This is a genomic window from Sphingomonas sp. R647, from assembly GCF_020177055.1.
In the GTDB taxonomy this organism is placed as follows: Bacteria; Pseudomonadota; Alphaproteobacteria; order Sphingomonadales; family Sphingomonadaceae; genus Sphingomonas.
In genome coordinates this window covers 388,786-444,261 of the sequence record NZ_JAIQXT010000004.1, presented here as the reverse complement: position 1 = coordinate 444,261, position 55,476 = coordinate 388,786, and the positions used below count along the sequence as shown (strand labels likewise).

Genomic DNA, 55,476 nt, shown 5'->3' with positions numbered 1-55,476 from the left:
GAAGAGTTTATCGCTCAGAAGGAAGCGAAGAAGTGACCGACGAAACCCAGCACGAACGCCTCGCCCGTGAAGGCATGTACCGCCCCGAATTCGAGGGCGATGCCTGTGGCGTGGGCATGGTCGCGGCGATCGATGGACAGCCGTCGCGCCGCGTGGTGCAGGGCGCGATCGATGCGCTGAAGGCGGTGTGGCATCGCGGCGCGGTCGATGCCGATGGCAAGACCGGCGACGGCGCGGGGCTGCATGTCGATCTGCCGCTGCGCTTCTTTGACGATGCGGTGCTCGCCAGCGGGCATCGCGTGCTGCCCAACCGGCTTGCGGTCGGCATGATCTTCATGCCGCGCGTCGATCTGGGCGCGCAGGAGGCGTGCCGCACGATCGTCGAAAGCGTGCTGATCGACGCGGGCTACACCATTTATGGCTGGCGCCAGGTGCCGGTCGATGTCTCGGTCATCGGGCAAAAGGCGCAGGCGACCCGGCCGGAGATCGAGCAGATCATGATCGCCGGGCCGATGCCCGATGAACAGAGCGAGGCCGAGTTCGAGAAGAACCTCTACCTCGTCCGCCGTCGCATCGAAAAGCGGATCATCGCGGCGCAGATCAGCGGCTTCTACATCTGTTCGCTGTCGTGCCGGTCGATCATCTACAAGGGGCTGTTCCTCGCGGAATCGCTGAGCGAATTCTATCCCGATCTGCGTGACGAACGCTTCGTTTCCCGCGTCGCGATCTTCCACCAGCGCTATTCGACCAACACCTTCCCGCAATGGTGGCTGGCCCAGCCGTTCCGCTGCCTCGCCCATAATGGCGAGATCAATACGATCCGCGGCAACAAGAACTGGATGCTCAGCCACGAGATCAAGATGGCGGCGACCGCGTTCGGCGAGCATTCGGAGGATATCAAGCCGGTGATCCCGGCGGGTGCGTCCGACACCGCCGCACTCGACGCAGTGTTCGAGGCGATCTGTCGCTCGGGCCGCGACGCGCCGACCGCCAAGCTGATGCTGGTGCCCGAAGCGTGGCAGGCGATCGACGCGATGCCCGACAAGCATCTCGCGATGTACAAATACCTCGCCAGCGTGATGGAGCCGTGGGACGGCCCCGCTGCGCTCGCGATGACCGATGGCCGCTGGGCGGTTGCTGGCGTCGACCGCAACGCGCTGCGCCCGCTGCGCTACACCCGCACGTCGGACGGGCTGCTCGTGGTCGGCTCGGAGACCGGCATGGTCCAGATCCCCGAGGCAACCGTGGTCGCCAAGGGGCGGCTGGGGCCGGGTCAGATGATCGCGGTCGATCTGGAAGAAGGGCGTTTCTACACCGATGGCGAGGTCAAGGACCGCATCGCCGGGGAATATGATTACGCGTCGATGATCGGCGAGTTCATGGGGCTCGACGACCTGCCCGCCGCAACCGATGCGGCGCCGGCCTGGACCCGCGCCGAGCTGACCCGCCGCCAGGTCGCGGCCGGACAGTCGCTGGAGGATATGGAGCTGATCCTCTCGCCGATGGTGACCGACGCCAAGGAGGCGGTCGGCTCTATGGGCGACGATACGCCGCTGGCCGTGATCAGCGACAAGCCGCGGCTGATCAGCCAGTTCTTCCGCCAGAATTTCAGCCAGGTGACCAACCCGCCGATCGATTCCTTGCGCGAACGGCATGTGATGTCGCTCAAGACGCGGTTCGGCAATCTCGCCAACATCCTCGACACCGCGCAGACCGCGAACAAGGTGCTGGTGCTCGAAAGCCCGGTGCTGACCAATGGCGATTGGGCGCGGCTCAAAAGCTATTTCGGCGCGCAGGCGGCGGAGATCGACTATAGCTTCCCCGCCGGTGGTGGGCCGGAGACGTTGCGCGCGGCGATCGCCGATATCCGGCTTCAGGCCGAACAGGCGGTGCGCGCGGGCAAGACCGAGATTTTCCTGACCGACGAGGCCGTCGGCCCCGACCGCATCGCCATTGCCGGCGTGCTGGCGGCGGCGGCGGTGCACACGCACCTCGTCCGCAAGGGGCTGCGCAGCTATGCCAGCGTCAACATCCGCACCGCCGAATGCCTCGACACGCATTATTATGCGGTGCTGATCGGCGTCGGCGCGACTACGGTGAACGCCTATCTGGCCGAAGCCGCGATTGCCGACCGCCATGCGCGCGGCCTGTTTGGCGAGCTGTCGTTCGAACAATGCCTGAAGAATCATCGCAAGGCGATCGACGAGGGGCTGCTCAAGATCATCTCAAAGATGGGGATCGCGGTGATCTCCAGCTATCGTGGCGGCTATAATTTCGAGGCGGTTGGCCTGTCGCGCGCGCTCGTGAACGACTTCTTCCCCGGCATGCCCGCGAAGATTTCGGGCGAGGGCTATGCCTCGCTGCACCTCAATGCCCAGATGCGCCACGATGCCGCCTATGACAGTGCGGTTGCGACGCTCCCGATCGGCGGCTTCTACCGCCAGCGGCATGGGGGCGAGACGCATGCGTACAGCGCGCAGTTGATGCACACGCTGCAGACGGCGGTGTCGACCGATAGCTATTCGACCTATCTGCAATTCGCGCGCGGGGTCCGTGACCTGCCGCCGGTGTATCTGCGCGACCTGCTCGAATTCAACTTCCCGACCGAGGGCGTTGCGATCGATCAGGTCGAGGCGATCACCGAGATCCGCAAGCGCTTCGTGACGCCCGGCATGTCCTTGGGCGCGCTGTCGCCCGAGGCGCATGAGACGCTGGCGATCGCGATGAACCGCATCGGCGCCAAGGCGGTGTCGGGCGAGGGCGGTGAGGATTCGGTTCGCTACAAGCCCTATTCCAATGGCGACAACGCCAACAGCTCGATCAAGCAGATCGCGTCGGGCCGGTTCGGCGTCACCGCCGAATATCTCGGCGCGTGCGAGGAAGTGGAGATCAAGGTCGCACAGGGCGCCAAGCCCGGCGAGGGCGGGCAGCTGCCCGGGTTCAAGGTGACCGAGTTCATCGCCCGACTGCGCCATTCGACGCCGGGCGTGACGCTGATCTCGCCGCCGCCACACCACGACATCTATTCGATCGAGGATCTGGCGCAGCTCATCTACGACCTCAAGCAGATCAACCCGCGCGCGCGGGTGTGCGTGAAGCTGGTGTCGAGCGCGGGCATCGGCACCGTCGCGGCGGGCGTGGCCAAGGCACATGCCGACGTGATCCTCGTCGCCGGCCATGTCGGCGGCACGGGCGCGTCGCCGCAGACGTCGGTCAAGTATGCCGGCACGCCGTGGGAAATGGGGCTGAGCGAGGTCAACCAGACGCTCACCCTCAACGGTCTGCGCGGCCGGGTGCGGCTGCGCACCGATGGCGGCCTTAAGACCGGGCGCGACATCGTCATCGCCGCGATCTTGGGCGCCGAGGAATTCGGCATCGGCACGCTTTCGCTGGTCGCGATGGGCTGCATCATGGTGCGTCAGTGCCACAGCAACACCTGTCCGGTCGGCGTGTGCACGCAGGATGAGCGGCTGCGCCAGAAGTTCACCGGATCGCCGGAGAAGGTCATCAACCTGATGACCTTCATCGCCGAGGAAGTGCGCGAGATCCTCGCCAAGCTCGGCTGCAAAAGCCTCGACGAGGTGATCGGGCGCACCGAATTGCTGCGTCAGGTCAGCCGCGGTGCCGAGCATCTCGACGATCTCGATCTCAACCCGATCCTGGCCAAGGTCGACGCAGACGAGAGCGAGCGCCGCTTCAGCCTGTCGACCTGGCGCAACGCCGTGCCCGACAGCCTCGACGCACAGATCATCGCCGACGCACGCGCCGTGTTCGAACGCGGCGAGAAGATGCAGCTCGCCTACAACGTCCGCAACACCCACCGCGCGGTCGGCACGCGGCTGTCGAGCGAGATCACGCGGACCTTCGGCATGTCGAAGCTCAACGATGGCCACGTCCAGATCCGCCTGCGCGGATCGGCCGGCCAGTCGCTTGGCGCATTCCTGTGCAAGGGCGTGACGCTCGAAGTGTTCGGCGATGCCAACGACTATGTCGGCAAGGGCCTGTCGGGCGGCACGATCATCGTGCGCCCGCTGGTCAGCTCGCCGCTCGCCAGCCAGGACAATACGATCATCGGCAACACCGTGCTCTATGGCGCGACCAGCGGCCGGCTGTTTGCCGCGGGTCAGGCGGGCGAGCGCTTTGCGGTGCGCAATTCGGGCGCGCAGGTGGTGGTCGAGGGCTGCGGCGCCAATGGCTGCGAATATATGACCGGTGGTGTCGCGGTGGTGCTGGGTGAGGTCGGCGCGAATTTCGGCGCGGGCATGACCGGCGGCATGGCGTTCATCTATGACGAAAGCCGCAGCTTCGACGCGCGCGCGAATGGCGAGAGCATCGTGTGGCAGCGCCTGTCCTCGCTGCATTGGGAAGCGGTGCTCAAGAACCTGATCACTGACCATGCCGAGGCAACCGACAGCAAATGGTCGCGCGGACTGCTCGAGGATTGGGACCGGGTGCGCGGCCATTTCTGGCAGGTGGTGCCGAAGGAGATGCTGACGCGGCTGGCGCATCCGCTGGATGACAGCGTGGAGATGGTCGCGGCGGAGTGAGCTGATGCTCCACATCGATCGTCGAGAGGTGGGAGCTGCGGTCGCGGTTGGCGGGCTGATTTGCTTGATCTTTCTAATGGCCTGGGCGCTTCAGCCTGACCGCGATGGAGAGCCGATCTCGACCAGCGCCACGGTTGTGTCCGCCCAGCCGTTCGTGCCTATCAACAAGTATCGGCGGACGGTGACACGGACGAACTTTTCCATGCGTCTGGATGATGGTCGCGACGTGTGGGTATCTGCTGCTGCGGGCTGCGTACCGACCTACAACAGGGGGGACCGTGTAAGGCTGATCGCGACGCGCACGAATGGCGGACGCGTCCAGTGGAAGATCGTTGGCGATCGGTGCGTGATCTAAACCTTCCTCCCTTTACGCCCCACGCCCCACGCGCCTATGCCGGTCAGCATGTGGCAGCTTTACCAATTCCCCCTGTGCCCCTTCTCGCGCAAGGTGCGGCTCGTTCTGGGTGAGAAGGGCGTTGGCTATGAGCCTGTCCGCGAATCGCCTTGGGCGCGGCGCGACGAGTTTCTCGACATGAACCCGGCGGGACAGACCCCGGTGATGGCCGACGATCGCGGCGTCGTGCTGATCGATTCGGTCGCGATCTGCGAGTTTTTCGAGGAAACGGTGAGCAAGGCGGCCCTGCTCAACGGCACTGCCGCCGATCGCGCGGAAATTCGGCGGCTGGTCAGCTGGTTCGACAACCAGTTTTTCCGCGACATCACCGGGCCGTTGCTCAACGAGCGGATGATCAAGCGCATCGTCCAGCGCGCCACGCCCGACAGCGGCGCGTTGCGTGAGGCGATGAAGGCTGCGGTCGCGCATCTCGACTATATCGATTTCCTGCTCGACCATCGCACCTGGCTGGGCGGTGCGACGATGAGCCTCGCCGATCTGGCCGCAGCGGCGCAGATCAGCGTGGCCGATTATCTCGGCGGGATCGACTGGAAGAGCCATGAGCAGGCCAAGCGCTGGTATGTGGGCATGAAGAGCCGCCCGAGCTTTCGCCCGTTGCTGGCCGAGCGGATGGAGGGGATCAACCCGCCGTCGGATTACGAGAAGCTCGACCTGTGAGCGCGGCGAGCGCGGTCGTCATCGGCGCGAGCGGCGGGATCGGCGGCGCGTTTGCCGATGCGCTGGATGAGGAAGCGACCTATGCCAAGGTCTGGCGCTTTGGCCGCTCGCTTAACGGGGACGCGCAGCTCGACCTGACCGATGAGGCGAGCATCACCGCCGCCGCCGCGCGGGTCGCGGCCGGGCCGCCCCCATCGCTGATCTTCGTTGCGACCGGCATTTTGAGCGAGGGCGAGCGCGGGCCGGAAAAGGCGCTGCGCGACCTCGACCCCGACTGGCTGGCGCGCGTGTTCGCGATCAATACGATCGGCCCCGCGCTGGTCGCCAAGCATTTCCTGCCGCTGCTGCCGCGCACCGGCACGCCCGTGTTCGCGGCGCTGTCGGCGCGGGTCGGGAGCATCAGCGACAACCGCCTTGGCGGCTGGCACGGCTATCGTGCGTCCAAGGCGGCGCTCAACATGCTGATCCGCAACTTCGCGATCGACGCCCGCCGGCGGAACGATCGGTCGATCGTGGTCGGGCTGCACCCGGGCACGGTGGACACGAAGCTGTCAGAGCCGTTCCGCGGGACGGTCGCGCCGGGCAAGCTGTTCGACGCCGAGCGCGCGGCGCTGCAATTGCTGGATGTGGTCGAGGGCTTGAAGCCAGTCGACAGCGGAAAGTGCTTTGCCTGGGACGGGGTCGAGATTCCAGCTTAACGGGTAATACGCCCCACATCCGTTTGCCCTGAGCTTGTCGAAGGGCGGCTTCCCGCCCTCACCATGGGCGGGCATCATGCTTCGACAAGCTCAGCACAAACGGCTTAACTCGACCCCTCATCGGGGTGCGAGACCTCTAAAACTCGTCCTCGGGGACCTGTTCGCGCCGCCGTTCGTCGCGCCGACCGCGATCGCGCGGCTCTTCGACCAGCTCGTCCTCTGGCGGGCCTTCACGGCGCGGACGGGTCATTTCGATGCTGCCGTCGCGGTTGACGCGCACGCCCAGCTCGCGGCCACCAAAGCTGCCCTCGAGTTCGATCCCGTCCTCGATGAAGTTCTCGCCTTCCTCGACCAGAATGTCGGAGACATTCTCGACCACCGGTTCGGGTCGCGGGCGCGCGGCAACGCCCAGCGCCTGGCTCATGAAGTCGCGCCACACGCGGGCCGGGGCACCGCCGCCGGCCAGCCCGGCATTGGGGCTGTTGTCGTCATTGCCCATCCACACGCCGGTGATGATGCCGTTGGAATAGCCGAGGAACAGCGCGTCGCGATTATCCTGCGTCGTCCCGGTCTTGCCGAAGGTATCGATCGCCAGCGCGGCACTGCGCCCGGTCCCCTCGCTCACCGTCGCGGCGAGCAGCTCGCGCATCCCCTCGAGCTCGCGGCGCGACAGCGACCGCGTGGCACCGGTCAGGCGCTCGGCCCAGCCCGGTTCATCGGCATCGGCCAGCCCGCGCGGGCGCACCGGCGTGGTGCCGCTGGCGATTGCGGCATAGGCGGCGGTCAGCTCGATCAGCGACACGCTCGACGTGCCGAGCGCGATCGTGGCTTCGCTGGGAATGGGCGATGTGATGCCGAGGTCACGCGCAGCACGGATCACCGCCGGAACGCCGACCCGCTGGGTCAGCCGCGCGGCGGCGACGTTGCTCGACCGCGCGAACGCCTCACGCAACGTGATCGGGCCGCGATAGCGCCCGTCGCTGTTCTTCGGGCTCCAGTCGCCGATGGTGATCGGTTCGTCCTGGACGATCGAATCCGGCGTCATCCCTGAGCGCAACGCGGCGAGATAGACGAACAGCTTGAAGGTCGATCCCGGCTGGCGCTGCGCCTGGGTCGCGCGGTTGAACGGCGAGGCCGCGTAATTCTTGCCGCCGACCATCGCGATGACGCGGCCATCGGGGCGCATCGCCACGATCGCGACCTGCGACTTGCGCAGCGCGGCGTTGCGCACCGCGCGTTCGGCCGCGCGCTGCATCCGCGCCTCCAGCGTCGTCGTCACTGTCGTGTTGGTGGCGATCTCACCCGACCGGTCGCGCGCCTCAGGCAACACCCAGTCGGCGAAATAGGTGCCGCTTGGCAGCGTCTTGACCTTGGACAGGCGCAGGCGCGCGGGCTGAACCGCCTTTCCCTCCGCCTCGGTCAGGAAACCAGCATCGACCATCGTGCTCACCACTACCGCCTGGCGCTCACGCGCGCCGGACAGGTTCGATGACGGGGCGAGCCGCGACGGCGCCTTGACCAGCCCCGCCAGCATCGCCGCCTGCGCCACGGTCAGGTCGGTCGCCGGGCGGCTGAAATAATGGCGCGCGGCGGCGTCGAGGCCGTATTGGTTGTCGCCGAAATAGACGTTGGACAGATAGCGCGAGAGGATCTCATCCTTGGTCAGCCACGCCTCAAGCCAGAAGGCAATCAGCACTTCCTGAAATTTCCGGCCAAAGGTGCGGTCGGAATTGAGGAAGGCGTTCTTTGCCAGCTGCTGGGTGATCGTGCTGCCGCCCTGACGGCCGTTGTCGGTGAACATGTTGTTCACGAAGGCGCGCAGGATGCCGCGTGGATCGACGCCCCAATGCGACTGGAAGCGGCGATCCTCGACCGCGACGAATGCCTGTACGACATGCTCCGGTAGTTGCGACGCATCGACCGGCTTTCCGACCACCGCGCCGGTGCGCGCGATCGGCGTGCCTTCGGCTGACAGCAAGGTGATCGACGGCGGCACCGGCGGTTCGAGCGATTTGGAAAGCGGCGCGGTCAACACCAGCCAGGCAACCGCAGCCAGGAACAGCAGGATCAGTACCGCCAGAATACGCGGCACCCAGCGCCATTTCCGGCGCCGGACGATGACGGGCAGGTTGACGGTATAGTCGCCAAGCGGCGGCTGCGCGCCTCCGCCAGCCGGGGGCTGGGGCGGGACCGTCGGGCCGCGGGGGTCCGCGATCTCGGGATAAAGGGTGTCGTAACGCATGGAACCGGGCACTGTATTAGGCCCTTAGAACAGTATGGGCAAGCGCCCGCCATGCGCGCCGATGCGGCATGGCGGGCGCCCGGCTCATTTCGCCGCAGCCGGCTTGGGCGCGGCCGCCGCGAGGCCCGGCACATCGGCCGCGCCTTCGAGCACCTGGATGCTCGACCCCTTAAACTCGCCCATCGGTTCCGCCCGGCCACCGAGGCACTTGGACAGGAACCCCTCGCTGATTGCGAAGAAGGACAGGCGGTTCTCGGGCCGGACGAAGCCATGCCCTTCGTCAGGATAGTTGATGTAGGTCACCGGCAGTTTCCGCGCCTTCATCGCTGCGACGATCTGGTCGCTCTCGGCCTTCACCACGCGCGGATCATTTCCGCCCTGACCGATCAGCAGCGGCTTGGTGATCGCGTCGACGCGGGTGATTGGCGATTGCGCCATCATGCGCTTCAGATCCTCGGGCTTATTGGGGTCCCCGATATGCTTATAGAAGGTCCCTTCCAGGATCGGGCGCCAATAGGGCGGGAAGCTCTCCATCAGCGTCTTGAGGTTCGACGGGCCGACAATGTCGACGCCGCACGCGAACTTGTCCGGCGTGAAGGTGAGGCCGACCAGCGTCGCATAGCCGCCATAGGAGCCGCCCATGATTGCGACCTTGTCCTTCGACGTCACCCCGCGCGCGATCGACCAGTCGACCGCGTCGATCAGATCCTGGTGCATCTTGCCCGACCATTCGCCGATCGCGGCGTTGACGAAGCCCTTGCCGAAGCCGGTCGAACCGCGGAAATTGACGCTGAGCACCGCATAGCCACGATTGGCGAGCCATTGATGCGCGCTGTTATAGCCATAGCCGTCACGCGCCCACGGTCCGCCATGGACGAACAGCACCATCGGCACCGGCTTGTCGGCCTTGCCGTCCTTGTTTGCGTCGGCACCGGGCGGGAGGGTGAGGTAGCTGACCAGGGTCTTGCCATCGCCAGTCGGGATCTCGACCGGCCACATCGGCTGGAGCGCATAGGCCGACAGGTCGGGCCGCGTCTCGTAGAGCTTCGTCACGCTCTTCGCCTTGCGGTCATAGATATAGGCGGTGGCCGGCTGCTCCGCCGCGCTCGCCGCGACGATCAGCTTCGACCCGTCGTCGGTCGACGACATGACCGTCACTTCACCGGGCAGCTTGGCCTTGAGGAAGTCGAGGTCGGCCTTCGCCTCGGCGTTGAGCGGGGTCCATTCGTTCTTCAGATAATTCACCGAATAGGCGATCGGCTCATAGGTCTCGGGGTCGGTCAGCAGCCCCTGAATGTCCGCCTTGTCGCTGCCCGCGATCACGTCGGTCTTCAGGCTCGCCGCGTCCATCTTGACCAAGGCCGCCTTGTCGCGCCCACGGCTGTCGACCCAGTACAATGCGGTGCCGTCGCGATTGAACCCGATCGGCGCAGTGGTGAAGAAGTCCTCATTCGCGACGGTCAGCACCTCGGCCCATTTGCCGTCCGCGCCCAGCCGGAAATATTTGCTGCCACCGCCCGGCACCTGCTGAAAGGCGAAGCGGGGCTTGAGCTGGTTGTCGGTGACCCAGCCGCCATAGCCGGGATTTTCCATCACCAGCTTGGTCGCGCCAGTCTTGTAGTTGACCTCATACAGGTCGAAAAACTGCGGGTTGCGGTCGTTGAGGCCGATCAGCACGACATCGGGGCGCAGTTTGCTCACCCCCTGGATCTGGGCGCGCACTTTGTCCCCCGCCTTGGTCAGCGCGGTATCCTTCAGCGTCGCGATATCGACCGAATGCACGCGGAAATTCTCGTTTCCGCCGGCGTCCTGAAGGTAGATGATGTGCGCGCCATCGGGTGCCCAGAAATAGTTCTGGAGCCCACGCTTGGCTTCCTTGGTCACTGCCTTGGCGGCACCGAGATTGCCAATCGGCGCGACCCACACGTTCATCACGCCATCGACCGGGGCAAGCCAGCTGACATGGCGGCCATCGGGGCTGATCTGGCCCCCGGCCCGGCTGGGGTTGCCGAAAATCTTGTCGCGCGGGATCAGCGTATCGGCGCCCGCTTGCGGCGCAGGTCCAGCGGTGGCGGCAGTCCCTGCGGCGAGCAACGCGGCCCCCGAGAGCAGTGCGATGGTGAGTCGTTTCATGGTGTTCCCTCCAGTTGGTGAGACCAGGATAACGAACCGGTGTATTATTGCAATAACACGCTACTCGGCCACCGGCACGAAGGCGAGGTGGTGATAGTCATAGCTGAAATCGGCGAGCGGGGAGAGCGCCTTCATCGTCACGCCGGTGACCTTGCCGTTGGCGACGGCAAAGCTGACCACCGCATCCTCGCCCTTGCCCGGCGTCATCCGGGTGCGGAACGCGTCCGTGCCCCACGGATCGAGGCGGCTGGCGAATTGGGGGTGCGGCGCGAAGTCGATCTGAAGCGCGCCGCCGCGTTCCTTCACGGTGATGTCGCCATACCAGGCATCGCGATAGCATCCGGCATAGGCGGCGAGCGGAAGGCTGGGGCCGCCCGCAGGCCGCTGCGCATCGCCATCGCCCAGCGCCGCGACCGCGCTTTCGGCGGCCAGCTTGTTGCGCGCGACATAGTTGGCGACCCAGTCATAGGTCGGCACGCCGAGCAGATGGTCGAGCAGCGCGTTGCGGATGCCGCCCGACACGCTGTCCTCGGTATTGCTGAGCACCGCGACGCCGATCCCGGCCGAGGGGATCAGCGCCGTCTGCGTCACCTGTCCCGACAGGCCACCCGAATGGCTGATCAGGCGGCGACCGCGATAATCCTGGACGAACCAGCCGAGCGCATAGCCCTGCATGATCGACCGCACCGGGTTGAGGTCGGTCGGACCGTCGCTCGACGCAACCACCACCTGTGGGCTCCACATCGCGGCCGCGCTCTCCGCGCTCCACAGCCTTTTGCCGTTGGGCAACGCGCCGAGCGCCAGCTGCACCTCCAGCCATTTGGCGACGTCGGCGATGCTGGCGTTGATCCCCGCGCCGGCATCGACCACCGGCGATTCATCCGGCTCGATCACCTGCATCGGCCCGACCCCGCGCACCGGCGACCCCAGTCGCGCGTGACGGCCCGCGACATTGGTCGTCTTCAGCAGCTCAAGCGACGGCACCGCATCGGCCATGCCGAGCGGCTCGAGCATCCGCGTGCGGATGAAGTCGCGCCAACTCATCCCCGACTTGGCCTCGATCAGCGCGCCTGCGACGATGTAGAGGATGTTGTCATAATCATAGCCGCCGCGAAACGGGCGCACCGGCTGAAGGAACTGCAACGCGCGCACGGCGTCCTGAACGGTGCGGTTGGAGCGGGGAAAATAGAGCAGATCGCCCGCGCCCAACGGCAGGCCCGAGCGGTGGACGAGCAGGTCGCGGACGTTGAACAGGCTGGTGACCGCTGGATCGGCCATTTTGAACTCGGGCATATGCTGGGTCAGCCGGTCGTCCCAACCGAGCTTGCCCTCCTCGACCAGCATCGCCAGCGCGGCGGCGGTGAACGCCTTGCTGTTCGACGCGATGCCGAACCGGGTTTGGACATCGACCGGCGCGGCGCGGCCCATGGTGCGCGCGCCATAGCCCTTGAGCCACACCGGCTGTCCCTTGCGCACCACCGCGACCGCGATGCCGGGCGTTTCGAATGCGCGCATGAAATTCGCGACGATCGTATCGACTGCGGTGTCGAGCGGCGCGAGTGCGGCCTGCTGCGCCCAGGCGGGGAGCGCCAAGCTCGCCGCGCCGCCGACCCCAAGCGCCAGCGCGCGACGCCGATCCACCGTCAATCCCGTCATTCCGCTTCACCCCTAATCGTCACCCCGGCCTTGTGCCGGGGTCCACTCAGCCGCGCGCGCATCGCAAGAGCCTGAAAGACCGACCTTGCCGCGCAGTGGACCCCGGAACAAGTCCGGGGTGACGAAGGAAATGGGTAGGTAAGGAAGCGCTACGCCTCGAGCTCGACGTCCCAGTAGAGCCAGTCGCGCCAGGTATCGTGGAGATAATTGGGCGGGAAGCGGCGGCCATGTTCCTGCAGGTGCCAGCTGGTCGGGCGGATCGGCGCCATGAACAGCGGCATTGCCGCCTGTTTCGGCGTGCGCCCGCCTTTCTTCAGGTTGCACGGCGCACAGGCGGTCGCGACATTCTCCCACGTCGTCCGCCCGCCCTGCGCGCGCGGGATGACATGGTCGAACGTCAGGTCCCTGTGGCTGCCGCAATATTGGCATTCGAATTTATCGCGCAGGAATAGGTTGAAGCGGGTGAACGCCGGGAATTGCGACGGCCGCACATATTGCTTGAGCGCGATGACGCTGGGCAGCTTGATGCACGCGGTCGGGCTGCGCACTTCGCGCTCATAATGGCTGACGATGTCGACGCGATCGAGGAACACCGCCTTGATCGCGGTCTGCCACGGCCAGACGCTGAGCGGATAATAGGACAGCGGCGTATAATCGGCATTCAGAACGAGCGCCGGGCACCCCTCAGGATGTCGGATTAGATCGGGATGGTACATGGTCCCCCTCTCTCGCCGCGCCGCGATCGCGCCCGGGGCTTATTCGCCGCCAGCCGTGACATCGCTATGACAGCACGCCGCGCGACTCATGGTCAAGGGCCGGTTTGCGCGAAGTGGCGATTACGCGGCATAGATCATCCGGCGGCTCATCCCGCCATCGATCACCAGCGCTTGGCCCGTGGTGAAGCCGGCATGGTCGGCGAGATACACCACTGCGTCGGCAATATCGTCGGGCGTCCCGATACGTCCGACCGGATGTTGCTCGCGATCGATCGGGCGATGCTCCGGCTCCGACCGCGCCGATGCCTTTTGCCACGGCCCGGTTTCGATCCAGCCGGGGCAGATCGCGTTGACGCGGATGTCCGGGCCAAGGCTGACCGCCAACGCATGAGTCAGCGCCACCAGCCCACCCTTGGCCGCGGCATAGGCCTCGGTCTCCGGTTCGGACTGGAATGCGCGGGTCGAGGCGATGAAGATGATCGCGCCGCCACGTCCCCGCAACAGCGGCACCGCGCTCCGCGTCATCAGGAACCCGCCAGTAAGATGGCTGTCCTGCCAGCGTCGCCAGTCGGCCAGGCTCAGTTTCTCGATCGGGCCACTCACCGGATCGGCGATCCCGGCATTGCTGACCAGCAGGTCGAGCCCCTCGGCATCGTTATCGTTGCTCCAGCCGGCAAAGGCCGCGAACGCGTCAGCGACCGCAGCCTCGTCGCCAACATCCGCCTGATGGGTGAACAGCGGGCGCGGCGCGTGCGCCTCAGCCAATTCGCGCAGCGCGACCCGGTCGCTGTCGATCGCCATCACGCCCCAGCCATCGCCGAGCAGCCGTTCGACAACGCCGCGTCCGATCCCCTGTGCCCCGCCCGTCACGATCGCCGTTCGCATTCACGCCTCCAATTTCTGCTGCCGCGCAACGCGCGGGTGCGACGGAAAGGTTCGTACGTGCTGCGGGCGGGGCTTTCACCATGCCGGGCGATCCGCTAGGCGGCGACGATGCCAGCGATCATTCATTGCGACGTTGCCATTGTCGGAGGAGGCTTGGCGGGCGGCCTGATCGCGCTCGCGCTGCGCCGCAAGCATCCGACGCTCGATATCCGGCTGGTCGAAGGGTCGGGCGCGCTCGGCGGCAACCACCTGTGGTCCTTCTTCGCCAGCGACGTGGCGCCCGCCGATCGCTGGCTGGTCGCGCCGCTGATCTCCTATGGCTGGACCAGCTACGACGTCCATTTCCCGGCGCACGCCCGTACGCTGAAGGCGTCCTATTACTCGATCGAATCCGACCGGTTCGATCAGGTCGTCCGCGCCGCGATGCCGGAGGGTGCGGTGATGACCCGGCGCAAGGTGCTGGGTGCCAGCGCGCGCGCGGTCGTGCTCGCCGATGGCGACCGGATCGAGGCGGGCGGCGTGATCGACTGTCGCGGCCCCGGCGATCTGTCCAAGCTCGAGCTTGGCTGGCAGAAATTTGTCGGGCGCGAGCTGGCGCTGGCCGAGCCGCACGCGCTCAAGCGTCCGGTGATCATGGACGCGACCGTCGCGCAGATCGACGGCTATCGCTTCATGTACGCCCTGCCCTTTGCGGCGACGCGACTGTTCCTTGAGGACACCTATTACAGCGACACGCCCGACATCGATGTCGCCGCCTATACCAAGCGGATCGACGCCTGGGCGAGTGCGCGCGGGATCGTCGTGGAGGGCGTGATGCGCGAGGAGATGGGATCGCTGCCCATTCCCCTCGGCGGCGATTTCGAGGAATATTGGAAGTCGGGCGGCAACCGCGTGGCCAAGGCCGGGATGCGCGCCGGGCTGTTTCAGCCGATAACCGGCTATTCGCTGCCCGACGCGGTGCGGCTCGCCGCCCTGATCGGCAATGCGCGCGACCTGTCGGGCGCGGCACTGCACGACCTGACCTATGGCCATGCCCGCCGCGCCTGGCGTCAGCGCGGATTTTACCGCATGCTCTCCGCAATGCTGTTCCGCGCCGCAGAACCGGCCGAGCGCTATCGCGTGCTTGAACGATTTTATCGCTTGGACGCGGGGCTTGTCGCTCGCTTCTATGGCGCCCAGTCCAGCCTATTCGATCGCGCCCGTGTTCTCTCCGGCAAACCGCCGGTGCCGATCAAGCGCGCGCTCGCAGCGATCAGGGGATCGAGCAAATGAAGCGCGCAGTGGTCATCGGGGCGGGATTTGGCGGGCTGGCCCTGGCCATCCGCCTGCAATCCGCCGGCGTCGATACGGTGGTGGTCGAGGCGCGCGACAAGCCCGGCGGGCGCGGCTATTATTGGGAAAAGGACGGCTTTGTCTTCGATGCCGGCCCCACCGTCATCACCGCGCCGGAAGCGCTGGAAGAGTTGTGGGCGCTGTCGGGCCATCGCATGGCCGATGACGTCACGCTGACGCCGGTCTCGCCCTTTTATCGCCTCAACTGGCCCGACGGGACCAATTTCGACTACACCAATGACGATACGGTGCTGACCGCGGAGATCGCCAAGCTCGATCCCGCCGACATCGCCGGCTATCGCCGCTTCCTCGACTATTCGGCCGGGGTGTATCGCGAGGGCTATGAAAAGCTCGGCCATGTCGCGTTTCTCGACTTCACCTCGATGATCAAGGCCGCGCCCGCGCTGATGAAATATCAGGCGTGGCGCAGCGTCTATTCGATGGTCTCGACCTTCGTGAAGAGCGAGAAATTGCGCGAGGCGCTGTCGTTCCACACGCTGCTCGTCGGCGGCAACCCGATGACCACCAGCGCGATCTATGCGCTGATCCACAAGCTGGAGCGTGACGGCGGCGTGTGGTTCGCAATGGGCGGCACCAACCGGCTGGTCGCGGGGATGGTGCGCCATTTCGAACGGCTCGGCGGCAAGCTCGTGCTCGGCGATGGGGTCGAGGAGATCGAGACGCTGGGCGAGCGCGCGACTGCGGTCCGCACCAAGTCCGGCGCGCGGTTCGAGGCGGATGCGGTCGCCAGCAACGCCGATATCGTCCACAGCTATCGCGACCTGCTCAAGGGTTCGCGCAGCGCCCAGCGCACCGCCGGAAAGCTCGAGCGCAAGCGCTTCTCGCCCTCGCTGTTCGTCGTGCATTTCGGGATCAAGGGCAGCTGGCCCGGCATTCCGCACCACATGATCCTGTTCGGCCCGCGCTATAAGGAGCTGCTCGCCGACATCTATGATCATGGCGTGTTGAGCGAGGATTTCTCGCTCTATCTCCACCACCCGACCGTCACCGACCCGTCGATGGCGCCGGAGGGGCATTCGACCTTCTACGCGCTCGCCCCTGTGCCGCACATGGGCAAGGCGCCGGTGGACTGGGATACCGTCCGCCCGCTGCTCGAAAAGCGCATCCTCGACGAGATCGGCCGCCGCCTGATCCCCGACATCCATGATCGGATCGTCACCAAGTTCAGCTATGCGCCAACCGACTTCCAGCACGATCTCGCCGCGCATCTGGGCAGCGCGTTCAGCCTTGAACCTGTTCTGACTCAGAGCGCGTATTTCCGCGCGCACAACCGCGACGATTCAATCCCGAACCTCTATTTCGTCGGTGCCGGCACCCATCCGGGCGCGGGCATCCCCGGCGTGGTCGGCAGCGCCAAGGCGACCGCCGCGCTGATGCTGGAGCAGCCTAACCCGTGAAACGCCTCGCCATCTATTGCGGCTCTGCCACCCCGGCGGATCCGGTCTACATCGAGAATGCCCGGTTCGTCGGGCGCACGCTGGCCGAGCGCGGCATCGGCGTCGTCTATGGCGGCGGACGCCTCGGCCTGATGGGCGCGATTGCCGACAGCGCGCTGGAGGCGGGCGGCGAGGTGATCGGCGTGATCCCGCAGGCGCTGGTGGATGCCGAAGTCGCGCATCGCGGCTGTACCGAGCTGCACGTCGTGCGCACGATGCACGAGCGCAAACAGGCGTTTACCGACCTTTCCGACGGCTTCATCACCCTGCCCGGCGGCACCGGCACGATGGACGAGTTGTGGGAGGCGATGAGCTGGGCGCAGATCGGCTATCACGCCAATCCGGTCGGGCTGCTAAACGTCGAGGGCTATTATGACGGCCTGATCGAATTCGTCGCCAAGATGGGGGAAGTCGGCTTCCTGCGCCCGCAACACCAGTCGATCCTGATCATCGACGACCAGCTCGACGGGCTGCTCGCCAAGATGGCGGCGCATGTCCCGACGCAGACCGTCGGCCAGATCGGCAGCAAGGACCTGTGACCCCGCCCGCGCCGAGCCGCGACGCCGTCGTGGCGGCCGCGCGGGAGAGCATCGCCAAGGGCTCGAAGAGCTTCGCGGCGGCGAGCAAGCTGTTCGACCCGCAAACCCGCGAGCGCGCCTGGCTGCTCTACGCCTGGTGCCGCGCGTGCGACGACATCGCCGACGGGCAGGAACTGGGCCATGACGCCCGCGTGGTCGAGGACCCCGCCGCCGCGCTGGCGCGCATCCGCACGCTGACCGACAAGGCACTGGCGGGCGCACCGACCGGAGAGATGGCGTTCGAGGCGCTGCGCATCGTCGCCGCAGAAACCCGGATGCCCCACCGCTTCGCGCATGATCTGGTCGCGGGCTTCGCGCTCGACGCCAAGGGCTGGTTCCCGCGCTCCGAGCACGACCTGATGCAATATTGCTATCATGTCGCGGGCGCGGTCGGGTGCATGATGGCGGTGGTGATGGGGGTCGACCCGGACGACGATGCGACGCTGGACCGCGCCTGCGATCTCGGCCTCGCGTTCCAGCTCGCCAATATCGCGCGCGATATCGAGGCGGACGACGCAATCGGCCGCTGTTACCTGCCGATGGACTGGCTGGTCGAAATGGACATCCCGCCCGGCCAACATATGAAGCCGCCCTTCCGCTCGCGTCTGACCGTCATGGCGCGCTGGCTGGGCGAACTGGCGCAGGCGCATGAGGAAAGCGCACGGCTCGGCACGCCGGCACTCGGCTTTCGATCGGCCTGGGCTGTGCTGGCAGCGGCCGGGATCTATGGCGGGATTGCGCGCGAAGTGGTGGCACGCGGCGACCACGCATGGGATCATCGCGCCAGCACCAGCAAGGCGCAGAAAATCGGCTGGATCGCGCGTGCTTATGGCCAGTCGCTGGCACGGCGAAACCTATATCCCCCGCGCCCACGTGCTGCTGAACTGTGGACACGCCCGCGCTAGGCAGGCCGACGCGCCTTAGTAATGACGCGGTTTGGTCTCGGCGCGGGCCATCGTCTCACCGCTGCGCTGACAGCTGGCGGCGATCGTGGGATAGGAGAGATCGGTGTGACGCGGCAGCACCTGCGCCATCGCCGCCTGGCATTGTGCCGCGCTCTGATACCGGACTGGCTCGACCCGCGCCTGCTGGCATTGATCCTGGAAGTCGCCGCAGCCAAGAATGGCCATTACATAGAAAACCGGTTCCATACCTCGCTCCTCGCCATGCATAACGGATGGCGGGCCCGGTTTGTTTCATTGCATCCCGATCGGTGCGGCCCCAGATAGCGGCGATGCCTCCCGATACCGCCCGCTCCGGCGGCGAACGCCCGCTGTTCGCCACGCTCCGGCGCTTCCTTCCCTATCTCTGGCCCGACGGTGCTCCGGGGCTGAAGACGCGCATCATCATCGCGCTGGCACTGGTCGTGCTGTCAAAGGTCCTGCAGGTCTATGGTGCAGCCTATGCGCTGAAGGCCGTGGTCGACGCGATGGCGATCGGCGAGCGCGGCGTCATCACCTTCGTGGTCCTGATGGTCGTCGGCTATGCCGCCGCGCGGCTGTTCACCACCGTGTTCGACAATTTGCGCAACACGGTGTTCGAAAAGGTGGGGCAGGACGCGACCCGGCGGCTCGCCATCGTCACCTTCCGCCACCTCCACCGCCTCTCGCTGCGCTTCCATCTTGAGCGGCGCACCGGCGCGGTGACCAAGGTCGTCGAACGCGGGACCAAGAGCATCGATTCGATGCTCTACTTCCTGCTGTTCAACATCGCGCCGACGATCCTCGAGCTCGCGCTGGTGCTTCAGATTTTTGGCAGCAAATTCGGCTGGTGGCTGGTCGCGTCGACCATGGCGATGGTCGTCATCTACATCGCCTTCACCCGCTGGGTCACCGACTGGCGCGCCAAGTTGCGCGAGCAGATGAACGACCTCGACACCGGCGCAGTCGCACATGCGGTCGATTCGCTGCTGAATTTCGAGACCGTGAAGTATTTCGGCGCCGAACAGCGTGAATCAGACCGCTACGAGCGTGCGGTCGAATCCTATGCCAAGGCTGCGGTAAAGTCGGAGAATTCGCTCGCTTGGCTCAACATGGGCCAGTCGCTGATCACCAACGTCATGCTCGGCGCGGGCATGGCCGTTGTCGCCTGGGGCTGGTCCACCGGCGAGTTCACGGCGGGCGATGTCGTGTTCGTCTCGACCCTGCTCAGCCAGCTGTTTCGCCCGCTTGACATGCTCGGCTGGGTGTATCGCACGATTCGACAGGGCGTGATCGACATGGGCGCGATGTTCGACCTGATCGACACCAACGCCGAGGTGAAGGACGCCCCCGACGCGCCGCCGCTGACCGTGGATCGCGGCGAGGTGCGGTTCGAGGATGTCCGCTTCGGCTACGACCCCGAGCGCGACATCCTCAAGGGCATCGACCTCGTCATCCGCCCCGGCCAGACCGTGGCGATCGTCGGCCCCTCGGGCGCTGGCAAGTCCACCCTCGCGCGCATCCTCTACCGCTTCTACGACCTCACCGGCGGGCGCGTGACGATCGACGGGCAGGATATTTCGCACGTGACGCAAGCGTCGTTGCGCGCCGCGATCGGCATCGTGCCGCAGGACACGGTGCTGTTCAACGACACGATCGGCTACAACATCGCCTATGGTCGCGAAGGCGCCGGGCCGGATGAGGTCGCACAGGCGGCACGCGGCGCGGCCATCGCCGGCTTCATCGAATCGATGCCCGACGGTTACGACACCCGCGTCGGCGAGCGCGGCCTGAAGCTATCCGGCGGCGAGAAGCAGCGCGTCGCCATCGCGCGCACCCTGCTCAAGAACCCGCCGATCCTGATCCTCGACGAAGCGACCAGCGCACTCGATTCGCGCACCGAAGCGGAGATCCTCGACACGTTGGAAGCGATCGAGCGTGACCGCACCACCATCGTCATCGCGCACCGCCTGTCGACCGTGGTCAACGCCGACCGCATCGTGGTGCTTGAGAACGGCCAGATCGCCGAACAGGGCACGCATGCGCAGCTGCTGGAGCAGCGCGGGACCTATGCCGAAATGTGGGCGCGGCAACAGGCCGAGCGGGAGGCGGTGGCCGACGCGGCGGAGTGATGGATTAGCCACTCCCCTGAAGGGGAGGGGCTTGAGAATCACCCGAACTCCACAGCCTCGAACCGCACCGGCCGCCCATGCGCCGTATTCGCCAGCTGGCCGTCCCACATCACCCGCCGTCCGCGGATGATCGTGCCGATCGGCTTCCCCGTCAGTGTGTCCCCGGTAAACGGCGACCAGCCACAACGCGACGCAAGCCAGCTTTCCTCGACCGTCCACTGCTTCTTCAGATCGACCACCGTGAAATCCGCGTCATAGCCCGCCGCGATCCGCCCCTTGCCGACCAGCCCGAACACCCGCTGCGGCCCCGCGCTGGTCAGATCGATCAGCCGCGCGAGCGTCGTCCGTCCCTTCGCCACATGGTCGAGCAGCAGCGGCAACAGCGTCTGCACCCCCGGCATGCCGCTGGGCGATGACGGATAAGGCTTGGCCTTTTCCGCGATCGTGTGCGGCGCATGGTCCGACCCCAGCACGTCGGGCACGCCCTGATTGAGCCAGTGCCACAGCCCGTCGCGATGCGCGGCCGATCGGATCGGCGGGTTCATCTGCGCATAAGTGCCAAGGCGCGGATAGGCATCCTCTCCGGCAAGCGTAAGATGCTGCGGCGTCACCTCGCACGTCGCGATGTCCTTGTGCTGGCTCAGCAATTCCAGCTCCGCCGGCGTCGTCACATGCAGCACATGGATGCGCCGCCGCGCGTCTCGCGCCAGCTTCAGGATGCGCCGCGTCGCCAGAATCGCGCTCTCGTCATCGCGCCACACCGGGTGGGAGGACGGGTCACCCGCCACCCGCTCGCCCTCGCGATCGTTCATGCGGAACTCGTCCTCGGCATGGATCGCCACCCGGCGATGTCCGTTCGCAAGCACGCGCGCCAGGTTCGCATCGTCCGACACCAGCAGGTCGCCGGTCGACGCGCCCATGAAGATCTTGACCCCCGCCGTCCCTGGCATTCGCTCCAGCTCCGCCAGATGCTCGGCATTGCTGTTAGTCGCGCCGACGTAGAATGCGTGGTCGCACCACATGCGATCCTTCGCGCGGGCGAGCTTGTCGTTCACCGCATCGGCGCTGTCGGTATTCGGCTTGGTGTTCGGCATTTCGAACACCGCGGTCACGCCGCCCAGCACCGCGGCGCGACTGCCCGACTCGAGGTCTTCCTTGGCCTCAAGGCCCGGCTCGCGGAAATGCACCTGGCTGTCGATCACGCCGGGCAGGACGTCGAGGCCGGTGCAGTCGATCGTCTCGCCCGCGTCCCCGGTCGCACCAATTGCGACGATCTTGCCGTCGCGCACCCCGATATCGACCTGCGCTGGGCCAGAGGGCAGGTGGACAGTGCCGCCAACGAGTTTCAGATCGTACGTCGCCATCTCAGCCTCTTTCGCTTGCCTGCCCCGCCTCCTACCTGTTCGCCATGACCGATGCCACCCTGCTGCCCGACCGCGCCCTGATCCGTGTTTCCGGGGAGGATGTGCGCGGCTTCCTGCAGGGGCTGGTGACGCAGGACGTGAACGCTGTGCAGCCCGACGCGCCGTTCTGGGCGGGATTGCTGTCGCCGCAGGGCAAGGCGCTGTTCGACTTCATCCTGTGGGCGGAGGGCGGCGATATCCTGATCGATTGCGAGGCGGCCCAGCGCGATGCGCTGATCCGCCGCCTGTCGATCTACCGCCTGCGCCGCCCGATCACGATCGTGGCGGCGGATGGCGGGGTGCATTGGTCGCCTGACGCTGGGCGAGGCGTACCCGACCCGCGACTCGCCGCACTTGGCTATCGCTGGCTGGGGGATGCCGATGGAGAGCCCGCATCCGGCTGGCACGAACACCGCCTCCGCCTCGGCGTTACCGAAGGTGCGGAGGAGCTCGGGCAGGACAAAACTCTCTGGCTCGAATGCAACGCGGCCGAGCTAAACGGCGTCAGCTTCTCCAAGGGCTGCTATGTCGGTCAGGAAAATACCGCACGGATGAACTGGCGCGCCAAGGTCAACCGCCGCCTCATCGTCGCGCCGCTCGGCGAGCCGGGCGACCGCACCCGCGCGACCTATCCCGATCTCGGCCTGATGGTCGAACATCGCCGCGTCGAGGCTTTGGGCGATGCAATCCTGCCCGACTGGCTGACGGCAGCGCTCGGCTCAGATGCCTGACCATTCGAGGCCGCCGGGCAAGTTGAACCCCGCATAGTCCACCTGCAGCACCCGCCGCCTGCGCGGCGTCGCGGCGGCATCGGATGCGTGCACGATCGGCGTGGCATAGACCCAGATATCACCCGCCCGCGCGGTGCAGGCGTAAACTCCGCACTCGCCGACGACAGCCGCGATTCGATCTTCACGGACTCGGCCAAACCGGTGAGAACCTGGCGCAATCAGCAACGGCGCGTTGTCGAGCGGCACGTCGTCCAAATGAATGCGGATCGTCACCATCCGCTCCAGGATTTCGAATGGCGGGGCGACATGGAGCAAGCCAGCCTTGACCGTCCACGGCCCAAAGCCCGGAACCTCGCGCCGCGCGCGAACGCGGATCGTGCGGTCCTGATGCCATGCCAGCGACCAGTTCACCCGGTCGCTCTTGTCGAACAGAATTGCGCGTACCGGACTCGCGCCGGTTCCCGCGAATAGCGCGATCTGCGCACCGATCGCCCCGCTGGGCCCAAGCATCTGCTCAAGCTCGGCGGCGCGCGCCAGCCGTATGCCTGCCCGATCGCTGGGCGTGTCCGCCAGTGCCGCCCGAATCTCGGCGAGCTGGTCGGTGGCAGCCGAATTCAGCCGCATCGCCCCGCTTGTCTCGAGAGCGCCGAGCATCAGCTTGTGGGGTCGTACATGAATTCCCGCAATTCCTGATCACAACGACTGGCGGACGCCATCCGGCGCGCCCATTCGACTGCGTCGGTCCGCGTCGGGAGCTCCAGCACCGTAAAGCCCCCTGTCACGCGACTTTCCGGATAGAGATCGGAGGAGACCGTCCCGTCCGCGCCAACCCGCACCGGTTCGACGCCTTCGGGAATCCTGCCGGCAAAGACATAGACGCCACCACATCTTGCCTCTTCGACCACCGCCCGCGCGGGGTCACCGACGGCTGAAAGCTCGGCCTGCGACACCTTCATCGCGTAGCTCGGGAATGAGATCAGATACTTGGTCACGCGATGATGATGCCGCGCGATCCCGGCGGCAGCAAGTGGCGCGGCCCAGGCCCGTCCGCGTCACAAAGAAAAAGGGAGGCCGGTTTCCCGACCTCCCCAAATCTTGTCGATCCACAGAGTGGACCGCGCGGCTTACATGCCCGAGCCCGGACCGTAAGTGATTTCCACGCGGCGGTTCTGCAGCTCGCGGACGCCGTCGGCGGTGTCCACGCGCGGACGGCTTTCGCCGAACGCTTCCGAGCTGATCGTGCCATCGGGGATACCGCGGCCCGACAGGTACGAACGGACCGAGTCCGCACGACGCTGCGAGAGGCCGACGTTGTAGCTGGCTGCGCCCGAACGGTCAGCGTGACCGGCGAGCATGACCTGTGCATTGCCGCAGTTCTGATACGCCGAGATGGCGTTATCCAGAATGCCTGCTGCTTCCGGCGTGATGTCCGACTTGTCCCACTCGAAGAAGACAATGTACGGCCCCGGGGTGCACTCTGCGACCGGCGGCGGAGGCGGCGGAGGCGGAGGCGGCGGGGGAGGCGGCGGAGGCGGCGGGGGCGGCGGCGGAGGCGGCGGCGGAGCAGCCGGCTCACCGAAGTTGAACGTCACACCACCGAGCAGGCTGTGCGAACGGAAGCGACCGTCGAAGGTGCGACCGGTCACGTCGACCAGCTTGACGTTGTCAGCGTTGAAGAAGCGATACTTCAGCGTGACGTCGATGTTGTCGCTAACCGGCTGACGCAGACCCGCAATCGCCTGCCAGGCGAAGACGGTGTCGGAGTCGTCCAGGAACGCGCCGCGGGTGTTGAGCGCATAGTCAGCCTTGACGCGCGCCACGCCGGCACCGCCGCCGATGAAGCCCTGAAGGCCATCATCTTCGCCGAAGTCGAGCATGCCGTTGATCATGAAGCTGAGTGCGGTCGAGGTGCCACCAGCGTAATCGTACGAGCCCGGTGCAATGTTACCCAGTGCACCGCTCGCGGTGTAGAACGGCGTGGTGAGCGACGAGCGATAGCCATCGACCGTTGCGCGCTTGTAGCTAACCTCGGCCTCGGCGCGGAAAGCGCCGAAGTCGTAGCCAATCGTGCCGCCAACGTCCCAACCATAGTCATGGTCGACGGTGCCAGCGGACGCCGCAGCGCCGATGTCGTAATCAATGTCTTCGACGATCATCGCACCGCCTTCGACGCCCACATACCACGCGTCGTCGCGTGCGAGGGCGGGCGTGGTGAGCGCGGTCGAAGCAAGTGCCAGAGTTACGGCAAGCTTCCGCATCTTAATCCCCTTTCTTAGTTGCCACTTCGGACAGCGCTAACTTCCTAACCTCTGGAAAGTTTCCGCGCAAGCGAACAAAATCCGGGGACTGTTGCCGGAACGTCACAGTTCGGCGCTACCGATCAACCCATGCGCGCGCAGCGCATCAAGGATCGCCACGATCGCGTCGCGCGCCTGTTCATCGACGATAGCACCGCCAGCGGGCGTGGCAACCGCCTCGCCCCGCGCGCCGATTACCTGAACCCCGCCGATGTCGATCCGGCTGGCGGCAATCACGCCGATCTGCCAGCCCTCTCCGGCACGGTAACGCACGGGTTGGGCAAGGGATTCGGCCCAGACCTCCATGCCGGCGCGCGGTACCGAAAATCGCCATCCGCCGTCGGTCCAGCACGCAATCTCGTCGTCATGCCCAGCCCAGTCCCCGCTCGGCGCGTCCCCCACGATCCACGCCTCGCCCGGTTCGGGCGAGGCGGGCGGCGCATTGACGCCGACCCCCTGCACGTCGGGATGCAGCAGCGCATCGATCCCGACCACTGCCTCATTGTGAAACATTTCCTTCTGCGCCTGCCCGGCGTGCAGCAAGGGCAGGGCGAATCGGGTCGTCGCAGTCATGTCATTCACTCCATCGCGTCGAGAATCAGTGTGGTGGGCGGGGACAGGCCATGATCGCTCGCCTGCCGCAGCTCCACGATCGCCGCACTGCTGCCGTCGAGCCGCCATTCGGGCACATCGCTAATCGCGATCACCGCAGGTTGCCCCGGAACCGATACACGCAACTGATAGCGCTCGACGCTCTCGCCCAGCGGCGCGTCAGTGCCGTCGCTCCACCGCCATCCGGCCCGGCTGCGGCGCGTCCAGCGCAGCATCCTTCCGCCCGCGTCCGGCACCGCATGCAGTGCGACAGGCGCCGGCGGAGTCGCCGAGCGGCCGGTGACTGTGACGCCAACCTCGACCGGCTCGGCATCACCCACCCCCGTCGCCATCAGCTTCAGCCGCGCGCCCACCGCGCCCCGCCCGTCCTGCACGGCCAACGTCTCGCGCTCGATCAGGACGAATCGGTCGCCCGGCGCCATCGCGCCGATCATGTCCTCGGTCCCCCGTCGCCCGCGCCACAACCCGCTCAGCCGCCAGCGTCCCGCAGCCAGCGGCTCGGCGCCCGCAAACTGGACCAGCTCGTCCCCGACCAGCGCCAGATTCGCCCCGGCATGCAGCGCCTCGGGCGACGCATCGGCCAGCTCCATCTCCGCATGGGCAAGGTCGACCACCAGCTGCGACACGCGATCCTCGATCTGCGCGCTCGCGTCCCCGGCGACTACCACCACCACACCGATCACCGCCGGCGCCGCAGTCGCCCCAATCGCCTCCCATCGCGCACCATCGTCGCCGCTCAACGCCAGCGCCGCCTTGCGCCAGCCTGCCGAAGTCCCGCACGCCGCGATCATCAGGCGCGGCCCGCTCAACAGCCCGTCACCCAGATGCGGAACCTCGAACCAATACAGCAGGGTGGCGCCCTGCACCCGATCCGGCGCCGGACTCACCCGCCCCGGACTTGCCGTCGCCGCAACCGCTGCCGGCACGACCGGGGTAAGAGCGAGCGCAACCTCGCCCGCCTCGATCCGCGACTCGATGACCCGCCACTGCCCCAACTCGCCCGCAACCGTCACCCGCGCGCCGGGCGCAATCCCCATCGCCGACCAGCCGGGCCGCACCACCCGCCGCGTCCGCGCCAGATCAGCGCGGATCAGCTCCGCCGCCGCAATACCCTTGGCCGCACCGGCCGACAGCGCTGCGGGCAGCTCGACCCGCCGTTCGCGATCCTGCCCCTGCGGGTCCGACGCGCTCTGCACCCCGGCCTGATAGTCACGCGCCGGATCATAATGGCTCAGCACAATTCGCCGAGGCACGCGGTCGGGCGATTCGATCGACCGCTCGACCCCACGCCCCGCCGCCCCCGGATCGGCAATCGTCGCCGCCCCGCCCGCACCACTTGCCAGCACGAACCCGTCACCGGCGGAAACCGGCCACGCCCCGCTCGCGTCGATCAGTGGCGCAATCGCCCCGCGCACGCTCTCGCCATAGCCCGAATAGCCCGCGATCGGCAGCGCCGCCTCCCCCGCCCCGACCACCCCGCCGGACAGCGCCGCGACGATCGCCCCCGCCGCGACCGCTCCCGGATCGGCCACCACCTCGAAACTCAACGAAGGGATGCGATTGCCGAATTCCTCCAGCTCCAGATTCTCGAACACGGCATAGGCAGTGCCGCGATGCGCCGATGCCAGCCCGACGCCCTCAGCCGAAGCGATCAGCGGATCGACCGCCTGATCCTCGCCGCCAAGGTGCAGCCGGAACCCGGTCCGCACCTTCCAGTCCCCCGCCGCACCGCGCAGCAGCTTGCCATCCGCCCACACCCGCCCGACCGACAGGATCGCCCGCGCCGACAGCGCCACTGCGAACGACGCGGTATAGCTATAGCTCGTCACCGTCGGCCGCCCCTTGCCGCCCTCGCGCTGGCGATGCTCGACGAGGTCGGTCGCCCAGATCACCGTACCGGCCACCCGCAACGTCCCGAACAGCTTCGGGATCGGCGTGCCATAGCTCGACGTCTGCAGCGTCAGTTCGGTCAGTCGCGGCCCCTCGCGCCCCTTGGGCTTGAACAGCAACTCGCGGTCGATCACCTGCCCCGCAAGCGCGCCGATCATCGCGCCGACCGGGCCGCCCAGCGCCCCGCCGACCGTGGAAAGCACCAACGTCGCCATTTCAGTCCTCCTTGAGCCGCCACCGCGCCAGCTCGGGCCAGGGCGGCACGCCCGGCCGCTCGACCACCCGGCGCAGCGCCGCATCGGCATGGATCACACCCGTTTCGCTCGCGATGGCCAGGTGCAGCTGCCCCGCCCCGGCGTTCAGCAACAACAGGTCCCCGACGCGCGCGTCATCGACCCGCACCAGCCCCGCCGCCTCCGCCGCCGCAATCACCTGCGCAACACGGCCCCCACGCAGCGCATATCCCCGCGGCACCGCGATCCCATAAGCCAGCCCCGCCAGCCCCACACAGTCCAGCCCATGCGCCACACACCGCCCATGCAACAGAAACCGCGCCCCGATCGCGCCGCGCGCCCGCTCGATCGGACTCATCCGCCCGGATAGCGCGTCAACAGGTCGATCCCCGGCAGATATGGCTCGCCCCGGAAGTTCGCCGCATTGCCGAACCGCCCCGCACACGTCGCGATGCTCTTGTCGCATCCCTCGCTCACCTCCGCCAACGCCCCGACCGCATCGAAGCGCGGCGCACGGCACAGCGTCACGACATCCCCCGCCGACGCCGCAATCACATCGCTCAGCCCGCTATTCGCCCCACCGATCCAGCGCAGCCGCCCGCCAGCCCATCCGCCCGCAACAGGCTCTTCACCGTCGAGCGTCAGCACCGCCCCGTCCGCCGCGATCACCAATGCAAACCGCCGCCGCCCCGCCATCGCCACGCGGCACCTCTTGTCGCCCAGCTCTGCCCGGCACTCGGGCGACGTCATCTCGACCACCGGCGCATCCAGCCCCGCCGCCGCCCCGCGCAGCTCCGCAGTCAGCGTCCCGTCCCGCGTCTCGACCGCCCCGATCGTCCCGCTGCCCAGCGCGACCACCTCGCCCGGCGCAGTCCAATCGACCGCGAACAGCATAATCCGCGCACCATCCCACCGCCCGGCAAGCAAATCCGCCTCGCTGATCGCAGCGCCAGTCAACGCCCCGGTCACATCCATGCTGTCGGCATCCAGCCCCGCCCCGCGCCGGATCGCCGAAGGCGTCATCCCCGGCGCAGCACGATAGTGGAACCCATCCACCTCCAGATCGCGATCATGCGCCGTCAGCCCAATCGCCACCCCATCCCGCCGCTCGATCCGCCAGCAATAGGCGATCGTGGCGAGCGGCTCGTTCAGCCAGGTCATCAGCTTCTTCCTTGAACTTGCGCAGAAGCAATGCGGGCTGCAGACTGAACCGATGTCCAGATGGCTCCGCTGCTTGTCCGTGATTGCACTGTTGGTCGCGCCGCCCGCGGCTGCGTGCTCGATGGGGCCTATCCGTTCCGAAACCGGTGCCCTCGAATATGCGCGCCAGTCCTATGGCCTTGCCGCGCTCGTCGTGGACGCCGAGGTCGAGGCTCCGATGCACCTTGGCGACGATTGGAAAGAGGGCCTGCTCCCCGTCGCGCGCCTTAGGGTTCTTCGGGTCCTCAAGCCCAGCGGGCCGGGCATCGTCGAGGACTCGATGATCGCCGTCGCCTATCTCGACTCCTGCTCGATCGCGTTCACCCGTGTGGGTCAGCGCGTTCGCGTGCTTCTTGGCGGCGGCGCGCCGATCTTCGTGGCGGATTCGGGGATGAATGGCGCCGCGATTTGGGATGCGAAGCTTGGCGAGCTGTTCGATCGCGAGATCGATCGTCTCGCGGGTGTGCCCCGCCCCTCAGGCTTGGCTCCGCTAGGGGCGGAGTGACCGCGCTTACCCTTCCCTGACCTCCACTAACGGCACACTCGGCGCCGCCCCCGCCATGAACGTCGCGCGGTTCACGCTCAGCGAATCCTCGGCAAAGCGCACCGGCACATCGAACCGGAACCCCGCCGTCACGACCGCCCCGTCACCCGGCGGCGCGTCCAGCACGACCATCCCGCCCGCGCCGATCGCAAACGCCGCCGTCTCGACCCCGTCCACCGCGACCCGCACGCTCCCCGCCACCGGCCGGGTGATCCGCCGCGCAACATCGCCATAGGATTTGACCAACGCAAACGCCTGTCGCTCGCCGTCCCCCTCGCCCAACAGCTGATCGAGCGGCCCCGGCGCACCCTCATCATTCGAGCAGTCATCAAACGGATCGCGCAGCCGGAACCCCCGCGCTGGCCCCATCCGCGCCCGGTAAAACCCCAACAGCGCCCGGATATCCGCCTCGCTCCGCACCCCCGGCCCGACATCGTACCGCGTCCGCGCCTGCGCCCACGCCGCGTTGCGCGCCTCATGCCCGCCCGCACTGGTCAGGATCGCGGTCGATACCTCCGGCGCCACCTCCGCCTCACGCCCCAGCGCAATCGGGAACAGCACATCGTCGAACGCCTGCATCTCATCCTCCTGGTCGAAGGTCACAAACCCATCGCGGATCACCTGCGGCAACGCCCAGATGAACGTCGCCGCCACACCCCGCGCACGCGCCGCATCCGCCGCCGCGGCAATCCCGCGCCACTGCTGCGCATCCTCCGGGTTCAGCACGAACCCCGCGAAATAATGCTGCCGCTCCACCGGATAGCCCAGCCGCGCCTGCGCCAGCGCCACGCCGCGCGCGCTCGCCACCGCGTTGCCCGTCGCAGCCCAGTCATAATCCTCAAGCTGCAGCACATCGAACGCCGGAAACGCCCAGCCGACCGGCAAATTCGCCCGCATCGCTTCGGGCGCCTCCCGGTCCAGCACCGTCGGCAGATAGGCGAGCAGCAACAGCTCCGCCTCCGCCGCCACGCCACGCACCGCCGCCCCCAGCGCCGCCGTCGATGCCGCCAGCAAAGCCCCCGCCGCGTCGAGCACATCGGTGTCGGGATCACCCCGCACATTCTGCTCGCCCGGATCGCTCAGCGCCGCCTTCGCGGCATCGTCATGGATACACAGCCGGCCATCGGCCATCACCCACCACCACGGCTCACCGACCTGAAACTTCACCGCCAGCCCCGCGTCCAGCGCGATCCCGACAAACGCCCCCGCCACCGCCTGCAAATAGCCCATCGCCCCGGCATGTGCGGGGGACAGCAGCGTCGAAGGCGGCTCCCACCCGGTCAGCGCGGGCGAACCATCCGCCGCCCGCTGCTTCCAGTCGCCCCAGCAATGCGCATCGAACAACTCATAGGACAGCGACCAGATCACCCCGAACCCGAGCGCCTTGGCCCGCGCCGCGAAATCGGCATGCCAGGCCGCGCACGGGCCGTTCAGCACCCCACCGCTCAGGCTCGCATAATAGCCCCCCGACGCCGCCTCGAGCCGGAAATAATGGCTCATCCCGACATAATGGACGATGTCCCCGCGATACCCCAGCTGCAGCGCATTGCGCAGCAACCGCGCCGGGGTGACATGATAGCTGTCATCATAGCCCGAACAGATCGACAGCCCATGTTCGGGCACCACCACATCGCCGATCGCCAGCACCGCCCCCGGCCCCGCGACCGCAATCTCCGACAGCTCGACCCACACCTCGACCGGCGCCGCCAGCGCCGCGTCGTCACCGGTATAACCCGGCGGCACCAGGCTAACGAACATCCGGTCGACGTCGCCCGCCCACACTGGATCGGCCTCGCCCGGCAGCACGAACCCGCCCGCAACGCTGTCAAAATCGAGGCTGACGACGCAATCCTCCGGCGTCCCCTCGGCATAGTTCCACAGCCGCACATACCAAGCGCGCGCCACTCCCGCCGCATCGCGCCCCTCGATCGTCAGCACCGGGCCATTGACCGCATCCAGCGGCATCACCGCGCCGGACCGCCACCGAAACCGCAGCCGGCACCCACGATAATCCCGGCTGGTTTCATAGGAGAGCAACGGGTGGTCATGCCGATCCACGCTCTCCCAGATCAGCCCCGCCAGATCGTCTTGGCGATAGAATACCGCATCGACGCGCAGTGCGTCCGGCGCGATGGTGACCACGCTCGCCATCATCGGCCGCGGAAAATTGACCGTCCAATAGGCAGGGTCAAAGCGCGAGATCACCCCCGCCACCTGCACCGTCCGCTCGGACGCCAGCCAATATGCCATTGTCATGCTCCGTGTTAAAAGACGCGCAGAACGGGAGACGGATATGCTCGTTGCGATGGTGCTCGCCGCCGGATCGGGATGCGCAGCGCCCGTCTCCTGCCCTTCGCCGCAAGACGTGGTCGCCGCGTTCAACGCATTTGAAGGCGATCTGGAATGGGATCTGCAGGCCGATGCGTCGCGCGAGTCAGACGATGTCGTATCGGTCGCAGTCCATCGCACCCGCCGTGTCACCGACCTCCGCTGCACCACCGTTGAGGCCGAGCAACCAACCGTGGCATGCCGGGGCGTCCTGCATCGGATGAGTTCGCGCTCGCGACAGAATTTTCGGCTGATCCGCACCGCCGACGGTTGGCGGCTCGAGGATCACCTCAACCGCACCGGGACCTGACCTCTTCAATCTACCCCGTTCAGCGCCGCCTTGACCGCCCGCGCCACCTGCCGCCCCGATTGCCGCAGTGCCCCGGCAGCCTCGCCGCCGCCCGGCGTATGAATCGTGATCGCCACCCGCACATCACGCCCGCCACCCTGAACCGGCACCCCGACCCGCCCGCTCGTCGTCGGCACGAACAGCTCCGGCCCGCGCTCGCCGACGATATAGCCACGTCCCGGCGCCACCGGCCCGCCGGTCGCGCGCCCGGGCAGACCGAACAGGCTACCGATCGCCGCGCCAAGGCCACCGCCGCCGCCTCCGCCGAACAGCGCGCTCATCCCCCCACGCACCGCCTCCGCCGCAATCTCGGCCATGATCTGCGACGCCACGCGCTTCAGATCCTCGAACCCCAATTTGCCCGTCCGAACCGCGCGCAACAGCGCGGTCTCGATCCCGCGCCCCGCCCGGTCCGCCCCAGCCTGCAACGGCCCGTCGATCGCCGCACGCATCTCGGCAACATCGCGGGCAAAGCCCTGCGTATCGGCGCGCACCCGCACGATCATCTGTTCGATCTCGTCATCCATCGGGAAACGCCTCCATCAGTTGCGCGATCGTGTCGCGATCGGGCGGCGCGACCTCCTCGCCAGCCACCGCCCGCACCAGTGCCGCCAATTCGGCGGGCGTCGCATTCCAGAACAGCTCCGGCGTCCACCCGAACGCCACCCCCGCCTGCCCCGCCAGCCGCGCGGCACACTCAATGAAACTCATCGCCCGGCCAGAATCTGCCCGATCAGCACGCGCAGCGCCGGCGTCGCAGCGGCAAGTCCGCCCACCGCCACCCCCTCGCCAAATGCCTCCCGGGTCAGCCCCTCGGGCCGCTCCTTCAGGCAATGCCAGAACAACGCGACCATCTCGCCCAGCCCCAGCCGTCCCTCCGCCGCCCGCTCGACCAGCGCGAACAACGGCCCCAGCTCCTGCTCCGCCGCAACCAGCGCGCCAAACGAAGGCCGCAGCACCAGCTCCACCCCCGCAACCCGCACGCACGTCTCACCCCGCACCGGATTCGCGCTCATGCCGACACCACCGGCCCGGAACTCTCCAGGTTCAGCGTGTAACTCCGCTCCCCGTTGAAATCCCCGGCATAGTCCAGCCGCGTTACCAGGAACCGCCCGGTCATCGTCTCACCGCTTTCGAAGCTCAGCCGATAATCGTCGATCACCCCGCTCAGCGCATTTCCGCGGATCCGCGTCTCCGCCGCCGACCCGGTAAACACCCCCGCCGCCGAAACGCTCACCGATCGCACCCCGGCACCCGACAGCAGTTCGCGCCAGGCGCCCGAATCCTTCGACGTGATCGCCACCGCCTCGCCATTGACGCTCAGCTGCGTCGTGCGCAGCCCCGCCACCGTCGCATAGGCGACCGGCTCGCCGCCATCGCCTACCTTCAACAGGAACGCGCTTCCCTTCTCCACCGCCATATCCGTATCTCCCTCACCCACCCGATTTCAGCATGCGCAGCCGCCACTCACTCGTCGCGATCCAGCGCCCCTCGCCCTTCCGCTCCATCCGCGCGCGCAGCAGCACCCGGCTCGCCAGCTCCCAGCCCCCGCCGATCGCCCGCGGCATCGACGCCACAGCGGTCTCCAGCTCGCCTGAAAGCCGCCGCAGCCGCGCCGAACTCTCCCCGGCGTCGTGCAGCGCCACCACGACCCGCGCCTCGCGCCCGGCCATGTCCTTGGTGCCCCAGTCGCTCAGCAACGCCTCGCCGATCACCGCATGCGGCGTCGCCGCACGCACCGGCGGCGCATCGAACACCCCCGCCAGTCCCTCGGCGAGCGGCGCATGCGCGCTCAGCGCCGCCCGGATCGCCTCCGCCAGCACCACCGCCGCGCTCATCGCACCGCCCCCGCGCCCAGCCGCATCACCCGCCACGGTCGCCACAAAGCCGTCACCGCCGCCGGCGGCACGCCATCGCCATCCATCCGCAGATGCGCCGCCAGCCGCAGAATGCCGTGCCGCACCGGCTCGGGCACCGCGTTCCAGTCCGCCGCGCTCCCCGCCACATAGGTAACAGCGATCCGTCCGACGGCCGCACACCGCACCCACCCCCGACCCGCAGCGTCGATATCGATCCCATAAACCTCAGGCGTCAGCGCCACCGCGCTGCCATCCCCCGAAAGCGCGTGAACCGCCGTCACCGCCCGTATCGGCGATACGCTCAGCGCCTGCCACTCGCCTCGCGCCACCAGTGTCTCGCGCAGCGTCCGCTCCAGCAGCGGCGCCCCGATAAACCCCTCGCACAGCTCGGTCGCAACGCGCAGCTGCGCCGCCAGTTCGGCATCGCCATCGGCGCCCTCGATCCGCAGGAACGCGCGCAGCTCGGCCAGCGCGACGGGGGCCGCCTCGGGCGGCACGATCGTCTCGACCATCACCGCCGCTCCACCCGCACGTCGAGCGACCGCGCATCGCGCCGCCCGTCGCTCCACATTACCTGGTTGGTCAGGCGATAGACCATGCCGGGCCGCCCGCCCTCAACCGTCGCGGCACAGCGCGGCCCGCTGACCGCTTCGGCCACCACCGCCAGCCCGTCGTCATGCACCGGCTCGACCGCCCAGCTACTCGCGCTCAGCCCCGCCGCGCCGGCAATCGCCGCCCAGTCGATCGCATAGTCCAGCGCCGCCGCCGGATCCTTCAGGAAGATGCCCATCGCTCGCCCCCTTCTCCCAAGAAAAAAGGGGCGGCCCCGCAGGACCGCCCCTTCCAGATCGCCGCCGATGCGACGCTTCAACCGATGCGGATCGCCCTGTGGCGGTCGCCCGCCGCGAGCCCTGCCGCCGACGTCGCAACTGCCATGGCAAGATTGGCATCGCCCGCAACAGCTGCATCATTCGGGCGCGCTGTCCGCATCGCCCGCCGGTCCAGCGCGGCCAGCCCGACCGCCGCAAAGGGCACGACAAAGTCGGCCCCGATCGCCAGCGACCGCAGCCGCCTTCCGGCAATCGACCCGGCAGCGATGGGAGCGCGCGCAATCATGTCCGCGCTCCCGGCCCGCTCACCATGCCGTCATGATCCGCCAGTTGGCGCCGTCGCTGACGACCACGCCCGCATTCGACCCGCCGCCCGCTGCGACCGATCCGGCGGTGGTGGCATTGAGGTCTGTCACATAATGCAACGCCCCCGCACCCGCGCTCGCCGCCGACCCCGCGCTCGCAACCGTCGCGCTCGGCAGCTTCGGCGCCTTCATGAACTGCGTCTGCAGCGTGGTGAAGTTGATCCGCAGCGCGTCGGCAACATCCGCACCCTGCACGCTCTGACCGATCGTGAAATCGCCATTGGTCTTGAGCCGCAGGCCCCAGCGATGGAAGTTCGCTTCGTTGAAAAAGTCGAGATAGGTCGCGCCATTGCCCTCGATGCGAATACCGCTGGCGCCACTTGCATGGGTGTTGCGAACCTGGACGCCCTCGAACCGCGTCGATGCGGAAATCTCGGCCCGGAACCCCGTCACCGACCCGGTGACGGCATTGGCGTTGAGGTAGATCATCCGCGCGCCATTGGTGAAGCCCGACGTGCCCACCAGTGTGAACAGCGACTGGAACCCCAGCGGGTTGGTCGCAACGCTGCCGGCCGACATGTAAATGTCGCGATCGAACGTATAGCCATTGCCCGAATTGACGTAAGGCAGGTTGATCTGCGCAGTGCCCGCCGCGTTCGTCTGGGTCAGGAATGCCTGGTTGTTGCCCAGCCGGTTGACCCGCACCTGGTTCGACAGGTTGATCGACTTGGTGTCGCCGGCTGCTCCGTTCCAGCCGAATGTGACATGTGCATTCCGGTATCCGTCGGCAAAGGCGTAGAATGCACCCTGAAAGCTGATGTCGGAATCATTGCCCCAATCATCGCTGTCAAACGGGGCATAGATGCTGATCGGGCGATATTCCGATCCACCCGATCCCGTGGTGTGCATCGCGTGGTGGAATTCGGATCCGTCGATCCATTGGCCCGACTTTGCCGGATTGCGGCTCGGCTTCTTGAACCGGCTCTCGACCCGGATCGACGGCCCGCCCATATCGGTGTTGATCGGCGTAAAGCTGGTGGTGAGGTTCCAGCTCAGCCCGAACACATTATTGGTGTATTCGGGTTGCCCCGGAAACTGCGTGTTCGCCGCATAGGGGCCATAGGTGAACGCCAGCCCAAAGCGGATGCTCGACGGCTCACCGCCTTCATCACGCGACGGCGAATCATAAACGACCCCCTCCTGCGACCACCCTGAGTTGATATCCGGGGGCGTCGCCGCCTCGATTGTGTAGATGGGGGCCGACAGGCCGTTCACCCCGGTAATCTCATCGAGAAAGTCGCTGACGGTCAGGCTCTCATTGCCCGGAATTGCCTGCCACGCGGCGAACACGTCATGCGCCTGCACCGTCTCGTAAAATTCCGCCGCGACCGTCAGCGAAATCGATTTGGTCCCGGCCGGCAGATTCACCGCGCTGGTCCCGTCTGACGACACGATCGGATCGCGCACGATCGTCCCGCTGTTAAAGGTGCCGATCCCGACCTCGAACACGCTCGCATCCGCCGGCGCGCCGTCGATCGCATAGTAAAACTGGTCACCCTCGCTCAGCACCGACGCAAAGCTGCGCGATCCGGTCACTGCACCGGCCGGCGTAATCGCGCCGGTTCCGGTCGTCGTGGTCGTTTCCTCGACCAAATCTGCGTAAATCAGGTCTGCCATCTGTCTGCTCCTGCGGAGAACATGTCGGAACTGGCCGGGGCGCCCGCTTCGCCCCGGCCCGACTGTATCAGGGGTGCAACGAACGGCAGAATCACGATGGCTTCCGCCCCGCTAACCCTGCCGCGCTGCGTTCACGCGGCGGCGAACTTCATGATCTTGATCGCCTCGCTGTTGGTCACCGCGCCGCCGACCCGCTTGGTCGCGTAGAAATGCACGAACGGCTTGTTGCTGTACGGATCGCGCAGGATCTGCGTCTCGCCACGCTCGGCGATCAGATACCCCGCCTTGAAATTGCCGAACGCGATCGACAGCGAATTGGCCGCGATGTCGGGCATGTCTTCGGCCTCGACCACCGGATAGCCAAGCAGGCTCGCCGGCTGCCCCGCGCTCAGCGACGGTTGCCACAGCAACGCGCCGTCGCTCGTCTTGAACTTGCGGATGCGCGCCAGCGTCGCCGAATTCATGCACCACACCGCGCCCTGGCGGTACGGCGGGCGCAGCGCCTGAACCAGGTCGATCAGCCTCTCCTCGGGATTGGCCGCAAACGCCCCCGCCGCACCCGACACGATGTGCTGCAGCATCCCGAACGCACGGCTCTCATCGCCGGTCGCCGCCGTGGCATAGGTGAGGAACCCCTTGGGCTTGTTCGTCCCGTTGCCGCTGACGAACGCCGCCCCCTCGGCCCGCGCAAATTCGCGCGCGATCTCATCGGCCAGCCAGGCTTCGACATCGAACGCGCCGTCATCCAGCATCGCCTGGCTCGCCGCCGGATTGGCGAACAGATCGCCCATCGGCGGGGCGATCTCGTTGAACACCGGCGTATCGGTCTCGTCGCGCGCCGCCGTCTCGCTCGCCCAGCCCGATTCGGTCCCGCCCGATGCGACCAGCTTGCGATACCCCGCGCTGCCCACCGTCACGACATTCGCGATCGCGCGGATCGGCGAAATGCTCGCCAGCGTCGCATCGACCAGCGCGTCGATCTCGCGCGGCACGGCATAGCCGCCCTCGGCCCCGCTCACCCCCGACAGCGCCTTCATCTCCAGCGCGCCGCTGCCGCTCCGCAAAAACCCCTCGAACGCCGCGCCGCCCATGCTGCGCGCGCCACTCAACATCGGCCGCGCCACCGGCACCCCGGCCGCTTCCACCGCCTCGAACGACTGTTCGAGGACATCCGCCTTCGTTTCCATAGTCTTCTCCATGCCAAGAAAATCCTCCCCGGCACGGGGAGGGGGACCATCGCAAAGCGATGGTGGAGGGGGCGCGCACCAGGCGAACCCCGTCGTCTCAGAAAATGAATTGGCTATCAGCCATATTCGCGCCCATGCGCGCCCATCCACGATCCTGTATCGTTAGGACCGCGACGCACCGTCACTCCGGGAATTCCAAATGTCCAAACGATCGAACAGAAGCTGGATGAACGCCGGATTCGACGCCTGGTCCCTCGGCTTGGAATCTGCCGCGGTCATCGGCCTGCGCGCGACCAAGATCGCCCAGGGCGGCCCCGAGGCACAGCGCGAGACCGAATTGATGGTCTCCGAAAAAATGACCGCAGCGTTCGAGCTGCAGATGGCGATGATGACCGGCGCGATGGGCATGAGTCCCGCCACCACCACCCGCAAGGCACTCGCCCACTACCGCCGCAAAGTCCGCGCCAACGCCCGCCGACTCAGCTAATGCAAAAAGCCCCTCCCCTTCAGGGGAGGGGTTGGGGTGGGGCAGTCATAGCCTCGCGGAGACCGACAGCCGCCCCCACCACCGCATGCACCCGCGCCAACCCCTGCATCGGCCGCGCCACCAAGCTCACCTCGCACAGCTCCAGCCGCTCGATCTCACGCCACCGCCCGTGCCGCGCCCTGACCGTCCGGTACCCGAAGCTCAGCCCACTCACCGCGCCCTTCGCTACCAGCGCCGCCAGTTCGGGCACCTCAACCCGCCCGGTCACGCGCAACCCGCGCCCATCCTCACCAATCGCCTCGATCACCCCGACCGGCGCTCCGCGATGCTGCCACAGCAACGGCACCCGCCGCACCCGCGCCCCGAACGCCCCAGCCCGGATCACATCCCCACCCCGGTCCGGCACATCGAAAACCGCTGCGTAACCGGCAAACCTAATGCTCCCCTCCCGCTCGCGGGAGGGGCTGGGGGAGGGCCTGTCAGGACCACTCACTTCCCCACCCCCCAAAACCCCAATTTCACCGCCAGCCCCACCACCAGCAGCGCCAGCAGCATCCGCACGACCCACCCAGCGACCGCCTTCACCGCCGACCGCTTCGCATCGCGCCACGCCTCCAACAGCTCGCGCAGCTCGCCCATGTCCTTGCCCGCATGCGGATCGTCGAGCCCCAGCCGCGCCAGCGCCCGGCTCGCGCCCAGCTCGCCCGCTTCCTCCGCCACCGCGCGCAGCGTCGCCATGTCCGCGCCCTCGGCGAACCCCTGTGCGATCAACTGCGCCAGCAGCTTGCCGTCGACTGGCGCGCTCACGCCCCGATCCCTTGGCCAATCTCCGCGCCGATCCCCAGCATCGCGCGCTTCTCCTCGGTGGTCAGGAACTCCGCCCCGCTCACGCTGCGCCACAGCCGCTCACGGTCCTCGGCCATCGCCGGGATCTTGTCGACCGCGACCCACAGCCGCGCTTCGGGGAACCACGGCGACAGCCCCTGCGCCAATTCGGTCAGGATCTTGTCCGCCAGCGGCAGGATCGTCATCCGCCACACCGCCTTGTTCGCCTCACGATAATTCGCATAGCTATTGTCGCCGGGCAGGCCGATCAGCATCGGCGGCACCCCGAACGCCAGCGCGATCTCGCGCGCCGCCGCCGCCTTCAGCCCGACAAAATCCATGTCAGCAGGCGTGAGGCTCATCGCCTGCCATTTGAGCCCACCCTCCAGCAGCATCGGCCGCCCGGCATTCGCCGCGCCGGCAAAACCGGCTTCCATCTCGCCCTTCAGTCGCTCGAACTGTGAAGGCGACAGCGCACTCCCGTCCCCCGGCTCGTACACCAGTGCCCCCGAAGGCCGCGCGGCGTTGTCGAGCAGCGCCTTGTTCCACCGCGTCGCCGCATTGTGGATCGCGATCGCCCCCGACGCCGCGCCCAGGCACCCCAGCCCATAATGATCGTCGACCGGGTTGAAGGCCTTGAGATGCACGACCTGTGGCCGCCCCGCCGCATCCTCCGCCGCGATCATGCTGACGCTCCCGCCCACGCGATAGCGATAGCCGACCGGCCACCCCCCGGCATCGGTCTCCACACTCACCCGCTCGGGCCGCAGCGCGAACAGTTCGGCGACACCCCCCGCACTTGTCCCCAGCAGCTGCACATAGGCATTACCATGCAGCAGCAGCTGGGCGGCGATCGTCGCCCCCAACTCCTGCCCCTGGCTCCGCGCCGTGACCAGCTTCAGCAACGCCGCATCGCTCGCCGCGACCGGCGCGCCCGCGACGCCCTCGGCAATAATCTTCACCGCCCGCTGCGCCACCGGATTGGCGGCATAGCCGGCGCGCACCTGCGCCTCATAACTCTGCGGCCACTCACCCAGCACCGCGCCCGCGCCTTGCCCACGCGCCAACACCGGACGCGAACCCTCGCGCCCGGACTTCCGCCCGAACCATTTCATAATTGATCTCCGCTTGGCCCCAATCATTCCCCTCCCTGAAAGGGAGGGGCTAGGGGTGGGTGCGCGCGTCTGCGCGCTTCAAAGACTCGTCAGCGCTTCTTACCGAACCAAATCACGTGCCGCGGACCTTTCCCGTTGGAACGCGCCCGCACCTGAACCTCTTCAACCTCAAACCCCGCATCGCGCATCCGCCGCGTAAAGGCCGGGTCCGGCCCAGCCGACCACACCGCCAGCACCCCGCCCGGCGCCAGCGCCGCCCGCGCCCGCTCCAGCCCGCGCATCGTGTAGAGCCCGTTATTGGCGTCGCGCGTCAGCCCGTCCGGGCCATTGTCGACATCCAGCAGGACCGCCTCCCAACTCCCCCGGCTGCGCGCAATCTCCGCCCCGACATCGCCCATCACCAGCTGCGTGCGCGGATCATCCAGGCACCCGTCGGCCAATTCCGCCATCGGCCCGCGCGCCCATTCGATAATGCCCGGCACCAGCTCGACCACGCACGCCCACCCCTTCGGCCCCAGCCGCCGGAGCGCCGCGCGCAGCGTAAACCCCATGCCATAGCCGCCGATCAGCAGCCGGGCGCTCGACGGATCGCTCAGCCGGTCCAGCGTCATATCCGCCAGCGCCTCTTCCGATCCACTCATCCGGCTCGACATCAGCTCGTTGCGCTCGAGCATGATGATGTGATCACGCCCATGCCGCACCAGCCGCAACGGTTCCCCGCCCGGCACCTCGGCCACACCGATCAGCTCCCGAGGTGTCATCTCAACTCCACGTAAAACTCAAAACACTCTCGCCCTCGAGCAGCCCGGTCGAATTAAACCGCCGCTCGGCAATCCGCCCGCGCCCCAGATGATCCACCGTGACCACCGTGCTCGCCCGCGTCCCATAGACCGGGTTGCGGATGAACACCGGCGAGTCCACCGGCTCATGCGGATCGGGCTCATAGCGCTCCGCCGCCCCCGCCGGCCGCTCATCGGCGAGCGCGGCGAACAACGGCTCCAGCGACGAACTCCCCGCCTCCAGCCACGCGGTCAGCGCCATCTGCACCCGGATCGTCTTGGGCCACAAAGTATCGAACAACCCGTTCGACAGCCCGTGCATTCCCGGACTCAACGGTCGCCGCACCGGATCGGGCCGGTTCGACAGATACAGCGGCCCGTCGCGATCCACCGCGATCAGGTTGAACGGATTATACGCGTTCAGATCCTCCGGCTCATGCCCGGCGAGCATATCGGTCACCAGCCCCCCGCGCGACAGCCGCGCCGGATCGGCAACCTCGCCCCGCACATTGGTCACCGCCGCCAGCCTTCCGGCCTCATTCACCGCCAGCCAGGTCCCCCCAGCCTCCAGATCGCGCCCACCGATGACCGGCCCACGCGCCATCCACCGCGACAACGGAGCCGTCGCCCGCGCATGCCGCTCGTCACGGTTCCCCGCAGCGACCAACCGCCAATTGGGATGCATCCCCCACGCCAACGCCAGCACGCACATGCGCGGAGGCTTAGCGGGGGGCGAACGCGACAGCTAGAGCCGATCTCAAGGCTTGCGCACCCCAACCTCACCCTTCCACCCGAACACCAGCTCCCACGCCGCCCACACCAGCGCATCTGCCCGATCCGGCGAGCGCCCCGGCCCGGCATACTCGCCCCCGCGCACCAGCCCGCACAGTTCATCCTCCAGCGCCGCGAACGGCTCCGCATGCCGCACCTGCCGCCGCTCGTACAGCGCCGCCACCGGCTCGGCCCGCGCCGCCTTGCCCCGGCTCGCATGGACCAGCCGCACCGGCATCGCCACCGCCGCCGCGCGCAGCACGCTTTCGACCATGTCGCCGCCCTGGTTCTTCTCCGCCACCACCCGGTCCGCGCCATGCCGGTCGGCACACGCCGCCACCGCCTGCGCCCAGCCCTCGGGCGACAGCCCCGCCACGCTCGCATCCTCCAGCACGCACAGCCGCCCCGCGCCATCGATCGCCACCGCGACGATGCCGCACGCATCGCCCTCCGCGCTCGCCGGCGGATCGACGCCGACCACCACCCGCACCGGCGCATCCACCGCCACGCTACGCGCCGCCTCGATCATCGCCCGCGTCCACAGCGCGCCCGGCACATCGCTCAGCAGCTCACCATCCAGCTCCTGCCGCCCGAGCCGCGTGCCGCCATATTCGGCCTCCATCGCCGCGACGAAACTCGCCGGCAGATGCGGATTGTCCCGCGTCGCCCCGCGCGTCTCCACACAGCTCGGCAACGCCATCACCCGCCGCATCAGCCGTGTCGGCCGCGGTGTCGTCGTCACCAGCACGCGCGGCCGCTCGCCCAGCCGCAATCCCATCACCAGATTGTCCCACGCCGCGTCACCGCGCCGCCCCCATTTGCCCAGCTCATCGGCCCAGGCGGCATGATGCTCCGGTCCGCGCAGCCCTTCCGGCGACTCCGCCGAATAGGCAAAGCCGACCGCGCCCGACGGCCAGTGCAGCTCACGCGCACTCGCCTTCCACACCGGCTGCCGGTCGGAGCGTGCCGTCGCGATCAGCCCCGACTGACCCTCGATCATCACCCGCCGCACTTCTTCCAGGCTTGCGCCCACCAGCGCAAAGCGCCCCTCGGGTTCGTCCAGCGCCAGCTGATTGACCCATTCGCTCCCCGCGCGCGTCTTGCCAAAGCCACGCCCCGCACGGATCAGCCACACCCGCCAGTCTCCCGGCGGCACCAGCTGTCCGCCATGCGCCCACAGCTTCCACCGCGCCAGGAACTCGCGCCGCATCGGCTTCGTCATCCCGCGCACCGCGTGGCCGCGTTCTTCATCGGGCAGCGCGATCAGCCGGTCGATGAAGGCGCCGATCTCCGCATCACTCGCCATCGCGCGTACCCTCCGCCTGCGGGGCGTGATCGATCACCGCATCGCGTGCCAGGACCGGATCGCCCGCGCCCGCATCCTGCGCCAGCAACCCGGCCGTGCCCGCGGCCACCTGCGCCTCACGCGCGCGCCGCATCTCGATCACCTTCAGTCGCTTGAGCAGCACGGCGTCGGTCTCGTCAGAAGCGGCAAATTGCAGCGGGGGTCCGCCCTTTCGCGGCTTACCGTCCGTCTTGCGATGGGCCGCGAGCAAGCGCATTGCCGCGTCGAAATCGATCAGCGGCTGTTCGCATTGCTGGGTATCGACGTGATCGCCGGCACGGTTGCCCGCGAGCACATGGCCCAGCAGCAGCGTCTCGACCATCTGATAGCCAAGCGCCAGTGCCGCTTCCCACTGCTCGGCGAAACGGGCGTCGCGCCGCCGGTGCGCATAAACGGTTTCCACGCTCACATTCGCAATGGCAGCCGATTGGGCGACGTTGCATGTGGCAGCGAGGTGGTCGAGGAACGCGACTCGCATCGCCTTGCTCCAACGTGCGCGCGCACACTTGCCGGTCGCCACCCGCTGTCCATCCAGATCGATGCGGCATCCCATTGGCATTCTCGCCCCTCCCCAACGCAAATCGGGCCGACAGGCGTCCCCGCCCCGGCCCGACTTCACTCGATTTCCAATTCCCCGAAGACCGCGCTCAGCAGCCCGATCGCCGCGACCCGCAATTCTTCAACGTTCCTGTTATGTACCGAATGAGCGTGACGATGTCAAGCACTTTGTTCCCATTTGGTTCGCTCAATCATCCATCGCCGGTTCATCGCATCTGTGCCATGCTGCACCCATGACCCACCGCCGCGCCCCCGCCGCCCTGCTCGCCCCACTGGCCCTGCTCGTCACCGCCCTCCCCGCCACCGCGCAGGAGGCCGCCGCGCCCGCCGCCAAAGAGGCCCGCATCCCCTTCCCCTCGATGGTCCGCGACTTCCGCGCCGATGGCCGCGACGCCATCTACCTGCGCGCAGGGCGCCAATGGTATCGCGGGACCTTCTTCGCCCCGTGCTTCGAACTCCCCTGGGCATGGCAGATCGCCTTCAAGCCCTCTGGCGGCGTCGGCGGCATCGACCGCTTCTCCAGCATCATCGTCCCCCGCGAAGGCGAATGCCGCCTCGCCTCGCTGGTCAAGATCGACGGCAAACCGCCAGAGACCGCAAAGAAGCCGGCCAAGCCGAAGGACTGAAAATCGCTCTCCCAGCGGCATAAGTTGGTGTGGGGTGACCGCGCCAGCCACCTCATTCCCGACAATCGTCATCCCGGCCTTGTGCCGGGATCCACCGGGACCCAAGCGCAGGACAAGAGGTTCTTTCGCGGGAAGTGCGGCACCTTGGATCCCGGCACAGGGCCGGGATGACCATGATAGAAGCAACGGTCCGCACGCGCGCACCTCCTCGCCGCCCCTCTCGCCTTGATCGGCGAGACGGATGCCGCGGCTTGGCGGCTCGGCCGCCTAGCGAAGGATGGGAGAGGGGTTAGATCGGCGCGGAGCGGTGAACGCGCAGCCTGCAACGCCGCTTACCCGGACCTCAAACCCGCTCGTCGTCCCGGGCTTGACCCGGGACTGGGCTGCCTTGCGCACCACGCAGCCCGGCCGCAACGCAAGGCCCGACGAAGCAACCGCCATGACGCCCCAACCTCCTTCCGTCATGCTGAACTTGTTTCAGGGTCCACCGCACCACACGCGACTGAGCCGCTGGGCGCGACAGGGCCCAGAACACACGGGGGATGGCGGGCATGGCAGCAATTGGCTCAGAAGCGAACTAGCGGCCCGGCTAGGTTGAAAACAGGCCGCATGTCGAGGTCAAGATCGACCGGAAGCTGCCAAATTGCGGGTGGTGTCGAACAAAGGAAGTCACGCCCCTCGGGGCGTCCATTGAAAATCGCGTTGCCCACCCGCCCTGCAAATCACGACAGGAGTAGACGACCGCGTCCCCCTGTGCGCCGACCCGCCGGCATGAATGCGCCGCTGTTTCCCAGGCTGCTCGTTCAGTGGGTGGCTTCGAAATCGAAATGGGAAAAATGATGCAATCGCGATCACGCTCCCCGCACTGCTCGACCTTGTGCGTAACGCGCCCATGCGGCGTCATGACGGAAGCCGTAGAAAGATCGCGAGCAATTTTCAGTGCATGTTGTGCAGAGCGTGGCCCCTCATCCGGCTGGTAAACCGCTAACGCGGGGCCATTACAGGCTTTGGGCCGGGGTTGCTCGTTCGAACAGCTGACAAGGCATGTCAGGATCAGCGCGCTGGTGAACCATGGCCTCCGCATCGCACGAGGTTGTCTCAGTTTCGGGGGGGGCGCAATGGGGTCGGAAACCGCCCTACTTACCCCCCGGCCTCCTCCTCCCGTCATGCTGAACTTGTTTCAGCATCCACCGGGCCACAAGCGACTTAGCCGCGGGGTCCGACGCCAATCCGAAATCGGTCGAGGATGGCTAGGACAGCAATTGGGTGGGAAGCGGTCATTAGCGCTAGATCATTCGTAGTATGATTCTAACGTCCGGACCTCGCCCGTTACGCCATTCACAATCAGTATTTTTGGGCCATCAACCAGCCCCCCTTCCGGCGAGAAACAGTCTACGATAACCGTCCAATTGTCCGGATCGACGCCTGCGCGATGTGCTTCGACAACCTGAAAGCGCCAGCCCTTTAGATCCTGTGCCGCGATGTATTTGTCCGCCAGCAGCTTGGCCTGCTCAAGTGACACCTTTGGCTTCCGGCGTTTTATCATCCGGCCATTCTGAACACATCTGCAATGACCGCAATGGGGTCGCAAACCGCCCCTACTCGCCCCCCGGCCCCCACACCCCCGGAATCACCCACCGCCCCCGCGACCGATCAACCCGCCCCCCGGCCTCCTCGACCACGGCCCGGTCGACAATCCCCAGCGCCCGCGTTCCCATCGCCGCGAACTCATCATACCCATCGTTCGCAAACCCCTTGCGCGTCCGATGGATATGAAACCGCCCCGACAGCTTCCGCCCGAACGCGGCCTCGATCCGTTCGCGCCCCATGATCGATCCGATCAGCCCGCCCCAGGTCGCGGTCGGATTGTCCGAATCCCATCCCGCCAGCGTGCCGATCCGGATCGTCTCGCGCAGATCGCCCTCGCCATAGAAATAGCTGACCAGCCCGGCGGCAAAATTGATGCCCCCGGCGAAACAGCCATTGCAGTAGATCTTGCGCGCGGAGATGTCGTAGCCATCCGCCATCTCGACCTGATAGCGGCGATAGACCGCGTCGCGCGCCGCTTCCCAGCTGACGCCACTCTCATATTGCCCCCGCACAAAGCGGTACATCGCCAGCGGATAGCCGCCCTCGGGCAGCACCCGGCTCGCCTGCGCGGCAACGTCACGCAATTGCGTCCCCAGCGGTCGCGCGGGATCGACCTGCGCCGACAGCGCGTGCAGCGCGACATGGAATCGCGCAATATCGGCGGCGCCCCCGCGCGCTGCGGTGCGGATCGGCAGGTCGGCCATGCGTAGCGCAATGTCAGGGCGGCCCGGCGCGAACAGGCCGAAAATCTCGGTCGACAGCTGCGCGTCGATCATCTCCCAATGCTCGTTGCGCTTGGGGTCGGAGGTGTCGGGCGGCAGCACGCCCGCCAGCATCAGTTCGTGCGCGCGCTGGTTCGAAACCCACAGGTAATTCTGGTTGCCGGTTTCGTCCTTGCCATAGGGCGTGGGCTGCTTCTCGTCATAGATATGGTCGATCCACGCCTGCCGGATCTGCTGCGGCGTCAGGATGCTGGTGCCGTGCTTCAGCAGCGCTTCCTGATAGATATATTCGATATCGGTATCGTCATCCGCGCCCCAGCTTTCCCCCGGCCCGCGCAGCACGAAATCGATCGTCGGCGAAATCGGGCTGGGCTTGGTCGGATCAAAGATGCTCGGCTGATCAGGCTTGCCCCAATCGTCGCGCGTGTAGAATTTGCCGTGCGGGCCGTCGCCGCCGATCTTGTCCATCTCGGTGACCAGCCCCGTCCAGTTGGCGATGCTCTGGCCCAGCCAGAACCCCTCCATCCGCCGGGTATAAGCCGCGCGGTCGATCTCCAGCGCGGCGGGCTGCGCTGCCGCCATCTTGGACGCAGGTCCCGGCGCGGTCGTCGAACAGGCGGACAGGCACATGATCAGGGCAGGCAGCATCAGGCGGCGCAACAGTCTCTCTCCTCGAACCGGGGTCGGACCTCGCCGCCCTTCGCATCGTCGCCTGTTCCTATTGGCGCAGAACGCCAAGGTCGAGGCGTCAGGGCGCCCCGACCGCCGCCGCCCAGGCCGCGACCTCATCCTCACGCCGCCGCACCACGCGCAGCGCGCCCGCCGCGCCGGTCGCCGGGTCCACCTCGATCACGCCGTCCCATTCGAACGTCGCATTGCCCGCGATCGTCACCGCGTCGCCGCCCGCCGGCCCCTCGGCCCGCGCGCGCACGCGGCCACCGGGGTTGAACACCGTCAGCCACGCCCCGAACGGCAGCCGCCCGGTCAGCCCCGCGGCATGCGCCGACGCCGCCATCGCGCTTCCACACGCATTGGTCAGCCCGACCCCACGCTCGAACGTTTGGACGAACAGGTCATCGCCGCGCACTTCGACAAAGCTCACATTGGCGCGATCGACCAGCAGTTCCGGCCCCGCCTCGCACCAGGTGCCCAGCGCAACCAGCTCATCAACGTCCACCTTATCGACAAACGCGATCAGATGCGGGTTGGGCATCGCCAGCGCAGTAAAGGCGCGCCCGCTCGGCAACCCCGGCACCACCGCGTCGATCACCGGAGCAGCAACCCGAATACCCACCGCCGCCGGATCGATCGCCACCGGCCCCACGGTCTCGCGCACGGTATAAACGCCGGGAGCAAGGCTATCCTCGCGCGCCACCTGCGCCCCACTCGTCTTCAACCGCACCCGCGCCGCATCCAGCCCAAGCGCCTCAAACCCGGCGCGCGCCACACACCGCAACCCATTCAAGCAGGTCTCTGGTTCGGACCCATCTGCATTGATGACCCGCATCGAAAAATCCGACCCGGCATCGCCCGCGGTCAGCAACAAAATCCCATCCGCCCCCACCGGCCCGTCACGATCGCTCAACGCCCGAGCAATCCGCCCCCAACTCGCATCATCCAGATCCAGGTCGCGGCTGTCGATCAGACAGAAGTCATTCGCCGACCCATGACATTTCAAAAAGTTCAGTTCCATCCGGTGACATCTACGCCACCGCGAACTCGGCGCAACTGCAGTTCGTCTTGCCGTCCGCAAACCCGCTCTGGCGCGCGTGCGGCCAAGCTGCCACAAGATCCGGAATGGACGGCATATTGTTCCTCGCCGTGGTCGCACTCGGCATCATCGCGATGGCGCAGGGCCAGCGACTACGCGCCCTGACACGCCGGATCGAGTGGCTCGAAAGCGCCCCACGCGCACAGCCCCAGCCCACCCGCGTGACCGAACCCGCTCCCGTCGCGATGGTCGCGCCACCGCCCCCCGCCATCACTCCGCCGGTCAAGCGCGTCGACGCCCCGCCACCACCGCCCGCCCCCACGCCCGAACCGGAGCCCGACCGCCCCAGCCTGGAATCGCTGATCGGCGCACGCCTGCCCGTCTGGATCGGCGCGGTCGCCTTGGTCGTCGCGGGCTTCTTCCTCGTCCGCTACGCCGTCGAAATCGGCCTGCTCACCCCAGCAGTCCGCACCATCCTCGCCGCGCTCTTTGCGATCATCCTCGTCGGCGCGAGCGAAGCCGCCCGCCGCATCCCCGCCGTCGCCGAAGATCCGCGCATCGCCCAGGCACTCGCCGGCGCGGGCATCGCCAGCAGCTACGCGACGCTCTACATCGCCGCCGCGCTTTACAACCTAATCGGCCCGCTCCCCGCCTTCATCCTGATGATCGGCGTGACCGCGCTCGGCCTGTTCCTCGCGCTGCGCCATGGCCCGCCCACCGCAGTGCTGGCGCTCGCCGGAGGCTTCGTGGCGCCGCTAGTCGCCGGTTATGACGCAGCGGGAATTGGCCCGCTGCTCGCCTATCTCGGCCTGTTCACCGCAGCACTCTTCGGCCTGGCGATCCACCGCGGCTGGGGCTGGCTCGCGCTCGCCGCCACGGTGGTCGGCTTTGGCTGGGTGAATTTCCTGCTCGTCGCGCTGGAGCCGACCCGATTGACCGGCCCAGCCGCCTTCGTCATCGCCCTCGCGCTTGCCGCCACCCTCGCCCTCCCGCGCGCCGGGATCACCAGCGCGTGGCTGCGCACAGCCCCACTGGTCGCCGGCCTTATCCAGCTGCTGATCTTCGCCCCCGCGCTGACCTTCGACGGCTTTGCGTGGAGCTTCTACCTCGTCCTCGCCGCCGCCGCGCTTTTCCTCGCCTGGCGAGACGGACGCCATTTGCCCGGCGCGCTCGCCGCACTCGGCCTCTCGCTGGTCCTGCTCGCCGCAGCGTTGGTCGCCCCGGACCACGGCGCGACCTTTATCGCCGCGCCGGTCCTCGCCTTGCTCTTCGCCGCGCCCGGCCTCGCCCTGCTCGACCGTGCGCGCAGCTGGGCCGTGATCGCGCTCGGCAGCATCGCCGGACCGCTGCTGCTCGCCAACCTGCTTGAGCCATCGCGCCTCGCCGACTGGCAATGGTCAATCCTCGAGTTCATCGCCGCCGCGCTCGCCGCTTTCGTCAGCTGGCGCCGCCGCACCACGATCGACAGTAACGACCCCGGCCTCATCGGCGGAGCGCTCGCCGCGGCGATCCTGTTCGCCACCGCCGCCGGCCAGCTGGTCGCGATCGAATGGATCGGGGCCATCTTCGCCCTCGCCACGATCGGTCTTGGCCTGTGGGCGAGTTACACCGGCGACCGCGCGCTGCTCACCCTGCCCGCCCTCGGCATCGCCGCGATCCTGTTTGCCGCGATCGAGCCGATCCTCGACTATGCCCTGCTCATCGCCCAGTCGCTCGCCGGTGAAGGCGTCACCTATCCCCTCCTGCCACCCCTCGCCGAAGCACTCCGCGCGCTCCTCCCGCTGATCGCCACCATCGCGCTGCTCGCCCCGGATTCGCGCCAGTTCGGCCGGCTGCGCAATGCAGCGCTCGGCATCGGCATCGCCGCCGCGCTGCTGCTGCTCTACCATCTCGCCAAGCTCCCGCTCGCCATTGCCAGCGACATGCGCTTCGAAAGCCTCGGCTTCATCGAGCGCGCGGCGATCACCCACACCCTGTTCGCCGCTGCGTTCGTGCTCCAGACCCGACGCCCCGCCATCGCGCCCGTGTTGTTCGGCCTCGCGCTCGGCCGCCTGCTCTGGTTCGACCTAGTCGTCCTCAACCCCGTCTTCGTCGCGCAGCAGGTCAGCTTCTTCCCGCTCGCGCTGCATTTCGCGCTCGCCGGTTTCTGGCTCTACCGCTTCCTGCCCCAGCCGCTGGCGACCCGCGCCGCCATCGCCGCCGCCTTGGTCGCCACCCTCGCCGCCGTCCGTCAGGCCGCGCATGGCGGCATCATCACCGGCCCGATCGGAACCGGAGAAAATTACGGCTATTCGGCCGCTCTCCTCCTCGTCGCGCTGGCCGGGCTGACGCTGGGCATCCGTTCGGGCAGCCGCGACCTGCGCCTTGCCGGGCTGGGCCTGCTCACCTTCGTTACGGTCAAGGTGTTCCTGATCGATGCTGCCGCACTCGACGGGCTGCTCCGCATCCTCTCCTTCCTCGGCCTCGGCATCGCGCTGATCGGAATCGGCTGGGTCTATCGCCGCTTCCTCGCCGCGCGACCGAAAGCGTCAGTGGCGGGCGCCTGACCCGCACGGCATCAACGGCCTCACAGCAACAGGAGGCCCAGATGACCCGCACCGTCCACATCGTCGACCCCGCCGACACCGATCTCGACGCCGCCCGCAACATCGCGCTGTCGGGTGAGCTCGCCAGCTACGCCCGCGCCGCACAGGATCCGCTGGCGATGCTCGAAGCGGCCAAGCTGCTCGCCACTCTTCCCCGCAGGATGTTCGTCCGCGGCGCAACTACCGCCCCCGCGCTCTATGCCGAAGCCCGCCTGCTCGCCCGCAGTGATCCCGCGATGCTCGCCGAGATCGACGCCGTGCAGTACGGCTATGCCCGCCCCGCCCGCGGTAATTGCTACGCCGCCGAAAGCTGGGTCGTCGGCTATCGCGGCAACGGCATCGGCCTGTCCGCCACCCCTGCGCCGCAGGTCCGGTTCCGCGTCGGTACGCCGGCCTGGACCGGCCCCCGCCCCGCCAGCGCGGCCTGACCGATGCGCGCCGCCCTGCGCTTGATCGCCATCGCGCTCACCGTCGCCGCGCTACCCGTTCGTGGCGAAGATCGCCCACGCCCCGTGACCGGCAGCGAGATGCGCGCCGAAGCCCGAACGCTGGCGGGAAGCGATCCCCGTCTGCTTGCCGAGGTCGAAGCGGCAGAGGCCGAAGCGTCGCGCGGAGTGCTCGGCGCCGGCCCGATCTCTATCCGTCACACCGTTCCCGGCGGCGCAAGCTGGTCACTGCCCATCTCCCGCAACGCCGACGCAGCTGCAACAATTGCCGTCCGGCGGATCGGAATCAGTCCCGTTGCGCTTACGATCCTCGACTCCGCAGGCCGCCAATTGTGCAGCGACACGAGTGGCGGTGCCGTGCTCGCCTGCCGCATCCCCGCGGGTGGTGGCCCACTCATCGCCCGCGTTGCCAATCGCGGCACCGACGCTACTGACGTGCTGCTCGTCACGAATTGACCGGTCACGGCAAGCGATAATGATCCGCCAGCCGGTCGAGCGCGAGGGTGAGCACCAGCCGACCCGCCCGCGCCGGCCACGCCAGCGCCTTTTCCGCCACCGGGACGCTTTCCCCGGCACAGATCACCCGCCACAAGATATCCGCCAGCCCCCGCCCCGCCGCCGCAATCGCCGCGTCGAACCGTCGCTTCGCCGCGATCTGCGCCTCGGTCGGGTCGAGTCCGACACCCGGCCCGCCCCCGCGCCGCGCCGCAGGTGCCGCGTCCCAGCGCATCGTCACGCGCGGTCCCAGCGCCGCCATCTCGTAATCGTCGCGCAGTCGCTCGCCCGCCTCGAACTGGCGCGCATCGACCATCCCCCGCGCCCGCAGCCACGCCAGCGGCGATTCGGCATCGTTGACCGTTACCCTTCGCCCCGCTCGCCGCACCGGGGCGTGCCGCACCACTTGGCCATCCTCGATCGTCCGCTCGACCAGTTCCCGCATTCGCCACTCCTTCACACGCCCGCGAATCGGACTTGCCATTGAGTCATGCTTGTAGGAAAGAAGTTTAACCGTATCGGTTATCAGGAGCCGCCATTGATCACCGCGATCCGCGAAGTCCGCCGCGCCAAGGGCCTGACGTTGGAAGGAGTGGCACAGCGCTGCGATCCGCCCACCACGGCGCAGACGATCGGGCGGCTTGAGACCGGCACCCGCACGGTATCGGTCGTCTGGCTCAACCGCATCGCCGCTGCGCTCGGCGTCGATGCCGCCGACCTCGTTCGCCTGCCCGACCGCCCCGACATCCCGGTCGCCGCCAGCCTCGATTCGACCGGGGCACAGGCGCTGCGCCGCCCCGCCACGGTCGTGCCGCCGATCGCAGAGCCCGATCTGGTGGCGGTCACGGTCAGTGGCAGCATCGGCGACTATCGCGCAGGCGACGAGATCTGGTGCCACCGCCTCGCGCCGGCTGCATTTGGTCAGGCGCTCAACCGCGACGTGCTGATCCCCCGCCCGGCGGGCCGCTTCCTGTTCGGCCGCCTGATCGCGCATGAGGGCGAAGGCGGACGGCTCAACATCCTCCCGCTCGGCCCCGGTGCGCGGCAACAGGTCGTCGCCGACCCGCCTTGGATCGCCTGCGCCACCCGACTTGTCCGGTCGCTTTAGCGTCGCCGGGCGCTCCTGCACGCACGGCCATCCGCATTTCCCCCTATCTTGCGTCGTGCCGCGAGCAGGCGCATGCTGGCCTTCGTCCTTTTAGGGGAGGGATGCCAATGCACTATTTGACCGGGCTCACGCTGGCCCTGTTCGTCGCGTCACCTGCACTTGCCGAGGATTGGGATTTCGTCCTGATCAACGGCACCGGCAAGCCGATCAAGACCGTCGAGATCGCGCCGACCGGCTCGACCGATTGGAAACCGGGGCTTGAGGAAGAGGCGGCGCGCCGCGCTCCGGTGATCAAGCCGGGTGCCCGAACCACCGTGCGCCTCGACCGGCCGTCAAGCCAGTGCCGCTATGACGTGCGCGCAACCTTCGAAGATGCCACGACGATGGTCTTCGCCAACGGCAATATCTGCGACAACAGCTATCTCACGGTGAAGCTGACCGGGGGCAAGCCGTCGATCAGCGCCAATTGAGGTAGGCTGAACCCAATTCCGGAGTATCTGGTGGGCGCTGACGGGCTCGAACCGCCGACCCTCTCGGTGTAAACGAGATGCTCTACCAACTGAGCTAAGCGCCCGGACCGCGCCCCGATAGGCGTAACCGCCGCGCGCGTAAAGACGCGCGGTGGTTTCCATCGCGCCATCAAATCGGCTAGCGCGCGCGGATGACCAGCACGCCCGTCGTCACCCGCTTCGCGCCCAGCCCCACCGGCCACCTGCATGTCGGCAATATCCGCACCGCGCTCCATAACTGGATGTGGGCGCGCAAGACCGGCGGGCGCTTCCTGCTGCGCATCGACGACACCGATGCCGAGCGCTCGCAAGAGGCGTATGTCGACGCGATTCGCGCCGATCTCGCCTGGCTCGGCCTCGATCCGGATGGCGAGGAGCGCCAGTCGCAGCGTTTCGACCTGTACGAGCGTCGCTTTGCCGAACTCGTCGCGGCGGGCCGCGTCTATCCGGCCTATGAAAGCCAGCAGGAACTGGAGCTCAAGCGCAAGATTCAGCTCGGGCGCGGCCTGCCCCCAATCTACGACCGCGCTGCGCTCGCGCTCAGCGACGCCGACCGCGCCGCGCTGGAGGCAACGGGGACCCGCCCGCACTGGCGCTTCAAGCTCGACGCAAGCGCGCCGATCGAATGGACCGACCTGATCCGCGGCCCCCAGCGCTTCGATCCGGCGACGATGAGCGATCCGGTCATCCGCCGCGCCGACGGGTCGTGGCTCTATTTGCTGCCCTCGGTCATCGACGATATCGACATGGGCATCACCCATGTCGTGCGCGGCGAGGATCATGTGTCGAACACCGCCGCGCAGGTCCAGATGTTCGCCGCGCTCGATGCCGCCCCACCCGCCTTCGCGCATGAGGCGCTGCTGACCGGGAGCGAGGGGAAGTTGTCGAAGCGACTCGGCTCGCTCGGCTGCGATCACTTCCGCGACACCGGGCTGGAGCCGCAGGCGATCATCGCGCTGCTCGCGCGACTTGGCACCAGCGACCCGGTCGAACCGCATGCCGACCGCGCCCCGCTGATCGCCGGGTTCGACTTCGCCCGATTCGGCCGCGCGCCCGCGCGGTTCGACGAAGCCGAACTCGCGCATCTCAATGCACGCATCGTCCACCAGCTCCCGTTTGAAGCCGTCGCCGATCGGCTGCCGGATGGCATGGACGCTGCGGCATGGGACGCGATCCGCCCGAACCTCGAAACCGTCACGGGCGCGGGCGACTGGTGGCAGGTGGTCGCCGGGCCGGTCGATGCCGCCCCCGACGCCGAGGATTCCGCGTTCCTCGCCACCGCTGCGGAGGTCGCCGCGTCGATCGACTGGACTGCCGACCCCTGGCACGCGCTGACCGGCGCGCTCAAAGAGGCGACCGGGCGCAAGGGCCGCGCGCTGTTCCACCCGCTGCGCCGCGCGCTCACCGGCCGCGACTCGGGACCGGACATGGCGGCACTGCTCCCCCTGATCGGCCGCGACCGCGCGATCGAGCGGCTACGCGGCTAGAGCATCGCGCGCTAACTCTGGATCTCTCTATAGCCGTTTGCCCTGATGGTCAGGTCGCCAAAGCCCCCGGCTTTGGCTGGAACGTCCGGGGGACGTTCCACCTGGTCATTGTCGAAGGGCCGCTCCCAACAAGCGTGGTACGCGGTGCTTCGACAAGCTCAGCACAAACGGCTGTGTGAGTCGGGTTTAATGAGCGTTGCTCCAGACCTGTTTTCTCTCATCGGCACCAGTTCACCCCCGCTCCACACCAAGAAAGGATTTTGCAACCTTCATGTGATGGTATATCATCCATATTACCGGCAAAGACCGGAATGATGGAGAGCCTGTCATGCACACCAACCGCTATCAGCCTTCCGCTTCGCGCCCGGCCAGTGCCGGCGCTTCCCTCCTCGTCCTTGCCGCTGTCGGCTTCGGCGCAACCCTTGTCGGCCCATCGGTCATCCCGATTCTGACCGATCCGCCGATTAAGATCATCGATATTCCAATCGACCAGCCCAAGCCGAC

58 protein-coding genes and 1 tRNA gene (2 of these 59 cut by a window edge) are annotated in these 55,476 nt (G+C 67.4%); 22 read left to right on the top strand and 37 right to left on the bottom strand.

Features of this window, described 5'->3' with window-relative positions:
• The 5 genes in view from K9B35_RS12325 to K9B35_RS12305 are tightly spaced (at most 48 nt apart) and all read left to right on the top strand, a layout consistent with a single transcriptional unit that may run on beyond the window.
• Positions 1-36: the 3' end of a hypothetical protein gene (locus K9B35_RS12325; RefSeq protein WP_224922134.1), read on the top strand. 702 nt of this gene lie to the left of the window's left edge; 36 of the gene's 738 nt are visible here — the last part of the coding sequence; its start codon lies beyond the left edge, outside the window; its stop codon occupies positions 34-36.
• 38 nt (positions 37-74) lie between these two features.
• Positions 75-4,547, top strand: a complete 4,473-nt coding sequence (gltB, locus tag K9B35_RS12320) for a glutamate synthase large subunit (RefSeq protein ID WP_224922246.1) — start codon at positions 75-77, stop codon at positions 4,545-4,547.
• Between the two features lie 4 nt (positions 4,548-4,551).
• On the top strand, positions 4,552-4,902 hold the full coding sequence (locus K9B35_RS12315) for a hypothetical protein (RefSeq protein ID WP_224922133.1): 351 nt from the start codon (positions 4,552-4,554) through the stop codon (positions 4,900-4,902).
• Between the two features lie 48 nt (positions 4,903-4,950).
• Entirely contained in the window at positions 4,951-5,619 is a 669-nt protein-coding gene (locus K9B35_RS12310) for a glutathione S-transferase family protein (RefSeq protein WP_224922132.1), read from the top strand.
• A complete protein-coding gene (locus K9B35_RS12305; RefSeq protein ID WP_224922131.1) occupies positions 5,616-6,317 on the top strand; it encodes an SDR family NAD(P)-dependent oxidoreductase in 702 nt (233 codons plus the stop codon). Before K9B35_RS12310 ends, K9B35_RS12305 begins: the two co-directional genes overlap by 4 nt.
• 136 nt (positions 6,318-6,453) lie before the next feature.
• On the opposite strand, the gene K9B35_RS12300 is transcribed toward K9B35_RS12305, so the two are convergent.
• The 5 genes from K9B35_RS12300 to K9B35_RS12280 all read right to left on the bottom strand — a co-directional run bounded on the left by K9B35_RS12300 (position 6,454) and on the right by K9B35_RS12280 (position 13,949).
• A complete protein-coding gene (locus tag K9B35_RS12300) occupies positions 6,454-8,559 on the bottom strand; it encodes a transglycosylase domain-containing protein (protein WP_224922130.1) in 2,106 nt (701 codons plus the stop codon).
• 84 nt (positions 8,560-8,643) lie between these two features.
• On the bottom strand, positions 8,644-10,692 hold the full coding sequence (locus K9B35_RS12295) for a S9 family peptidase (protein WP_224922129.1): 2,049 nt from the start codon (positions 10,690-10,692) through the stop codon (positions 8,644-8,646).
• Between the two features lie 60 nt (positions 10,693-10,752).
• On the bottom strand, positions 10,753-12,348 hold the full coding sequence (locus K9B35_RS12290; protein WP_224922128.1) for a serine hydrolase: 1,596 nt from the start codon (positions 12,346-12,348) through the stop codon (positions 10,753-10,755).
• A 149-nt stretch (positions 12,349-12,497) separates the two neighbouring features.
• Positions 12,498-13,064, bottom strand: coding sequence for an HNH endonuclease (locus K9B35_RS12285; protein WP_224922127.1), 567 nt, complete (start codon positions 13,062-13,064; stop codon positions 12,498-12,500).
• 120 nt (positions 13,065-13,184) lie between these two features.
• The gene (locus tag K9B35_RS12280) at positions 13,185-13,949 is read right to left on the bottom strand and encodes an SDR family oxidoreductase (protein ID WP_224922126.1); all 765 of its coding nucleotides are present in this window, start codon (positions 13,947-13,949) and stop codon (positions 13,185-13,187) included.
• A 108-nt stretch (positions 13,950-14,057) separates the two neighbouring features.
• Between K9B35_RS12280 and crtY the strand changes: the two genes are divergently transcribed.
• From crtY to K9B35_RS12260, 4 genes are read left to right on the top strand one after another with little or no spacing between them, the layout of a single operon-like run.
• Positions 14,058-15,221, top strand: coding sequence for a lycopene beta-cyclase CrtY (gene crtY / locus K9B35_RS12275; RefSeq protein ID WP_224922125.1), 1,164 nt, complete (start codon positions 14,058-14,060; stop codon positions 15,219-15,221).
• Entirely contained in the window at positions 15,218-16,699 is a 1,482-nt protein-coding gene (locus K9B35_RS12270; RefSeq protein WP_224922124.1) for a phytoene desaturase, read from the top strand. The genes crtY and K9B35_RS12270 overlap by 4 nt, the downstream gene beginning before the upstream one ends.
• Positions 16,696-17,277: a TIGR00730 family Rossman fold protein gene (locus tag K9B35_RS12265; RefSeq protein ID WP_224922123.1), complete on the top strand. Its 582-nt coding sequence runs from the start codon at positions 16,696-16,698 to the stop codon at positions 17,275-17,277. Before K9B35_RS12270 ends, K9B35_RS12265 begins: the two co-directional genes overlap by 4 nt.
• Positions 17,274-18,221 carry a phytoene/squalene synthase family protein gene (locus K9B35_RS12260; protein ID WP_224922122.1) on the top strand — a complete coding sequence of 316 codons (948 nt, stop codon included), beginning with the start codon at positions 17,274-17,276 and terminating at the stop codon, positions 18,219-18,221. Before K9B35_RS12265 ends, K9B35_RS12260 begins: the two co-directional genes overlap by 4 nt.
• A 15-nt stretch (positions 18,222-18,236) precedes the next feature.
• On the opposite strand, the gene K9B35_RS12255 is transcribed toward K9B35_RS12260, so the two are convergent.
• Positions 18,237-18,467: a hypothetical protein gene (locus K9B35_RS12255; protein ID WP_224922121.1), complete on the bottom strand. Its 231-nt coding sequence runs from the start codon at positions 18,465-18,467 to the stop codon at positions 18,237-18,239.
• A gap of 83 nt (positions 18,468-18,550) precedes the next feature.
• On the opposite strand from K9B35_RS12255, the gene K9B35_RS12250 reads away from it, so the two are divergent.
• Positions 18,551-20,368 (top strand): ABCB family ABC transporter ATP-binding protein/permease, encoded by a 1,818-nt coding sequence (locus tag K9B35_RS12250; RefSeq protein ID WP_224922120.1) that lies wholly within the window; start codon positions 18,551-18,553, stop codon positions 20,366-20,368.
• A 38-nt stretch (positions 20,369-20,406) separates the two neighbouring features.
• On the opposite strand, the gene K9B35_RS12245 is transcribed toward K9B35_RS12250, so the two are convergent.
• Positions 20,407-21,732: a dihydroorotase gene (locus tag K9B35_RS12245; RefSeq protein WP_224922119.1), complete on the bottom strand. Its 1,326-nt coding sequence runs from the start codon at positions 21,730-21,732 to the stop codon at positions 20,407-20,409.
• A gap of 44 nt (positions 21,733-21,776) precedes the next feature.
• Between K9B35_RS12245 and K9B35_RS12240 the strand changes: the two genes are divergently transcribed.
• Positions 21,777-22,502, top strand: coding sequence for a YgfZ/GcvT domain-containing protein (locus tag K9B35_RS12240; protein WP_224922118.1), 726 nt, complete (start codon positions 21,777-21,779; stop codon positions 22,500-22,502).
• Here the strand turns inward: K9B35_RS12240 and K9B35_RS12235 are convergent.
• The 7 genes from K9B35_RS12235 to K9B35_RS12205 all read right to left on the bottom strand — a co-directional run bounded on the left by K9B35_RS12235 (position 22,491) and on the right by K9B35_RS12205 (position 28,695).
• Entirely contained in the window at positions 22,491-23,156 is a 666-nt protein-coding gene (locus K9B35_RS12235; RefSeq protein WP_224922117.1) for a phytanoyl-CoA dioxygenase family protein, read from the bottom strand. The genes K9B35_RS12240 and K9B35_RS12235 overlap by 12 nt on opposite strands.
• Positions 23,156-23,494 (bottom strand): transcription initiation protein, encoded by a 339-nt coding sequence (locus K9B35_RS12230; RefSeq protein ID WP_224922116.1) that lies wholly within the window; start codon positions 23,492-23,494, stop codon positions 23,156-23,158. The genes K9B35_RS12235 and K9B35_RS12230 overlap by 1 nt, the downstream gene beginning before the upstream one ends.
• 132 nt (positions 23,495-23,626) lie before the next feature.
• The gene (locus K9B35_RS12225) at positions 23,627-24,760 is read right to left on the bottom strand and encodes an OmpA family protein (RefSeq protein WP_224922115.1); all 1,134 of its coding nucleotides are present in this window, start codon (positions 24,758-24,760) and stop codon (positions 23,627-23,629) included.
• 102 nt (positions 24,761-24,862) lie between these two features.
• Positions 24,863-25,372, bottom strand: coding sequence for a DUF2793 domain-containing protein (locus K9B35_RS12220; protein ID WP_224922114.1), 510 nt, complete (start codon positions 25,370-25,372; stop codon positions 24,863-24,865).
• 5 nt (positions 25,373-25,377) lie between these two features.
• Positions 25,378-27,516 carry a phage tail protein gene (locus tag K9B35_RS12215; protein ID WP_224922113.1) on the bottom strand — a complete coding sequence of 713 codons (2,139 nt, stop codon included), beginning with the start codon at positions 27,514-27,516 and terminating at the stop codon, positions 25,378-25,380.
• Position 27,517: 1 nt separating this feature from the next.
• Positions 27,518-27,892: a peptidoglycan endopeptidase gene (locus tag K9B35_RS12210; protein WP_224922112.1), complete on the bottom strand. Its 375-nt coding sequence runs from the start codon at positions 27,890-27,892 to the stop codon at positions 27,518-27,520.
• Positions 27,889-28,695 carry a DUF2163 domain-containing protein gene (locus K9B35_RS12205; RefSeq protein WP_224922111.1) on the bottom strand — a complete coding sequence of 269 codons (807 nt, stop codon included), beginning with the start codon at positions 28,693-28,695 and terminating at the stop codon, positions 27,889-27,891. Before K9B35_RS12205 ends, K9B35_RS12210 begins: the two co-directional genes overlap by 4 nt.
• A gap of 121 nt (positions 28,696-28,816) precedes the next feature.
• Here K9B35_RS12205 and K9B35_RS12200 point away from each other — a divergent pair, with 121 nt between their 5' ends.
• Positions 28,817-29,239 carry a hypothetical protein gene (locus K9B35_RS12200; protein ID WP_224922110.1) on the top strand — a complete coding sequence of 141 codons (423 nt, stop codon included), beginning with the start codon at positions 28,817-28,819 and terminating at the stop codon, positions 29,237-29,239.
• 6 nt (positions 29,240-29,245) lie between these two features.
• Here K9B35_RS12200 and K9B35_RS12195 read toward each other — a convergent pair whose 3' ends face one another.
• Complete coding sequence (locus K9B35_RS12195) at positions 29,246-31,528, bottom strand: DUF2460 domain-containing protein (RefSeq protein WP_224922109.1); 2,283 nt, start codon at positions 31,526-31,528, stop codon at positions 29,246-29,248.
• A 43-nt stretch (positions 31,529-31,571) separates the two neighbouring features.
• On the opposite strand from K9B35_RS12195, the gene K9B35_RS12190 reads away from it, so the two are divergent.
• Entirely contained in the window at positions 31,572-31,916 is a 345-nt protein-coding gene (locus tag K9B35_RS12190) for a hypothetical protein (RefSeq protein WP_224922108.1), read from the top strand.
• Between the two features lie 5 nt (positions 31,917-31,921).
• On the opposite strand, the gene K9B35_RS12185 is transcribed toward K9B35_RS12190, so the two are convergent.
• The 10 genes from K9B35_RS12185 to K9B35_RS12140 form a co-directional block, all read right to left on the bottom strand.
• A complete protein-coding gene (locus K9B35_RS12185) occupies positions 31,922-32,482 on the bottom strand; it encodes a tail tape measure protein (RefSeq protein ID WP_224922107.1) in 561 nt (186 codons plus the stop codon).
• Complete coding sequence (locus tag K9B35_RS12180) at positions 32,475-32,666, bottom strand: phage tail assembly chaperone (RefSeq protein WP_224922106.1); 192 nt, start codon at positions 32,664-32,666, stop codon at positions 32,475-32,477. Before K9B35_RS12180 ends, K9B35_RS12185 begins: the two co-directional genes overlap by 8 nt.
• A complete protein-coding gene (locus K9B35_RS12175) occupies positions 32,663-32,971 on the bottom strand; it encodes a gene transfer agent family protein (RefSeq protein WP_224922105.1) in 309 nt (102 codons plus the stop codon). The genes K9B35_RS12180 and K9B35_RS12175 overlap by 4 nt, the downstream gene beginning before the upstream one ends.
• Positions 32,968-33,375: a phage major tail protein, TP901-1 family gene (locus K9B35_RS12170; protein WP_224922104.1), complete on the bottom strand. Its 408-nt coding sequence runs from the start codon at positions 33,373-33,375 to the stop codon at positions 32,968-32,970. The genes K9B35_RS12175 and K9B35_RS12170 overlap by 4 nt, the downstream gene beginning before the upstream one ends.
• A 13-nt stretch (positions 33,376-33,388) precedes the next feature.
• On the bottom strand, positions 33,389-33,793 hold the full coding sequence (locus tag K9B35_RS12165; protein ID WP_224922103.1) for a DUF3168 domain-containing protein: 405 nt from the start codon (positions 33,791-33,793) through the stop codon (positions 33,389-33,391).
• Complete coding sequence (locus tag K9B35_RS12160) at positions 33,790-34,326, bottom strand: hypothetical protein (RefSeq protein ID WP_224922102.1); 537 nt, start codon at positions 34,324-34,326, stop codon at positions 33,790-33,792. Before K9B35_RS12160 ends, K9B35_RS12165 begins: the two co-directional genes overlap by 4 nt.
• The gene (locus tag K9B35_RS12155; RefSeq protein ID WP_224922101.1) at positions 34,326-34,604 is read right to left on the bottom strand and encodes a hypothetical protein; all 279 of its coding nucleotides are present in this window, start codon (positions 34,602-34,604) and stop codon (positions 34,326-34,328) included. The genes K9B35_RS12160 and K9B35_RS12155 overlap by 1 nt, the downstream gene beginning before the upstream one ends.
• A gap of 77 nt (positions 34,605-34,681) precedes the next feature.
• On the bottom strand, positions 34,682-34,930 hold the full coding sequence (locus tag K9B35_RS12150) for a hypothetical protein (protein ID WP_224922100.1): 249 nt from the start codon (positions 34,928-34,930) through the stop codon (positions 34,682-34,684).
• A 19-nt stretch (positions 34,931-34,949) separates the two neighbouring features.
• A complete protein-coding gene (locus tag K9B35_RS12145; RefSeq protein ID WP_224922099.1) occupies positions 34,950-36,626 on the bottom strand; it encodes a hypothetical protein in 1,677 nt (558 codons plus the stop codon).
• Positions 36,627-36,757: 131 nt separating this feature from the next.
• Positions 36,758-37,813 carry a phage major capsid protein gene (locus K9B35_RS12140; RefSeq protein ID WP_224922098.1) on the bottom strand — a complete coding sequence of 352 codons (1,056 nt, stop codon included), beginning with the start codon at positions 37,811-37,813 and terminating at the stop codon, positions 36,758-36,760.
• A gap of 199 nt (positions 37,814-38,012) precedes the next feature.
• Between K9B35_RS12140 and K9B35_RS12135 the strand changes: the two genes are divergently transcribed.
• A complete protein-coding gene (locus K9B35_RS12135) occupies positions 38,013-38,300 on the top strand; it encodes a hypothetical protein (RefSeq protein WP_224922097.1) in 288 nt (95 codons plus the stop codon).
• Between the two features lie 19 nt (positions 38,301-38,319).
• On the opposite strand, the gene K9B35_RS12130 is transcribed toward K9B35_RS12135, so the two are convergent.
• The 7 genes from K9B35_RS12130 to K9B35_RS12100 all read right to left on the bottom strand — a co-directional run bounded on the left by K9B35_RS12130 (position 38,320) and on the right by K9B35_RS12100 (position 43,613).
• A complete protein-coding gene (locus tag K9B35_RS12130) occupies positions 38,320-38,793 on the bottom strand; it encodes an HK97 family phage prohead protease (RefSeq protein WP_224922096.1) in 474 nt (157 codons plus the stop codon).
• Positions 38,790-39,038 (bottom strand): DUF6127 family protein, encoded by a 249-nt coding sequence (locus K9B35_RS12125; protein ID WP_224922245.1) that lies wholly within the window; start codon positions 39,036-39,038, stop codon positions 38,790-38,792. The genes K9B35_RS12130 and K9B35_RS12125 overlap by 4 nt, the downstream gene beginning before the upstream one ends.
• Positions 39,039-39,103: 65 nt before the next feature.
• Complete coding sequence (locus tag K9B35_RS12120; protein ID WP_224922095.1) at positions 39,104-40,240, bottom strand: phage portal protein; 1,137 nt, start codon at positions 40,238-40,240, stop codon at positions 39,104-39,106.
• Positions 40,241-40,329: 89 nt separating this feature from the next.
• Positions 40,330-41,001: a spermidine synthase gene (locus tag K9B35_RS12115; RefSeq protein WP_224922094.1), complete on the bottom strand. Its 672-nt coding sequence runs from the start codon at positions 40,999-41,001 to the stop codon at positions 40,330-40,332.
• Between the two features lies 1 nt (position 41,002).
• A complete protein-coding gene (locus K9B35_RS12110) occupies positions 41,003-41,731 on the bottom strand; it encodes an NRDE family protein (protein WP_224922093.1) in 729 nt (242 codons plus the stop codon).
• A gap of 45 nt (positions 41,732-41,776) precedes the next feature.
• The gene (locus K9B35_RS12105; protein ID WP_224922092.1) at positions 41,777-43,096 is read right to left on the bottom strand and encodes a DNA-packaging protein; all 1,320 of its coding nucleotides are present in this window, start codon (positions 43,094-43,096) and stop codon (positions 41,777-41,779) included.
• Positions 43,086-43,613 (bottom strand): hypothetical protein, encoded by a 528-nt coding sequence (locus K9B35_RS12100; RefSeq protein WP_224922091.1) that lies wholly within the window; start codon positions 43,611-43,613, stop codon positions 43,086-43,088. The genes K9B35_RS12105 and K9B35_RS12100 overlap by 11 nt, the downstream gene beginning before the upstream one ends.
• A 313-nt stretch (positions 43,614-43,926) precedes the next feature.
• Here K9B35_RS12100 and K9B35_RS12095 point away from each other — a divergent pair, with 313 nt between their 5' ends.
• Positions 43,927-44,319, top strand: coding sequence for a hypothetical protein (locus K9B35_RS12095; protein WP_224922090.1), 393 nt, complete (start codon positions 43,927-43,929; stop codon positions 44,317-44,319).
• 1,291 nt (positions 44,320-45,610) lie between these two features.
• Here K9B35_RS12095 and K9B35_RS12090 read toward each other — a convergent pair.
• The 3 genes from K9B35_RS12090 to dapF form a co-directional block, all read right to left on the bottom strand.
• Positions 45,611-45,865 (bottom strand): hypothetical protein, encoded by a 255-nt coding sequence (locus K9B35_RS12090; RefSeq protein ID WP_224922089.1) that lies wholly within the window; start codon positions 45,863-45,865, stop codon positions 45,611-45,613.
• Between the two features lie 52 nt (positions 45,866-45,917).
• Positions 45,918-47,291 (bottom strand): ADP-ribosylglycohydrolase family protein, encoded by a 1,374-nt coding sequence (locus K9B35_RS12085; protein ID WP_224922088.1) that lies wholly within the window; start codon positions 47,289-47,291, stop codon positions 45,918-45,920.
• Between the two features lie 88 nt (positions 47,292-47,379).
• Complete coding sequence (gene dapF / locus K9B35_RS12080; RefSeq protein WP_224922087.1) at positions 47,380-48,324, bottom strand: diaminopimelate epimerase; 945 nt, start codon at positions 48,322-48,324, stop codon at positions 47,380-47,382.
• A gap of 104 nt (positions 48,325-48,428) precedes the next feature.
• Here dapF and K9B35_RS12075 point away from each other — a divergent pair, with 104 nt between their 5' ends.
• From K9B35_RS12075 to K9B35_RS12065, 3 genes are read left to right on the top strand one after another with little or no spacing between them, the layout of a single operon-like run.
• Complete coding sequence (locus K9B35_RS12075; protein ID WP_224922086.1) at positions 48,429-50,888, top strand: DUF2339 domain-containing protein; 2,460 nt, start codon at positions 48,429-48,431, stop codon at positions 50,886-50,888.
• Between the two features lie 41 nt (positions 50,889-50,929).
• Complete coding sequence (locus K9B35_RS12070; protein WP_224922085.1) at positions 50,930-51,355, top strand: hypothetical protein; 426 nt, start codon at positions 50,930-50,932, stop codon at positions 51,353-51,355.
• 3 nt (positions 51,356-51,358) lie between these two features.
• A complete protein-coding gene (locus K9B35_RS12065) occupies positions 51,359-51,829 on the top strand; it encodes a hypothetical protein (RefSeq protein WP_224922084.1) in 471 nt (156 codons plus the stop codon).
• A gap of 4 nt (positions 51,830-51,833) precedes the next feature.
• On the opposite strand, the gene K9B35_RS12060 is transcribed toward K9B35_RS12065, so the two are convergent.
• Complete coding sequence (locus K9B35_RS12060; protein WP_224922083.1) at positions 51,834-52,313, bottom strand: DUF6456 domain-containing protein; 480 nt, start codon at positions 52,311-52,313, stop codon at positions 51,834-51,836.
• A 93-nt stretch (positions 52,314-52,406) separates the two neighbouring features.
• On the opposite strand from K9B35_RS12060, the gene K9B35_RS12055 reads away from it, so the two are divergent.
• Complete coding sequence (locus K9B35_RS12055; RefSeq protein ID WP_224922082.1) at positions 52,407-52,976, top strand: helix-turn-helix domain-containing protein; 570 nt, start codon at positions 52,407-52,409, stop codon at positions 52,974-52,976.
• A 107-nt stretch (positions 52,977-53,083) separates the two neighbouring features.
• Complete coding sequence (locus tag K9B35_RS12050) at positions 53,084-53,446, top strand: hypothetical protein (protein ID WP_224922081.1); 363 nt, start codon at positions 53,084-53,086, stop codon at positions 53,444-53,446.
• Positions 53,447-53,474: 28 nt separating this feature from the next.
• Here K9B35_RS12050 and K9B35_RS12045 read toward each other — a convergent pair.
• Positions 53,475-53,550: transfer RNA gene (locus tag K9B35_RS12045), tRNA-Val, on the bottom strand.
• Positions 53,551-53,637: 87 nt separating this feature from the next.
• Here K9B35_RS12045 and gltX point away from each other — a divergent pair.
• Together gltX and K9B35_RS12035 are read left to right on the top strand one after the other, a co-directional pair.
• Positions 53,638-54,972: a glutamate--tRNA ligase gene (gene gltX / locus K9B35_RS12040; protein WP_224922080.1), complete on the top strand. Its 1,335-nt coding sequence runs from the start codon at positions 53,638-53,640 to the stop codon at positions 54,970-54,972.
• Between the two features lie 328 nt (positions 54,973-55,300).
• Positions 55,301-55,476, top strand: the 5' portion of a protein-coding gene (locus K9B35_RS12035; protein ID WP_224922079.1) for an energy transducer TonB. 496 nt of this gene lie beyond the right edge of the window; only the first 176 of its 672 coding nucleotides appear in the window; its start codon is at positions 55,301-55,303; the stop codon falls past the right edge of the window.

Coding starts and splice junctions, on each gene's coding strand:
- K9B35_RS12150 (WP_224922100.1), bottom strand. CDS start 34,930: ATGATTGCGCGCGCTCCCATCGCTGCCGGGTCGATTGCCGGAAGGCGG.
- K9B35_RS12210 (WP_224922112.1), bottom strand. CDS start 27,892: ATGAGTCCGATCGAGCGGGCGCGCGGCGCGATCGGGGCGCGGTTTCTG.
- gltB (WP_224922246.1), top strand. CDS start 75: ATGTACCGCCCCGAATTCGAGGGCGATGCCTGTGGCGTGGGCATGGTC.
- K9B35_RS12160 (WP_224922102.1), bottom strand. CDS start 34,326: ATGGTCGAGACGATCGTGCCGCCCGAGGCGGCCCCCGTCGCGCTGGCC.
- K9B35_RS12240 (WP_224922118.1), top strand. CDS start 21,777: ATGACCGATGCCACCCTGCTGCCCGACCGCGCCCTGATCCGTGTTTCC.
- K9B35_RS12050 (WP_224922081.1), top strand. CDS start 53,084: ATGCACTATTTGACCGGGCTCACGCTGGCCCTGTTCGTCGCGTCACCT.
- K9B35_RS12115 (WP_224922094.1), bottom strand. CDS start 41,001: ATGACACCTCGGGAGCTGATCGGTGTGGCCGAGGTGCCGGGCGGGGAA.
- K9B35_RS12060 (WP_224922083.1), bottom strand. CDS start 52,313: ATGCGGGAACTGGTCGAGCGGACGATCGAGGATGGCCAAGTGGTGCGG.
- K9B35_RS12225 (WP_224922115.1), bottom strand. CDS start 24,760: ATGCGGAAGCTTGCCGTAACTCTGGCACTTGCTTCGACCGCGCTCACC.
- K9B35_RS12140 (WP_224922098.1), bottom strand. CDS start 37,813: ATGGAAACGAAGGCGGATGTCCTCGAACAGTCGTTCGAGGCGGTGGAA.
- K9B35_RS12255 (WP_224922121.1), bottom strand. CDS start 18,467: ATGGAACCGGTTTTCTATGTAATGGCCATTCTTGGCTGCGGCGACTTC.
- K9B35_RS12185 (WP_224922107.1), bottom strand. CDS start 32,482: ATGGATGACGAGATCGAACAGATGATCGTGCGGGTGCGCGCCGATACG.
- K9B35_RS12315 (WP_224922133.1), top strand. CDS start 4,552: ATGCTCCACATCGATCGTCGAGAGGTGGGAGCTGCGGTCGCGGTTGGC.
- K9B35_RS12170 (WP_224922104.1), bottom strand. CDS start 33,375: ATGGCGGTGGAGAAGGGAAGCGCGTTCCTGTTGAAGGTAGGCGATGGC.
- K9B35_RS12120 (WP_224922095.1), bottom strand. CDS start 40,240: ATGAAATGGTTCGGGCGGAAGTCCGGGCGCGAGGGTTCGCGTCCGGTG.
- K9B35_RS12235 (WP_224922117.1), bottom strand. CDS start 23,156: ATGCTCGGCGCTCTCGAGACAAGCGGGGCGATGCGGCTGAATTCGGCT.
- K9B35_RS12290 (WP_224922128.1), bottom strand. CDS start 12,348: ATGACGGGATTGACGGTGGATCGGCGTCGCGCGCTGGCGCTTGGGGTC.
- K9B35_RS12145 (WP_224922099.1), bottom strand. CDS start 36,626: ATGGCAGACCTGATTTACGCAGATTTGGTCGAGGAAACGACCACGACG.
- K9B35_RS12295 (WP_224922129.1), bottom strand. CDS start 10,692: ATGAAACGACTCACCATCGCACTGCTCTCGGGGGCCGCGTTGCTCGCC.
- K9B35_RS12125 (WP_224922245.1), bottom strand. CDS start 39,038: ATGGCGACGCTGCGCGCGGTGGCGGAGGAAGCGGGCGAGCTGGGCGCG.
- K9B35_RS12135 (WP_224922097.1), top strand. CDS start 38,013: ATGTCCAAACGATCGAACAGAAGCTGGATGAACGCCGGATTCGACGCC.
- K9B35_RS12095 (WP_224922090.1), top strand. CDS start 43,927: ATGACCCACCGCCGCGCCCCCGCCGCCCTGCTCGCCCCACTGGCCCTG.
- K9B35_RS12280 (WP_224922126.1), bottom strand. CDS start 13,949: ATGCGAACGGCGATCGTGACGGGCGGGGCACAGGGGATCGGACGCGGC.
- K9B35_RS12270 (WP_224922124.1), top strand. CDS start 15,218: ATGAAGCGCGCAGTGGTCATCGGGGCGGGATTTGGCGGGCTGGCCCTG.
- K9B35_RS12285 (WP_224922127.1), bottom strand. CDS start 13,064: ATGTACCATCCCGATCTAATCCGACATCCTGAGGGGTGCCCGGCGCTC.
- K9B35_RS12300 (WP_224922130.1), bottom strand. CDS start 8,559: ATGCGTTACGACACCCTTTATCCCGAGATCGCGGACCCCCGCGGCCCG.
- K9B35_RS12065 (WP_224922084.1), top strand. CDS start 51,359: ATGCGCGCCGCCCTGCGCTTGATCGCCATCGCGCTCACCGTCGCCGCG.
- K9B35_RS12070 (WP_224922085.1), top strand. CDS start 50,930: ATGACCCGCACCGTCCACATCGTCGACCCCGCCGACACCGATCTCGAC.
- K9B35_RS12205 (WP_224922111.1), bottom strand. CDS start 28,695: ATGACCTGGCTGAACGAGCCGCTCGCCACGATCGCCTATTGCTGGCGG.
- crtY (WP_224922125.1), top strand. CDS start 14,058: ATGCCAGCGATCATTCATTGCGACGTTGCCATTGTCGGAGGAGGCTTG.
- K9B35_RS12215 (WP_224922113.1), bottom strand. CDS start 27,516: ATGGCGACGTTGGTGCTTTCCACGGTCGGCGGGGCGCTGGGCGGCCCG.
- K9B35_RS12220 (WP_224922114.1), bottom strand. CDS start 25,372: ATGACTGCGACGACCCGATTCGCCCTGCCCTTGCTGCACGCCGGGCAG.
- K9B35_RS12175 (WP_224922105.1), bottom strand. CDS start 32,971: ATGAGCGCGAATCCGGTGCGGGGTGAGACGTGCGTGCGGGTTGCGGGG.
- K9B35_RS12155 (WP_224922101.1), bottom strand. CDS start 34,604: ATGGGCATCTTCCTGAAGGATCCGGCGGCGGCGCTGGACTATGCGATC.
- K9B35_RS12245 (WP_224922119.1), bottom strand. CDS start 21,732: ATGGCGACGTACGATCTGAAACTCGTTGGCGGCACTGTCCACCTGCCC.
- K9B35_RS12075 (WP_224922086.1), top strand. CDS start 48,429: ATGGACGGCATATTGTTCCTCGCCGTGGTCGCACTCGGCATCATCGCG.
- dapF (WP_224922087.1), bottom strand. CDS start 48,324: ATGGAACTGAACTTTTTGAAATGTCATGGGTCGGCGAATGACTTCTGT.
- K9B35_RS12250 (WP_224922120.1), top strand. CDS start 18,551: ATGCCTCCCGATACCGCCCGCTCCGGCGGCGAACGCCCGCTGTTCGCC.
- K9B35_RS12180 (WP_224922106.1), bottom strand. CDS start 32,666: ATGAGTTTCATTGAGTGTGCCGCGCGGCTGGCGGGGCAGGCGGGGGTG.
- K9B35_RS12195 (WP_224922109.1), bottom strand. CDS start 31,528: ATGGCATATTGGCTGGCGTCCGAGCGGACGGTGCAGGTGGCGGGGGTG.
- K9B35_RS12105 (WP_224922092.1), bottom strand. CDS start 43,096: ATGGCGAGTGATGCGGAGATCGGCGCCTTCATCGACCGGCTGATCGCG.
- K9B35_RS12090 (WP_224922089.1), bottom strand. CDS start 45,865: ATGATAAAACGCCGGAAGCCAAAGGTGTCACTTGAGCAGGCCAAGCTG.
- K9B35_RS12110 (WP_224922093.1), bottom strand. CDS start 41,731: ATGTGCGTGCTGGCGTTGGCGTGGGGGATGCATCCCAATTGGCGGTTG.
- K9B35_RS12100 (WP_224922091.1), bottom strand. CDS start 43,613: ATGCGAGTCGCGTTCCTCGACCACCTCGCTGCCACATGCAACGTCGCC.
- K9B35_RS12190 (WP_224922108.1), top strand. CDS start 31,572: ATGCTCGTTGCGATGGTGCTCGCCGCCGGATCGGGATGCGCAGCGCCC.
- K9B35_RS12165 (WP_224922103.1), bottom strand. CDS start 33,793: ATGAGCGCGGCGGTGGTGCTGGCGGAGGCGATCCGGGCGGCGCTGAGC.
- K9B35_RS12310 (WP_224922132.1), top strand. CDS start 4,951: ATGTGGCAGCTTTACCAATTCCCCCTGTGCCCCTTCTCGCGCAAGGTG.
- K9B35_RS12200 (WP_224922110.1), top strand. CDS start 28,817: ATGGGGCCTATCCGTTCCGAAACCGGTGCCCTCGAATATGCGCGCCAG.
- gltX (WP_224922080.1), top strand. CDS start 53,638: ATGACCAGCACGCCCGTCGTCACCCGCTTCGCGCCCAGCCCCACCGGC.